Annotated in this window: 53 protein-coding genes (1 of these 53 cut by a window edge); 24 read left to right on the top strand and 29 right to left on the bottom strand. The window is 72.7% G+C overall.

Features of this window, described 5'->3' with window-relative positions:
- Positions 1-20 precede the first annotated feature (20 nt).
- The gene (locus AB0D04_RS03860; protein ID WP_362699049.1) at positions 21-860 is read right to left on the bottom strand and encodes a pentapeptide repeat-containing protein; all 840 of its coding nucleotides are present in this window, start codon (positions 858-860) and stop codon (positions 21-23) included.
- Between the two features lie 202 nt (positions 861-1,062).
- Here AB0D04_RS03860 and AB0D04_RS03855 point away from each other — a divergent pair, with 202 nt between their 5' ends.
- Complete coding sequence (locus AB0D04_RS03855; protein WP_362699047.1) at positions 1,063-1,566, top strand: YfbM family protein; 504 nt, start codon at positions 1,063-1,065, stop codon at positions 1,564-1,566.
- Here AB0D04_RS03855 and AB0D04_RS03850 read toward each other — a convergent pair.
- Positions 1,494-2,360 (bottom strand): rhomboid-like protein, encoded by an 867-nt coding sequence (locus AB0D04_RS03850; protein ID WP_362699045.1) that lies wholly within the window; start codon positions 2,358-2,360, stop codon positions 1,494-1,496. The two genes, AB0D04_RS03855 and AB0D04_RS03850, sit on opposite strands and share 73 nt — an antisense overlap.
- 193 nt (positions 2,361-2,553) lie before the next feature.
- On the opposite strand from AB0D04_RS03850, the gene AB0D04_RS03845 reads away from it, so the two are divergent.
- The 4 genes from AB0D04_RS03845 (at position 2,554) to AB0D04_RS03830 (ending at position 9,325) form a co-directional block, all read left to right on the top strand.
- On the top strand, positions 2,554-3,315 hold the full coding sequence (locus AB0D04_RS03845; protein ID WP_362699043.1) for a spermidine synthase: 762 nt from the start codon (positions 2,554-2,556) through the stop codon (positions 3,313-3,315).
- A 75-nt stretch (positions 3,316-3,390) separates the two neighbouring features.
- Entirely contained in the window at positions 3,391-4,131 is a 741-nt protein-coding gene (locus AB0D04_RS03840) for a response regulator transcription factor (protein ID WP_362699041.1), read from the top strand.
- Positions 4,128-5,258, top strand: coding sequence for an ATP-binding protein (locus AB0D04_RS03835; RefSeq protein WP_362699039.1), 1,131 nt, complete (start codon positions 4,128-4,130; stop codon positions 5,256-5,258). The genes AB0D04_RS03840 and AB0D04_RS03835 overlap by 4 nt, the downstream gene beginning before the upstream one ends.
- 272 nt (positions 5,259-5,530) lie before the next feature.
- A complete protein-coding gene (locus AB0D04_RS03830; protein ID WP_362699037.1) occupies positions 5,531-9,325 on the top strand; it encodes a multifunctional oxoglutarate decarboxylase/oxoglutarate dehydrogenase thiamine pyrophosphate-binding subunit/dihydrolipoyllysine-residue succinyltransferase subunit in 3,795 nt (1,264 codons plus the stop codon).
- Between the two features lie 108 nt (positions 9,326-9,433).
- Here the strand turns inward: AB0D04_RS03830 and fxsT are convergent, their stop codons facing one another.
- From fxsT to AB0D04_RS03795, 7 genes are all read right to left on the bottom strand, one after another.
- Positions 9,434-12,445 carry an FxSxx-COOH system tetratricopeptide repeat protein gene (fxsT, locus tag AB0D04_RS03825; RefSeq protein WP_362699035.1) on the bottom strand — a complete coding sequence of 1,004 codons (3,012 nt, stop codon included), beginning with the start codon at positions 12,443-12,445 and terminating at the stop codon, positions 9,434-9,436.
- Positions 12,446-12,576: 131 nt separating this feature from the next.
- The gene (locus AB0D04_RS03820) at positions 12,577-13,800 is read right to left on the bottom strand and encodes an FxsB family cyclophane-forming radical SAM/SPASM peptide maturase (RefSeq protein WP_362699033.1); all 1,224 of its coding nucleotides are present in this window, start codon (positions 13,798-13,800) and stop codon (positions 12,577-12,579) included.
- Positions 13,801-13,993: 193 nt separating this feature from the next.
- Positions 13,994-14,206 carry a YxD-tail cyclophane-containing RiPP peptide gene (locus tag AB0D04_RS03815; RefSeq protein WP_362699031.1) on the bottom strand — a complete coding sequence of 71 codons (213 nt, stop codon included), beginning with the start codon at positions 14,204-14,206 and terminating at the stop codon, positions 13,994-13,996.
- Positions 14,207-14,312: 106 nt separating this feature from the next.
- A complete protein-coding gene (locus AB0D04_RS03810) occupies positions 14,313-17,744 on the bottom strand; it encodes an SAV_2336 N-terminal domain-related protein (protein ID WP_362699029.1) in 3,432 nt (1,143 codons plus the stop codon).
- A gap of 5 nt (positions 17,745-17,749) precedes the next feature.
- The gene (locus tag AB0D04_RS03805; protein ID WP_362699027.1) at positions 17,750-18,802 is read right to left on the bottom strand and encodes a MoxR family ATPase; all 1,053 of its coding nucleotides are present in this window, start codon (positions 18,800-18,802) and stop codon (positions 17,750-17,752) included.
- A gap of 297 nt (positions 18,803-19,099) precedes the next feature.
- Positions 19,100-21,346 carry a trypsin-like peptidase domain-containing protein gene (locus tag AB0D04_RS03800; RefSeq protein ID WP_362699025.1) on the bottom strand — a complete coding sequence of 749 codons (2,247 nt, stop codon included), beginning with the start codon at positions 21,344-21,346 and terminating at the stop codon, positions 19,100-19,102.
- Entirely contained in the window at positions 21,346-21,768 is a 423-nt protein-coding gene (locus AB0D04_RS03795) for a CU044_2847 family protein (protein WP_362699023.1), read from the bottom strand. The genes AB0D04_RS03800 and AB0D04_RS03795 overlap by 1 nt, the downstream gene beginning before the upstream one ends.
- Positions 21,769-21,920: 152 nt before the next feature.
- Between AB0D04_RS03795 and AB0D04_RS03790 the strand changes: the two genes are divergently transcribed.
- The 5 genes from AB0D04_RS03790 to AB0D04_RS03770 all read left to right on the top strand — a co-directional run bounded on the left by AB0D04_RS03790 (position 21,921) and on the right by AB0D04_RS03770 (position 26,310).
- Positions 21,921-22,103 carry a DUF6104 family protein gene (locus AB0D04_RS03790; RefSeq protein WP_083107384.1) on the top strand — a complete coding sequence of 61 codons (183 nt, stop codon included), beginning with the start codon at positions 21,921-21,923 and terminating at the stop codon, positions 22,101-22,103.
- A 153-nt stretch (positions 22,104-22,256) separates the two neighbouring features.
- On the top strand, positions 22,257-23,153 hold the full coding sequence (locus tag AB0D04_RS03785) for a DUF4097 family beta strand repeat-containing protein (protein ID WP_362699021.1): 897 nt from the start codon (positions 22,257-22,259) through the stop codon (positions 23,151-23,153).
- Between the two features lie 2 nt (positions 23,154-23,155).
- Positions 23,156-24,298, top strand: coding sequence for a helix-turn-helix transcriptional regulator (locus tag AB0D04_RS03780; protein WP_362699019.1), 1,143 nt, complete (start codon positions 23,156-23,158; stop codon positions 24,296-24,298).
- Positions 24,299-24,607: 309 nt separating this feature from the next.
- Positions 24,608-25,489 carry a hypothetical protein gene (locus AB0D04_RS03775; protein ID WP_362699017.1) on the top strand — a complete coding sequence of 294 codons (882 nt, stop codon included), beginning with the start codon at positions 24,608-24,610 and terminating at the stop codon, positions 25,487-25,489.
- A gap of 68 nt (positions 25,490-25,557) precedes the next feature.
- A complete protein-coding gene (locus AB0D04_RS03770; protein ID WP_362699015.1) occupies positions 25,558-26,310 on the top strand; it encodes an antibiotic biosynthesis monooxygenase in 753 nt (250 codons plus the stop codon).
- 76 nt (positions 26,311-26,386) lie between these two features.
- Here AB0D04_RS03770 and AB0D04_RS03765 read toward each other — a convergent pair whose 3' ends face one another.
- Entirely contained in the window at positions 26,387-27,160 is a 774-nt protein-coding gene (locus AB0D04_RS03765; RefSeq protein WP_362699013.1) for a TetR/AcrR family transcriptional regulator, read from the bottom strand.
- 170 nt (positions 27,161-27,330) lie between these two features.
- On the opposite strand from AB0D04_RS03765, the gene AB0D04_RS03760 reads away from it, so the two are divergent.
- Positions 27,331-27,600 (top strand): hypothetical protein, encoded by a 270-nt coding sequence (locus AB0D04_RS03760; RefSeq protein WP_362699011.1) that lies wholly within the window; start codon positions 27,331-27,333, stop codon positions 27,598-27,600.
- Here the strand turns inward: AB0D04_RS03760 and AB0D04_RS03755 are convergent.
- The 4 genes from AB0D04_RS03755 to AB0D04_RS03740 form a co-directional block, all read right to left on the bottom strand.
- Positions 27,587-28,312: a hypothetical protein gene (locus AB0D04_RS03755; RefSeq protein ID WP_362699009.1), complete on the bottom strand. Its 726-nt coding sequence runs from the start codon at positions 28,310-28,312 to the stop codon at positions 27,587-27,589. The two genes, AB0D04_RS03760 and AB0D04_RS03755, sit on opposite strands and share 14 nt — an antisense overlap.
- Entirely contained in the window at positions 28,305-28,904 is a 600-nt protein-coding gene (locus tag AB0D04_RS03750) for a HutD family protein (RefSeq protein WP_362699007.1), read from the bottom strand. The genes AB0D04_RS03755 and AB0D04_RS03750 overlap by 8 nt, the downstream gene beginning before the upstream one ends.
- An 83-nt stretch (positions 28,905-28,987) precedes the next feature.
- Positions 28,988-29,950 (bottom strand): zinc-binding dehydrogenase, encoded by a 963-nt coding sequence (locus AB0D04_RS03745; protein ID WP_362699005.1) that lies wholly within the window; start codon positions 29,948-29,950, stop codon positions 28,988-28,990.
- A gap of 144 nt (positions 29,951-30,094) precedes the next feature.
- Positions 30,095-31,327, bottom strand: a complete 1,233-nt coding sequence (locus tag AB0D04_RS03740) for an NADP-dependent malic enzyme (RefSeq protein WP_362699106.1) — start codon at positions 31,325-31,327, stop codon at positions 30,095-30,097.
- A gap of 549 nt (positions 31,328-31,876) precedes the next feature.
- Here AB0D04_RS03740 and AB0D04_RS03735 point away from each other — a divergent pair.
- From AB0D04_RS03735 to AB0D04_RS03725, 3 genes are read left to right on the top strand one after another with little or no spacing between them, the layout of a single operon-like run.
- Complete coding sequence (locus AB0D04_RS03735) at positions 31,877-32,845, top strand: ABC transporter substrate-binding protein (protein ID WP_362699003.1); 969 nt, start codon at positions 31,877-31,879, stop codon at positions 32,843-32,845.
- 59 nt (positions 32,846-32,904) lie between these two features.
- On the top strand, positions 32,905-33,849 hold the full coding sequence (locus tag AB0D04_RS03730) for an amino acid ABC transporter permease (protein WP_362699001.1): 945 nt from the start codon (positions 32,905-32,907) through the stop codon (positions 33,847-33,849).
- A gap of 47 nt (positions 33,850-33,896) precedes the next feature.
- Positions 33,897-34,649 (top strand): amino acid ABC transporter ATP-binding protein, encoded by a 753-nt coding sequence (locus tag AB0D04_RS03725; protein ID WP_362699104.1) that lies wholly within the window; start codon positions 33,897-33,899, stop codon positions 34,647-34,649.
- A 123-nt stretch (positions 34,650-34,772) separates the two neighbouring features.
- Here the strand turns inward: AB0D04_RS03725 and AB0D04_RS03720 are convergent, their stop codons facing one another.
- Complete coding sequence (locus tag AB0D04_RS03720) at positions 34,773-35,582, bottom strand: class I SAM-dependent methyltransferase (RefSeq protein ID WP_362698999.1); 810 nt, start codon at positions 35,580-35,582, stop codon at positions 34,773-34,775.
- A 105-nt stretch (positions 35,583-35,687) separates the two neighbouring features.
- Between AB0D04_RS03720 and AB0D04_RS03715 the strand changes: the two genes are divergently transcribed.
- Positions 35,688-36,317, top strand: coding sequence for a CGNR zinc finger domain-containing protein (locus tag AB0D04_RS03715; RefSeq protein WP_362698997.1), 630 nt, complete (start codon positions 35,688-35,690; stop codon positions 36,315-36,317).
- Here AB0D04_RS03715 and sodX read toward each other — a convergent pair.
- A complete protein-coding gene (gene sodX / locus AB0D04_RS03710; RefSeq protein WP_362699103.1) occupies positions 36,221-36,679 on the bottom strand; it encodes a nickel-type superoxide dismutase maturation protease in 459 nt (152 codons plus the stop codon). The two genes, AB0D04_RS03715 and sodX, sit on opposite strands and share 97 nt — an antisense overlap.
- Positions 36,680-36,847: 168 nt before the next feature.
- On the opposite strand from sodX, the gene sodN reads away from it, so the two are divergent.
- A complete protein-coding gene (sodN, locus tag AB0D04_RS03705; protein WP_159470230.1) occupies positions 36,848-37,243 on the top strand; it encodes a superoxide dismutase, Ni in 396 nt (131 codons plus the stop codon).
- Between the two features lie 163 nt (positions 37,244-37,406).
- Complete coding sequence (locus AB0D04_RS03700) at positions 37,407-37,745, top strand: hypothetical protein (RefSeq protein WP_362698995.1); 339 nt, start codon at positions 37,407-37,409, stop codon at positions 37,743-37,745.
- On the opposite strand, the gene AB0D04_RS03695 is transcribed toward AB0D04_RS03700, so the two are convergent.
- Positions 37,742-39,253 (bottom strand): S1 RNA-binding domain-containing protein, encoded by a 1,512-nt coding sequence (locus AB0D04_RS03695; protein WP_362698993.1) that lies wholly within the window; start codon positions 39,251-39,253, stop codon positions 37,742-37,744. The genes AB0D04_RS03700 and AB0D04_RS03695 overlap by 4 nt on opposite strands.
- Before the next feature lie 115 nt (positions 39,254-39,368).
- Positions 39,369-40,343, bottom strand: coding sequence for a LysR family transcriptional regulator (locus AB0D04_RS03690; protein ID WP_362698991.1), 975 nt, complete (start codon positions 40,341-40,343; stop codon positions 39,369-39,371).
- 228 nt (positions 40,344-40,571) lie between these two features.
- Here AB0D04_RS03690 and snpA point away from each other — a divergent pair, with 228 nt between their 5' ends.
- Entirely contained in the window at positions 40,572-41,219 is a 648-nt protein-coding gene (gene snpA / locus AB0D04_RS03685) for a snapalysin (protein ID WP_362698989.1), read from the top strand.
- 290 nt (positions 41,220-41,509) lie between these two features.
- On the opposite strand, the gene AB0D04_RS03680 is transcribed toward snpA, so the two are convergent.
- The 8 genes from AB0D04_RS03680 to AB0D04_RS03645 all read right to left on the bottom strand — a co-directional run bounded on the left by AB0D04_RS03680 (position 41,510) and on the right by AB0D04_RS03645 (position 48,225).
- Positions 41,510-42,073 carry a GNAT family N-acetyltransferase gene (locus AB0D04_RS03680; RefSeq protein WP_362698987.1) on the bottom strand — a complete coding sequence of 188 codons (564 nt, stop codon included), beginning with the start codon at positions 42,071-42,073 and terminating at the stop codon, positions 41,510-41,512.
- Positions 42,074-42,153: 80 nt separating this feature from the next.
- The gene (gene crcB, locus AB0D04_RS03675) at positions 42,154-42,528 is read right to left on the bottom strand and encodes a fluoride efflux transporter CrcB (RefSeq protein WP_362698985.1); all 375 of its coding nucleotides are present in this window, start codon (positions 42,526-42,528) and stop codon (positions 42,154-42,156) included.
- A complete protein-coding gene (locus AB0D04_RS03670; protein ID WP_362698983.1) occupies positions 42,525-42,938 on the bottom strand; it encodes a DUF190 domain-containing protein in 414 nt (137 codons plus the stop codon). Before AB0D04_RS03670 ends, crcB begins: the two co-directional genes overlap by 4 nt.
- Entirely contained in the window at positions 42,935-43,399 is a 465-nt protein-coding gene (locus AB0D04_RS03665; RefSeq protein WP_362698981.1) for a CrcB family protein, read from the bottom strand. The genes AB0D04_RS03670 and AB0D04_RS03665 overlap by 4 nt, the downstream gene beginning before the upstream one ends.
- A 422-nt stretch (positions 43,400-43,821) precedes the next feature.
- A complete protein-coding gene (locus AB0D04_RS03660; protein WP_362698979.1) occupies positions 43,822-44,232 on the bottom strand; it encodes a hypothetical protein in 411 nt (136 codons plus the stop codon).
- A gap of 77 nt (positions 44,233-44,309) precedes the next feature.
- On the bottom strand, positions 44,310-45,395 hold the full coding sequence (locus tag AB0D04_RS03655; protein WP_362699101.1) for a magnesium and cobalt transport protein CorA: 1,086 nt from the start codon (positions 45,393-45,395) through the stop codon (positions 44,310-44,312).
- Between the two features lie 106 nt (positions 45,396-45,501).
- Positions 45,502-46,662 (bottom strand): winged helix DNA-binding domain-containing protein, encoded by a 1,161-nt coding sequence (locus tag AB0D04_RS03650; RefSeq protein WP_362698977.1) that lies wholly within the window; start codon positions 46,660-46,662, stop codon positions 45,502-45,504.
- A 42-nt stretch (positions 46,663-46,704) separates the two neighbouring features.
- Complete coding sequence (locus AB0D04_RS03645; RefSeq protein ID WP_362698975.1) at positions 46,705-48,225, bottom strand: MFS transporter; 1,521 nt, start codon at positions 48,223-48,225, stop codon at positions 46,705-46,707.
- 117 nt (positions 48,226-48,342) lie between these two features.
- Here AB0D04_RS03645 and AB0D04_RS03640 point away from each other — a divergent pair, with 117 nt between their 5' ends.
- The 4 genes from AB0D04_RS03640 (at position 48,343) to AB0D04_RS03625 (ending at position 53,436) form a co-directional block, all read left to right on the top strand.
- A complete protein-coding gene (locus tag AB0D04_RS03640) occupies positions 48,343-49,329 on the top strand; it encodes a YafY family protein (protein WP_362698973.1) in 987 nt (328 codons plus the stop codon).
- A 134-nt stretch (positions 49,330-49,463) separates the two neighbouring features.
- A complete protein-coding gene (locus tag AB0D04_RS03635; RefSeq protein WP_362698971.1) occupies positions 49,464-51,743 on the top strand; it encodes a heavy metal translocating P-type ATPase in 2,280 nt (759 codons plus the stop codon).
- A gap of 376 nt (positions 51,744-52,119) precedes the next feature.
- Positions 52,120-53,064 carry a beta-ketoacyl-ACP synthase III gene (locus tag AB0D04_RS03630; RefSeq protein ID WP_362698969.1) on the top strand — a complete coding sequence of 315 codons (945 nt, stop codon included), beginning with the start codon at positions 52,120-52,122 and terminating at the stop codon, positions 53,062-53,064.
- A 165-nt stretch (positions 53,065-53,229) separates the two neighbouring features.
- Positions 53,230-53,436 (top strand): hypothetical protein, encoded by a 207-nt coding sequence (locus AB0D04_RS03625; RefSeq protein WP_362698967.1) that lies wholly within the window; start codon positions 53,230-53,232, stop codon positions 53,434-53,436.
- 28 nt (positions 53,437-53,464) lie between these two features.
- Here AB0D04_RS03625 and AB0D04_RS03620 read toward each other — a convergent pair whose 3' ends face one another.
- From AB0D04_RS03620 to AB0D04_RS03610, 3 genes are all read right to left on the bottom strand, one after another.
- Positions 53,465-53,686: a hypothetical protein gene (locus AB0D04_RS03620; protein ID WP_362698965.1), complete on the bottom strand. Its 222-nt coding sequence runs from the start codon at positions 53,684-53,686 to the stop codon at positions 53,465-53,467.
- A 69-nt stretch (positions 53,687-53,755) separates the two neighbouring features.
- Positions 53,756-54,682, bottom strand: a complete 927-nt coding sequence (locus AB0D04_RS03615) for a glutaminase (RefSeq protein ID WP_362698963.1) — start codon at positions 54,680-54,682, stop codon at positions 53,756-53,758.
- A gap of 10 nt (positions 54,683-54,692) precedes the next feature.
- Positions 54,693-55,115, bottom strand: coding sequence for a helix-turn-helix domain-containing protein (locus AB0D04_RS03610; protein WP_362698961.1), 423 nt, complete (start codon positions 55,113-55,115; stop codon positions 54,693-54,695).
- Positions 55,116-55,543: 428 nt separating this feature from the next.
- On the opposite strand from AB0D04_RS03610, the gene AB0D04_RS03605 reads away from it, so the two are divergent.
- A complete protein-coding gene (locus tag AB0D04_RS03605) occupies positions 55,544-55,777 on the top strand; it encodes a hypothetical protein (protein ID WP_362698959.1) in 234 nt (77 codons plus the stop codon).
- Positions 55,778-55,931: 154 nt separating this feature from the next.
- Positions 55,932-56,440, top strand: the 5' portion of a protein-coding gene (locus tag AB0D04_RS03600) for an N-acetylmuramoyl-L-alanine amidase (protein ID WP_362698957.1). Its footprint extends 82 nt past the window's final position; 509 of the gene's 591 nt are visible here — the first part of the coding sequence; its start codon is at positions 55,932-55,934; its stop codon lies beyond the right edge, outside the window.

The following is a 56,440-nucleotide window of genomic DNA, read 5'->3' as shown; positions in this document are numbered from 1 at the left end:
CAGGTCATCAACCCGCCGGGCTACCAGTGTCCGGGCCGGCTCAGCCCGCCCGGCACCTTCGTGGCCGCGTCCCCCCTGGCCGCGTTGAGCTGGGACTGGGTCAGGAAGATGCTGTCGGTGAGGTCGGCGGCGGTGAGGTCGGCATCCCGGAGGTCGGCGCCGATCAGGTCGGCCGAGCGCAGGTCGGCGCCCTTGAGGTCGGCGGCGATCAGACAGGCCCCACGGAGGTTGGCACCCCGCAGATCGGCTCCCTTCAGCCGCGCCCCGATGAGGTCCGCGCCACGCCGGTCCTTCTTCTTGCCCGGCACCCTGGCCCGTACGAGTTCGCTCGTCCGCAGCAGCAGCGCATTGACCTCGCCCCGGTGCGCGGGCACATCGAGCGCGATCAGCTCCTGGGCGGTGCCCTCGGTGAGGCACTCGGTGGCGGCGAGGGCACGGCGCAGGCCGGCGTGGACGGGCCGGGCGCCGGGCAGGGTCAGCGCCTCGGCCAGGTACCACAGCAGCTCGTGCAGCTGCCTCATGACGGGGAACGCGTCGAACATCTCGCGCGCGGTGCCCGGCGCCTGCCGCCAGTCCTGGCCGCCGAAGGTGACCTGGGAGATCTTCTGGCCGGCCCCGAAACAGTCGAAGACGGTGCACCCGGAGAAGCCGCGCTGCCGCAGATCGGTGTGGATCCCGCAGCGGAAGTCCGTCTGCAGGTTGCGGCAGGGCCGCCCGGCCTCCTTGTCGACCGCGAAGTCCGCCGAGGCCGCGAACGGCAGCGCAACGCAGCACAGCCCGAAGCAACTGCCGCAGTCGGACCGCAGGGTGAGGGAGAGCGCGGCGGGGTCGGGAGTCGGGTGTTCCTGGGCGCGGGACAAGGCGGGCCGGCTCCTTGTATGGGTGACATGGGCAGTGGATGACATGGGCACCGGCGGGCCGGGGAGCGCGGTTCGCCGGGTGCGCGTGCGGCTCCATTGTCCCAGGCCCGGGAGGCTGTCCGGCCGGAATGGATTCCGTACGCACGGTCAGGGGCGCGCCACGCCCCCGGCGTTGTCAGTGGCCGGTCCTAGGCTCCGGAACATGAGCATGATCGGAGAGTACGCACGTGTCACGGCCGCCGAACTCGACCGGGCGACCGGTGATCCGGAGTGGGCCCTGAAGCTGGTCACCGGCCGGATGGAGGCGGAGGCCGACGCGGGGACCGAGCCCGGTCGGGCGCGGTGCCTGGACATCGACAAGGCCTGGGACGCCCTGGGCTTCCTGCTGCGCCGTACGGGCTTCCCGGTGGACGTCGTCCACGGCGAGGAGGCCATCGCGGACGCCGAGGACTGGGGCTACGGCCCGCCCCGCTACCTCACTCCCGAGCAGGTACGCACCGCCGCCGGGGCCATGGCCGGGACGTCCGGCGAGGGCCTGACGTCCGGCGTCGCCCCGGCCGAGCTCGCCGCGGCGGAGGTCTATCCGGTCATCGTCTGGGAGCGCGGCGAGCCCCTGGACTACGTGGCCGGGCACTACGAGCGGCTGCGCCTGTTCCTGCGGGCGGCGGCGGACGAGGGGGACGCGGTGCTGATCTGGCTCGGCTGAGCCGCGGACCCGGCGCGCGGACGGGCCACCGACGGGGCGGGGCCGCTCCTCCGCCACCGGCGCAGCAGGGGCCCGCTCGCCAGGCCGAGGGCGAGCGAGAGCAGATGGCCCCAGTCGGTCATCGGGTCGGTGTAGGCGATCAGGCTGGTGACGGTCACATAGCCGGCGCCGGCCAGCAGGGGCAGCCGGCACCAGGCCGGGAGCAGGCCGGCGAGGGCTCCGATGCAGGTCATCACGCCGAAGCTGATGCCGTAGTCGAGGCGCTGGAGGGAGCTGTCGGGCAGTCGGCCCACGGCGACCGAGAGGCCGACGGGGAGTTCGGTGGCGAGGGTGGCCAGCGCATGGCCGCCGAAGAAGACCGCGGCGGTGCGCAGTCCGCCGATGCGCCGCTCCAGGGCGGTGAGGGTGAAGAGGAAGGCGAGGGCGTAGCCGGAGGTCAGGCCCCCCGCGATCCACAGGGCGGAGGCGACGAGCACCAGGAGGGGGGCCTGCGCCAGGTGGACGATGTCGGTGCTGGAGCCGCGGAGCGCTTCGGAGACCAGGGCGGGGTCGGCGTGTGCGGCGAAGAGTGAGGTGGCGGTGAGGAGGGCGGCGTAGCCGAAGGTGAAGGGGGTGCCGGCGGGGGTGGGGAGCAGGCGCCAGGGCCGCGGGGGGATACGGGGACGGCGGGCGCAGGTTCCGGGCGCGGGGTCCCGGGGCGCCGCAGGGCCCCCGCGCTGCCGCGGAATCCCCGCGAGGGTGCCCGCCCGCGCGGCCTCGGCCGGCGTGCCGTCGGCGGTCTCCACCCAGCTCATGCCACGAGCCCCCTTCCGTCCTCCACCACGTTGGCGACCACCCTGCACGCTCAACCCATGAGTGAGCTGTGGACGTGAAATGCATCACGTCGAGCAACCTTTATGAGATATCCCACGTCGGGGAGGGGGCGCGGTGGATCCGGCTCCGAATCGGGATGGACCGCCGTCGGCGCCATCGCCCAGGATGGCCCGCATGGCTCCCGTTTCTCCGCTGCACCCGACGGCCGACGCCCCGTTCGATCAGCAGGCACCGCGCACCCTCGACCGCCGTGAGGGCCCGTACGGCGAGGTGGTGCTGCGGCAGCGGGGCGGGACCCCCGGAGCGGCTCCTGGAGCCCCTGGAGCCCCCGTGATCTACGAGATCATCGCCAACGGCTGCTTCCTGATGGACACCTCCGACGGCCGCTCCGAGCGGCTGCTGATGGACGCCGCACTGGACGCCCTGCCGGCCGGCCGCCCGCGGCCCGCCGTCCTGATCGGCGGCCTGGGCGTCGGCTTCTCGCTGGCGCGGGCGGCGGCCGAGCCGCGGTGGGGCCGGATCGCCGTCGCCGAGCGCGAGGAGGCGGTCATCGACTGGCACCGTACGGGCCCCCTGTCGGCCGTCTCGGCGCCCGCGCTGGCCGATCCCCGTACCGAGATCCTGCACACCGACCTCGTGGCCCACCTGCGCGACGGCGGGCACGGGACGGCGTTCGATGCCCTCTGCCTGGACATCGACAACGGCCCCGACTGGACCGTCACCGACGACAACACCGGCCTCTACTCCCCCGCCGGTCTCGCCGCCTGCCGGGACCGGCTGACGCCGGGCGGAGTGCTCGCCGTCTGGTCCGCGCAGCCGTCGTCCGCCTTCGAGCAGGCGCTACGGAATGCCGGTTTCCATGGGGTGCGTACGGAAGAAATCCCGGTTGTCCGAGGTGTCCCTGACGTGGTGCATCTTGCGCGCAAGGGCGCGTAGCCGACAGTCACGGCATGGCTTTACGCTGCTGCCCTAGCAAGACGCGACCACGCAGGGGCAATGCAGGGGCGGGCGATGGACCAGACTCAGACAAGCCAGGGCGGCACCGCCGCGGCCACGCCGGGCGCCCAGCGCCGGGTGCTGGTCGTGGAGGACGACCCGACGATCGTCGAGGCCATCGCGGCCCGGCTGCGCGCCGAGGGATTCCAGGTGCAGACGGCCACCGACGGCCCGGCCGCGGTGGAGACCGCCGAGGCCTGGCAGCCCGATCTGCTGGTCCTCGATGTGATGCTGCCGGGCTTCGACGGCCTGGAGGTGTGCCGCCGGGTCCAGGCCCAGCGGCCGGTGCCGGTGATGATGCTCACCGCGCGCGACGACGAGACCGACATGCTGGTCGGGCTCGGGGTCGGCGCCGACGACTACATGACCAAGCCGTTCTCGATGCGGGAGCTGGCGGCGCGGGTGCATGTCCTGCTGCGCCGGGTGGAGCGGGCCGCGCTGGCCGCCCATACGCCGCGCAGCGGGATCCTGCGCCTCGGCGAGCTGGAGGTCGACCACGCGCAGCGCCGGGTGCGGGTGCGCGGCGCGGACGTCCATCTGACGCCGACCGAGTTCGATCTGCTGGTCTGCCTGGCGAACACCCCGCGGGCGGTGCTCTCCCGTGAGCAGCTGCTCGCCGAGGTGTGGGACTGGGCGGACGCGTCGGGGACCCGTACGGTCGACAGCCACATCAAGGCCCTGCGCCGCAAGATCGGTGCCGAGCGCATCCGTACGGTCCACGGCGTCGGCTACGCCCTGGAGACCCCGGCCGCATGATGCGGCGCCGGCAGTGGCGGGTCCCCACGCTGGGCCTGTGGGAGCGGATCTGGGAGGGGCTGCGGCCGCTGGATCCCTACCGCTCCGTCAAGGCGGCGCTCGGTGCGCTGGTCATCGTCTCGGTGATCATCACGACGCTGCTGGTGTTCGTGGCGATCGCCTCGGCGACCGAGCTGCGGGTGATCACGGTCTTCTCGATCATCGCGTCGCTGCTGATCACCCAGTTCGTGGCGAACAGCCTGACGGCGCCGCTCGGCGAGATGACGGATGTCACCCGGTCGATGGCGCACGGTGACTACTCGCGGCGGGTGCGCTCCGGGCGCCGGGACGAGTTCGGGGACCTGGCGGAGGCCTTCAACCGCATGGCGGCCGACCTGGAGGCGGTGGACACCCACCGCAAGGAACTGGTCGCCAATGTCTCCCACGAGCTGCGCACGCCCATCGCGGCGCTGCGGGCGGTGCTGGAGAACGTCGTCGACGGGGTCTGCGAGCCGGATCCGGAGACGATGCGTACGGCGCTGAAGCAGACCGAGCGGCTGGGCCGGCTGGTCGAGCACCTGCTGGACCTGTCGCGGCTGGACAACGGTGTGGTGCCGCTGCACGCCCGGCGCTTCGAGGTGTGGCCGTATCTGTCCGGGGTGCTCAAGGAGGCCAATATGAGCCGGGGCGCCTCGACCCTGTCGGGGGTTGCCGGATCCGGCACCCACACCCGAACGGACGTCCATCTGCACCTCGATGTCTCGCCGCCGGAGCTGACCGCGCACGCGGATGCCGAGCGGCTCCACCAGGTCGTCGCCAATCTCATCGACAACGCGATCAAGCACAGCCCGCGGCACGGCCGGGTCACCGTGCACGCCCGGCGCGGCGAGGGGCCGGAGAGCCTGGAGCTGGACGTGCAGGACGAGGGCCCCGGAATCCCCGCGTCCGAGCGCTACCGGGTCTTCGAGCGGTTCAACCGGGGCGGCCCGGCGCCGTCCGGGCCGGGGACCGACGGCGGTACGGGGCTGGGCCTGGCCATCGCGCGCTGGGCGGTGGATCTGCACGGCGGGCGGATCGGGGTGGCCGAATCCCCACGGGGCTGCCGGATCCGGGTCACCCTTCCGGGGCTGGATTCGGCCCGCGGCTGACGTCCGGCGGCGGCCGCTGACGTAGGGTCGCTGGTGGACGCACACGTTCCGGGCTCATTTCCGGACACTTTCCAGGGGTGCGACGGCGGTGAGCCCTACCCGCACGCGGGCAAACTTCGTGTGTTTCCCGCCAAGTCATGCGCTGAAACCCGTCGGGGAATGTGACGTGCGCGACGAGTAGCCCTCCCGGACTGCACCAAAGGTCACAACAGGCGTAGCCTTTATTCCCGCTGTCCACCACCTTTAGGAAGCGGAAGAGGGCGGTTGCCGCCGTGTCGCTACAGTCCCCCAACAGTGCGAGCATCTCGAGTGACCAAGCGGGGCAGGGCAAGAACCCTGCTGCCGCTTTCGGTCCGAACGAGTGGCTCGTCGACGAGATCTACCAGCAGTACCTCCAGGACCCGAACTCGGTAGACCGAGCCTGGTGGGACTTCTTCGCCGACTACAAGCCCGGCGCGGCACCCGACGCCGGGCGGGCCGAGCCGGAGGCGTTGCCTTCCGCTGCGCCGGCGCAGCCGGCCGCCCGGGCCGCGGCCCCGTCGGCGCCCGCCGTGCCCGCGGCCCCCGCCGAGAAGCCGGTGACCCCGGCCGCTCCGGCCGCCGCCAAGGCACCAGCGGCACCCGCCGCCGCCCCGGCCAAGCCGGCGGTGAAGCCGGCCGCCAAGACCGCGGCCAAGAAGACGGAAGAGGCCCCCGAGGGCGGCCCCGAGTTCGTCACCCTGCGCGGCCCGGCCGCCGCCGTTGCGAAGAACATGAACGCCTCCCTGGAGCTGCCGACGGCCACGTCCGTCCGCGCCGTCCCGGTGAAGCTGCTCTTCGACAACCGCATCGTCATCAACAACCACCTCAAGCGCGCCCGTGGCGGGAAGGTCTCCTTCACGCACCTGATCGGGTACGCGATGGTGCAGGCCCTCAAGGCCATGCCGTCGATGAACTGCTCCTTCGCAGTGAAGGACGGCAAGCCGACGCTGGTGCGGCCCGAGCACGTCAACCTCGGTCTGGCCATCGACCTGGTGAAGCCGAACGGCGACCGCCAGCTGGTCGTCGCGGCCATCAAGAAGGCCGAGACGCTCACCTTCTTCGAGTTCTGGCAGGCCTACGAGGACATCGTCCGCCGGGCCCGCGACAACAAGCTGACGATGGACGACTTCACCGGGGTCACCGCGTCGCTGACGAACCCGGGCGGCATCGGCACCGTCCACTCCGTGCCCCGCCTGATGCCCGGTCAGTCCATGATCATGGGCGTCGGCGCGATGGATTACCCCGCCGAGTTCCAGGGCACCTCGCAGGATGCCCTGAACAAGATGGGCATCGCCAAGGTCATGACACTGACCAGCACGTATGACCACCGCGTGATCCAGGGCGCCGCCTCCGGCGAGTTCCTGCGCGTGATGAGCCAGCTGCTGCTCGGCGAGAACGACTTCTTCGACGACATCTTCAAGTCGCTGCGGATTCCCTACGAGCCGGTCCGCTGGCTGCGGGACATCGACGTCTCCCACGACGACGACGTCACCAAGGCCGCCCGGGTCTTCGACCTGATCCACTCCTACCGGGTCCGCGGCCACGTCATGGCCGACACCGACCCGCTGGAGTACCACCAGCGCAAGCACCCCGACCTCGACATCATCGAGCACGGCCTCACCCTGTGGGACCTGGAGCGCGAGTTCGCGGTCGGCGGCTTCTCCGGCAAGTCCATGATGAAGCTGCGCGACATCCTGGGCGTGCTGCGCGACTCGTACTGCCGCACCACCGGCATCGAGTTCATGCACATCCAGGACCCCAAGCAGCGCAAGTGGATCCAGGACCGCGTCGAGCGCACCCACAAGTCGCCCGAGCGCGACGAGCAGCTGCGCATCCTGCGCCGCCTGAACTCCGCCGAGGCGTTCGAGACGTTCCTGCAGACCAAGTACGTCGGCCAGAAGCGCTTCTCGCTGGAGGGCGGCGAGTCCGTCATCCCGCTGCTGGACGCGGTCATCGACTCCGCGGCCGAGTCGCGCCTGGACGAGGTCGTCATCGGCATGGCCCACCGCGGCCGCCTGAACGTCCTCGCCAACATCGTCGGCAAGTCCTACGCGCAGATCTTCCGCGAGTTCGAGGGCAACCTCGACCCGAAGTCGATGCACGGCTCCGGCGATGTGAAGTACCACCTGGGCGCCGAGGGCACCTTCACCGGTCTGGACGGCGAGCAGATCACCGTCTCGCTGGCCGCGAACCCCTCCCACCTGGAGGCCGTCGACCCGATCGTCGAGGGCATCGCGCGCGCCAAGCAGGACATCATCGGCAAGGGCGGCACGGACTTCACGGTCCTGCCGATCCAGCTGCACGGTGACGCGGCGTTCGCCGGCCAGGGTGTGGTCGCCGAGACGCTGAACATGTCGCAGCTGCGCGGCTACCGCACCGGCGGCACGGTGCACGTGGTCATCAACAACCAGGTCGGCTTCACCGCCGCCCCGGAGTCGTCGCGCTCGTCCATGTACGCCACCGACGTGGCCCGCATGATCGAGGCGCCGATCTTCCATGTGAACGGTGACGACCCCGAGGCCGTCGTCCGCGTTGCCCGTCTGGCCTTCGAGTTCCGCCAGGCGTTCAACAAGGACGTGGTCATCGACCTGATCTGCTACCGCCGCCGCGGCCACAACGAGTCGGACAACCCGGCCTTCACCCAGCCGCTGATGTACGACCTGATCGACAAGAAGCGCTCGGTGCGCAAGCTCTACACCGAGTCGCTGATCGGCCGGGGCGACATCACCCTCGAAGAGGCGGAGCAGGCGCTCCAGGACTTCCAGGGCCAGCTGGAGAAGGTCTTCACCGAGGTCCGCGACGCCACCACGGCGCCGACGGTCCCCGAGGTCCCGCAGCCCAAGGCCGAGTTCCCGGTCTTCGTGGACACCGCGATCTCCCAGGAGGTCGTCAAGCGGATCGCCGAGTCCCAGGTCAACATCCCCGAGCGGGTCACCGTCCACCCGCGTCTGCTGCCCCAGCTGCAGCGCCGCGCGGCCCAGGTGGAGGACGACACGGTCGACTGGGGCATGGGCGAGACCCTCGCCATCGGCTCGCTGCTGATGGAGGGCACCCCGGTCCGGCTCGCCGGCCAGGACTCCCGCCGCGGCACCTTCGGCCAGCGGCACGCGGTGCTCATCGACCGCGAGACCGGCGAGGACTACACGCCGCTGCTCTACCTCTCCGAGGACCAGGCCCGCTACAACATCTACGACTCGCTGCTGAGCGAGTACGCGGCCATGGGCTTCGAGTACGGCTACTCCCTGGCCCGCCCCGAGGCGCTGGTCATGTGGGAGGCGCAGTTCGGTGACTTCGTCAACGGCGCGCAGACCATCGTGGACGAGTTCATCTCCTCGGCGGAGCAGAAGTGGGGCCAGACCTCCGGCGTCACCCTGCTCCTGCCGCACGGCTACGAGGGCCAGGGCCCGGACCACTCCTCGGCCCGGATCGAGCGCTTCCTCCAGCTGTGCGCGCAGAACAATATGACGGTCGCCATGCCGACGCTCCCGTCGAACTACTTCCACCTGCTGCGCTGGCAGGTCCACAACCCGCACCACAAGCCGCTGGTCGTCTTCACCCCGAAGTCGATGCTGCGTCTGAAGGCGGCGGCGTCGAAGACGGAGGAGTTCACCACGGGCGGCTTCCGGCCCGTCATCGGCGACTCGACGGTCAGGCCCGAGGACGTCCGCAAGGTCGTCTTCTGCTCCGGCAAGGTCTACTACGACCTGGAGGCGGAGCGGGAGAAGCGCGGCGCGCACGACACCGCGATCGTGCGTCTCGAGCGGCTCTACCCGCTGCCCGGCAAGGAGCTCCAGGCGGAGATCGCCAAGTTCCCGAACGCCGAGAAGTACCTGTGGGCCCAGGAGGAGCCGGCGAACCAGGGTGCCTGGCCGTTCCTCGGTCTCAACCTGATCGACGCCCTGGACCTGGCCGTCGGTGCGGATGTCCCGCACGGCGAGCGCCTGCGCCGCATCTCGCGGCCGCACGGCTCGTCGCCGGCGGTCGGCTCCGCCAAGCGGCACCAGGCCGAGCAGGCACAGCTGGTGGCGGAGGTCTTCGACGCGTAGTCGTCGAGGTCGTCGAGACCGCCGGTAGCACGCACGAAGGGCCCGTTCCCACGGAGGTGGGGGCGGGCCCTTCGGGCTGTACGGGGACGGGACGCCTGGAGGGGACGGCTATACGGGCTGCGGCTCGAAGTCCCAGTAGGGGCGGCGGCGACGCCGGGCGGAGAGGGTGTGCGGGTGCTCGGCGCCCAGCGTCTCGCTGAGCTGCCCGATGGCCTCCTGCTCCAGTTTCGCCGCCTCCTGGACACGCCGTAGCGTGCGCAGGTCCTCGGCGAGCGCCGTCTTGGCGGAGAGGACCAGCGGGTGGGCGTCACCCAGCATCATCTTGGCCCGCTCCAGGATGTCGCGGCCCAGCTCCACCGCGCCCTCCTCGTCGTCGACCCGGCTGCGGGCGGCCGCGGCGTTGAGCGCACAGCCCAGCGTCCAGGGATGGTCGGCGCCCATCACCCCGGTCATCCCGCGCAGTGCCCGCTCCGCGATGTCCAGCGCCTCGGACAGCTCCCCGAACTCGCCGCGCACCAGACCGGTGTTGCCCGTGGTGCCGATGGTGTACGGGTGGCTGTCGCCGGCCAGCGCGCGGTACCGCTCGGCGACCTCCTGGGCCAGGTCGCGGGCGTGCCCGAGGTCGCCGTGCTCGCGCAGGAAGGTGGCGTAGTCGGCGCGCAGCATCAGCGTCTCGGGATGCCGGGGACCCTGCACCTGACGGGAGCGCTCGACGAGGTCGGCCATCAGCTCACCGGCTCGCGCGCTCTCGCCGGAGCGGCGCAGGCACAGCGCCAGATCGTGTTCGGCGCGCAGGGTCTGCGGAGTGTGCGGGCCCATCACCTGAAGGTGCAGCCGGGCGTTGAGCTCCTGACTAGAGGTGGCATCGCGGTAGCGGCCGAGCAGCCGGAGCAGCCGGGCGTAGGCGTTGCCGGCGTTGAGGGTGAGGTGGTGCCGGGCGCGCAGTTCGCGTTCCCGGATGGCCAGCACCTCGCGGTGGGTGACCAGGGCCTCCTCATAGCGGCCGAGCAGGGCGAAGGCTTCGCCGAGGTTGTGCCGGGAGGAGAGGGTGCGCGGGGCCTCCGGGCCGAGCAGGGTGGCGTAGGCCCGCCAGACGGCGTCGAAGAGGCGGTGGGCCTCGTCGTACGAGCCGAGCGCCATCAGCGTGCCGGCCAGCCCGTCCTGGGCGCGCAGCAGATCGGCGTCGGTGGCCTCGCGCTCGGCGGAGAGCTGGTCGACGACGGCGCCGCCGACCGCTTCGGCCTCGCGGTAACGGCCCAGCAACCGCAGCATGTTGGCGTGCTGGTGGGTGAGCACGAGCATGGTGCGGTGGGTGGGTTCCAGGCGGGTGCGCCAGCGGGAGACGAACAGTTCGCATAGCCGCAGACCCACCCGGGGCTCACCGCGGGTGCGCAGATATTCGACGCAGTTGAGCAGCAGGCCGTGGACGGCCGGGTCGGGGCTGTCGAGGACGCCGGCCGTCTCCAGATGCGGGATGAGTGCGGCGTAGCGCTCCCAGTAGCGGGTGTCGTGGGGGTTTTGCGGGTCGGCGGTGACCAGCACCCGGCACGCCGTCGCGGACATCGCATCGCGTTCGTCCTCGGTCATGTCGCCGCGCAGGAAGCGGTGGTAGAGCCGGTGCATCTGGGCGGTCTCGACGGCCGGGTCGGCGTCCCGGGAGACCTGGTAGTCCAGGCGTACGGCGGTGGACTCGGTCAGCCGGCGCAGGGCGGTGTTCCAGCTGATCGGCTCGGCGGCGAGGTCGGCGAGATGTTCGGGCAGGTCGCCGCGGCGGGCCTTGGCGAGCATCGGGACGGGGATGGCGTCCGGGGTGAAGAACGCGAACAGTTTGAGGAGTTCGACGGCGGCGGGGCTGCGTTCGCGCAGGGTGTTGAGAGTTATGGCCCAGCTGGTCTGGAAGGCCATCGGGTAGTCGGAGGAGATCCGGATGCCGACGAGGCTGGGCTCGCCGCGCCGGATCAGCTCGATGTACTCCTTGGGCGGCATCGGGTTGGCGTCGAGCCAGGCGGCGGTCTGGGCGAGCAGCAGCGGCAGGTCCTGGACGGCCTCGGCGAGCAGATTGCCCTCCACCGGGGTCAGCCGCGGTGCGCGCCGCCGGGCGTAGGCGACGGACTCGACGCGGTTGAAGGGCAGCACCTCGATCTCCTGGGCGCTGCCGGATCCCGACCAGTCGCGGGTCAGGGTGGTGATCAGGACATGGCCGCGGCCGTCGGGGACCAGGTCCTCGATCTGTTCCATGTCGTCGGCGCTGTCGAAGATCAGCAGCCAGCGGCGGTAGGGGCGGCCGATGCGCAGCGCTTCATGGACGGCGCGGATACGGTCGCCGAGCTCCTGGCCGACCGGCAGCCCGAGCCGGCCCGCCAGCTCGGCGAGCTGTTCGCGGGCGGCGCCGCGGTTGGTGGCGCTGACCCACCACACCACGTCGTAGTCGTTGCCGAAGCGGTGGGCGTACTCCTGGGCGATCTGGCTCTTGCCGACGCCGGAAGTGCCGTAGAGCGCGATACGGGTCTCCAGCGGCGGGGCCGAGCCCGCGCCGGTGCCCGCCAGCTTGTCGTGCAGCTCCTCGAGGACGTTGTCGCGGCCGGTGAAGCGGTTGTTGCGGCGTGGGATGTTCCACACCTCGGGCGGGTTGTTGGGGAAGCGGGGCGCGCCGGGGGCGCCACCGTCCGTGCCGCGCCCGGTGGACTTGATGCCGAGCCGTTGCAGCAGCCGGCGCTTGGCCTCGCGGGTGTCCAGGTCGCGCAGGTCGGCGGGGCGCAGCAGGGAGGCGGTGGCGGGCAGCCGCTGGGTGGCGACGCTGACCGCCGCGAAGCGGTCGGCGTGCGGCGGCACCACTTCCCGTAGCGCGGTCGTCCATTCCTCCTGGGTCTTGGGGCCGAGGCGGAAGTACCAGTCGTCGAGGACCATCAACAGCCGGCCCTCGGCCTCCAGCAGTCCCGTCAGCTCTTCGGCCAGGGCGGTGTCCGCCTGGGGGTCCCAGCGCAGCATGGTCGTGCCGTGGCCGAGCTCTTCCAGCTGGTGGGAGATCCACGCGGCCCAGGGCCGGGCGAAGCCCGCATAGCTGATGGTGATGTGCTCGTCGGAGCCGGCGGAACCAGAAGAAGCGGACTGATCGACCATGCGACCGTCTCCCTGAGATGCGAGGTGCGCGCGTGCAGAGGCTGATGCCGGGACTGTTGACGACCCGGTACACGTCTGGCTGATTTGCACGATAGCCCAAGTGTCCCCCCATTCTGCGACAGTGCGTCAGGTCATGTGGGGGGAACGTCAGTTGGGCGCGCCGCCGGCGATTTCGGCAAGGGCGGCGGCGGGCGGCGGGCGGGCGAAACGGCGGTGTCCAGACGGGCCGCGATGTGCCGGATGAGGCGTTCGAGGTCGGCGCAGTACACGGACGGGTTGGCGAATCCGCTGGGGCCCGCGCGGTAGCGGTGCGCGTAGTTCCCGCCGCCGCACACCGCCATCAGGGCGCAGCGGCGGCACTGGGCGCCGAGCCCGTCCCGGCCGCGCTGGCGGGCGGCGACGCCGGGGTGTGCCAGGGCCTCGTCGAAGGTGTTGCGGAAGACGTCGAGGCCGGTGGCGGTGGCGCCTTCGTAGGCGGATTTGAGGGAGTCGACCTGCTCGATGGCGCCGTCGGTGTCGATCACCAGGGCGACGAACGGTGAGAGGCCGACCGTTTCGCCGGCGCCGGGCCGGCCCAGGAGCAGTCCGAGGATCTCGGTGAACAGCCGCACCCGTGGGCCGGGGCCGCCGTCCCACCACAGGTCGAAGACGGTGCACAGCCAGTCGCCGTACGGGGTGGGGCCGGCCGGGAGAGGCGGGGCGGGCGGCGGGCTGGACCAGTTGGCGTGCGGGAGGAGGAAGTCGAGCATCGGGGGAGCCAGGGCGCGCAGCGAGCCGTGGACCTCGGCGGGGTCGGCGGTGATGTCGACGGTGCACAGGATGCCGGCGAACACCTCGGGGCGGGCCCGCAGGAGGCGTACCGCCCGGGAGACGGCGGGCCAGGAGGGGCGCCCGGCGTGGTCGAGGCGACGGCGGTTGAGGCCGGGGGTGCCGCCGTCGAGGCTGAGGCCGATGTGGAATCCGGCGGCGCCCAGGGTGTCGACCAGCTGCTCGGTGAGCAGGGTGCCGTTGGTCTGGACGCCGAAGGCGGCGGTGCAGTCGGCGGGCAGGGCGGCGCGGATGGCGGCGGCCTGGTCGAGGAGCGGGCCGGGGCCGGTCAGCAGCGGCTCCCCGCCGTGCAGCTCGATACGGATCTCGCGCAGCCGGTGGGTGCGGGCGTGTTCGGCGATGCGCAGCGCGGTCTGCCGCCGGGTGGCGGCCGCGACCTTGGACGGGCGGCGGCGCCAGGTGCGGTCCGGGCCGGTGTAGATGTAGCAGTAGGTGCAGGCGAGGTTGCAGCGGCTGTGCATCTTGAGGACGAACTGCCGGAAGGGTACGGCTGTGCTGTGACGGCTCTGGCCGCTCTGTCCGCCCACGCCGTCCCCGCCTTCGCCGACGTCCGGGATCCGGGACCGTCGGCTCCCGCCCGCTTGGTGAATGACTGCTGCGGGGTACTTGTGCTCCGTTATCGGTCCAAGAACCGAATTCCTTTCACAACTGGCCGGTTCCCGAACCCGATTGCCTAAAAATGAGCGCCTCCGACCGCCTCTCCCGTCCGTCAGGGAGTGCTCACCTGGGGTCGGGGCTGGCTTCGTAGTACGCCACCGCTTCGTCCTCGGCCGGCCAGTTGCGCAGCAGCAGCTCCGCGACCCGACCCAGCACCGGATGGCCCGCCTGTGCCGCCAGCGCGCTCACCTCCACCCCCGCGAAATCCGGCAGCGGCTCGGCCGACGGGGCCCATGGGGCGGCCGCAGCCGGTTCGGTGCGGTCAATCGTCGCCACACTGCTCTCCTCTGGGCCGGCTGGACGGGTGTGTTCCCGAACTCCCGTCCACGGAAACACGTTCACCGGCCGAGGGCCAGGCACTCGGCCGGGGCACACAGGGGCGTCAGCGGGGGGCTTCGAGGGCGCGCATCCGGGCGCGGGTGCGCTGGGCCTCGGGGCCGCTGTCCTCGGCCGCGCGCTGCCACTGCGCCCAGCTCTCGCGGTAGGCGTGCAGCGCGGACTGGGGTCCGGCGGCGGCTTCCAGGACCGTGCCCCGGCGGTGGTGGGCGCGCGCCGCCAGCAGGGCGCTGCCCGCCTCAAGGGCCGCGGTGGCGGCGCGGCGGTAGCAGGCGACGGCCCGGTCGAGGTGTTCCCGGGAGCCGAAGTGGGCGTCCAGCAACCGCTGGATATCGCCCACTTCCAGCCATGCCTCGGCCGATACGGACGCCACGTCCGTGCGGCGCGCGGCCAGTTCCAGGATCCAGTCGGCCTCGTGCAGATCGGCGAGCGAGGGCTGGCGGTGATAGCGCTGCATCAGGGCGCGGCCGAAGAGCAGACGGTGGGAGGCGAGCGCGGGATCCTGCGGCGCGACCCGGCCCAGTGCCTCGCGCAGCACATGCACGGCCTCATTGGCCAGGCGTTTTCCCGGTTCGGCGGCCGGCTCCAGGCGGGCGCGGGTCAGCAGCGCGGCGCCGCGTTCGGCGAGCAGGGCGCTGTGCTCGGGCGAGTCCGGGACGGTGAGACGGAGCGCGCCGGCCAGCGCGGCGACGGCCTCGTCGAGGGCGGCCAGGGATCCCGTACGGGTGTGGGCGGCGCTCTGCGCGGCGGCGATCCGCCGCAGACTGTCGGCCTCCAGGGCGGGGTCGCCGAGTTCATGGGCGATCGCGCGGGCGCGCTCCAGGGTGGGCAGTACGGACGGCAGGGCCGCGCCGCCGGTCAGCGAGCGGGCGGCCGCGAGATCCAGCAGCGTCTCGCACACCGGCCGGTCGGCGGCGCTGCCGCGGCGGCGCAGCAGGACGACGGCGGTCTCCAGGTCGTCGGCGGCGCGCACCGCGAGCGCACCGGCCGGCTGCGGCGCGGCGGTGCGGCGGGCCCGGTCGAGCAGGACGCCGCCGCGGGCGGCATGGACCTCGCCGGGGACCTGGCGGCCGCTGGGCCACTGGTCGAGGAGGGTGGTCAGGGAGCGTTCGGCCTCGTCGAGCGGATCGGTCTCCGCCGCCTGTCCGGCCGCCTCCGGCAGGGCGGCGAGGCGGCGCAGTGCCTCGGTGCGCAGCACCATGCTCTCCAGCACACGGGGGTCGAGCAGGCTCATCAGCCCGCAGGCGGTGTGCAGATGGCGGGCGGCGTCCTCCAGGGCGGCGCGCTCCTCGGCCGGGGTGCCCGCGGCGCGACGCTCCCCGGCGCGGGCGTGCCGCACCCGGCCGAGCACGATCAGCGCCCGGGTCCGCTCGGCCTCCGCACCGCCGTCCGCCGCCGCCTGCTCCGCGTCCCGCACGGCCCGTTCGGCCTCCTCCAGGGCGTCGGGCTGCCGCCAGGTCGCCCAGGCGTGCAGCAGCGCGCGGCCGAGGTCGGTGCCCGCCACCGGCAGCCGGACCGCCGCGGCCCGCAGCAGCCGGACGGCCTCGATCAGATCGCGTACGGCCCGGTCGTGCTCGTAGCGCTCCAGGAGGGCCGCGCCCTCGGCGGCCGGGCCGTCGGGCTCGTACGGCCGCCGGTCGGGCGTGCGCAGTGCGGGCTCGAAGCGGCGCAGGACACGCTCGGAGACCCGGGCGAACGGCTCGGGGACGGCCCGCTGCCCGGTCTCCGGCTCACGGCCGCTGCCGGAGAGCATGGCGACCGCGACGGCCGGGAAGTTACGGGCGCGGCGGCCGAAGGTGCGCTCGACGTAGAGCGAGCAGTGCTTGAGGACCAGCGCCGCCTCGCCCGCGCTCAGCCGGCCCAGCAGCTCGTCGCGCACGCCGGGCACGAAGTCGTACCAGGGGCCGCTCACCGCCGCTTCCGGCCCCGACGGCCTCCCCCAGGCCCTCAGGGAGGAGGGAGGTACCCCCCGGTCCGGCGGGAGTTGGGTGACCAGTCCGCTGAGCAGCACCTCGGCAAGTTCCGCCGGGCCGGTGTGCGGGAGCATCGCGCGCTGCACCAGCTGGATGACCGGGAGGGCGAGCGGTACGGCCGAGAGATGGACGGCGAGCAGCCGGGCGGCGGGGGACGCCTGCTGGTCGAACTCGCGGACCATCCGCGACGGTTCGGCGCGCGGGGGCGTCTGCTCGGGCGCGGGCTCGGCTCCGTGGTCGGCCCGTACGACGGTGGCCGCGCCGGGCAGCGAGAGACCGGCGTCGGCGGCGGCCAGGCGGGCCCAGGTGCCGAGGGCGGAGGGGGTCGGGGACAGGACCGGTACGGCGCGTTCGCGGGCCGGGGATTGGGGTCTCCCCTGCGCATGGGGGTCCCCCCGCTCGAGCGGAGCCGAGAGTGGGGGAGGAGTGGAGAGCTTGGGGAAGGACGCGCCCGGCGGTGCGGGGCGCCGGCGGCGCCGCCGGGCGGGCCGGAAGCCGAGGGCCTGGTAGGGGCCCTGGTGCCGGACGAGGGTGCCGGCGACGGCGGGCAGCAGAGTGCGCGCCCACATGCGCTGCGGCAGCGGCTGGACGACGGCGAGCGGGGCGTCGGCGGCCCAGCGGTAGAGCAGCCGCTGCATCCGGCCGTCCCGCCACAGGGGCCCGGCGCAGTCGCTGATGACGAGGGTGAGGTGATGGCCGGTGGGGTCGTGCAGCTGGTCGGCGGGGCGCAGCGGGTGGCCGGGGCCGGGGGTGGCGGCGACGCCGACGTCCGGGCCGTGCGGGTGGAGGTAGTGGACGGTGACATCGCGGAAGGCGCCGACGCGTTCACAGACCTGGCGCAGGTCGTGCAGCATCTGCTCCCAGACGGCCATCGAGGACGAGCCGTCCATCAGGAGCCGCAGCGCGGCGGAGCGGCGGTGCACCCCGCGCAGTACCGGGATGACCAGGCCGGCACGGGCGGAGAGTTCGGCGGTGGCGTCGTCGTCCAGCTCCTGGCGGAGCGGGGCGGCCGGCGGGCGGTAGCGCTGGACGGGCCGCAGGGCGCGCTGGAGGGGTAAGAGGCCGGGGAAGGCGGAGGCGATCGGGACGGCGACCTCGCCGAGGCGGTGGTGGTCGGGGTCGGCGATCCGGTCGTCGTGCGCGGGCAGCAGCTCGGCGTCCCGGCGGCGCGGGCCCGTGGCGGGCGCGTGGGACGGCTCCGGCTCGCCGGCGTCCGCCGTACCGGTCCGGCGCGCGCCCGGTGCCGTCGTTCCCGCCCCCACGGAGAAACTGGCCGGATCCTGGCGGTCCGGGCGGGACGGTGGCGGCGCGTCAGCCGTGCCGTCGGTGTCGTCCGGCGTGATCCACTGGGCGAGCCAGAGGGCATCGGCCATCCCCTGGGCGTCGGCCGGCACACCGGCAGCCGTCAGCCGCCCGACCAGTTCGTCGAGTCCGTCGGGTCCATCGGGTCCGCCGGGTCCGCCGCGTCCGTCGTGGGGACCCGGGCCAGGCTCCCCGAGAGGCACTGCGCTCACCTCGTCCGGTCAAGAGGCCGCATCAGCTCGGCCGTCAGCCGCCGTCGGGTCTCCTCCTCGTCCTCGTCCGTCCATCCGGCCCTCTGGGTGAGGTGGATGGCGTTGAACAGCTGGTCGACGGCGCGCACATCGCCGGGTTCGCGGTCCAGGAAGCGGTCGATCACCGCTTCGTGGCGCTCGGCCGCGCCCTCGCCGAAGTGGGCCCGCACCATGGACGCGAGCCGCTCCTTGTCCGGGAGCGGGATGTGGAGGTGGATGCAGCGGCGCAGCAGGGGCGCCGGGAAGTCCCGTTCGCCGTTGCTGGTGAGGACGATGAACGGGAAGGCCCGGCAGCGCACCCGGCCGTCGCGCACCGTCACGCGGGTGCCGTCGTCGCTGAGCACCGGCACCTCGGAGGCGGATCCGGCCAGCCGCTCCAGCTCCGGAATCCTGAACTCGCCTTCCTCCAGGACGTTCAGGAGGTCGTTGGGCAGGTCGATGTCGCTCTTGTCGAGCTCGTCGACGAGCAGCACCCGGGGCCGGGCGGCGGGCAGCAGGGCCGTACCGAGCGGGCCGAGGCGGATGTAACGGCCGATGCCGCCGCCGGGCTCGTCGCCGGTGTCCGGTGCCTCCTGGCCGGCTTCGGGCCGCTGCGGTGCGGCGCGGGCGATCTGGAGGTCCTGGAGGCGGCCGATCGCGTCATAGGCGTACAGGCCGTCGCGGAGCGTGCTGCGGCTGACGACCGGCCAGCTCAGCACCCGGCCCAGGCCCAGTTCGTAGGCGACGGCGTGGGCCAGGGTGCTCTTGCCGCTGCCCGGGGCGCCGGTCACCAGCAGCGGCCGGCGCAGGTAGAGGGCGGCGTTGACCAGCTCGCGCTCGGTCTCGCCGGGCCGGTGGTGGCGGGCCTCGGCGGGCCGTACGCCGAGCCGACGCTCGGAGGCGGGGTCGAGGGCGGCGGGCGGCGGCACCAGCGGCCCGCCGTCGAAATCACGCCAGGGCGGGGGCGGCGGAAGGTGATCGATTCCGTCGTGCGGTGCCCCCGCGCCACGGTAGATGAGCCAGTCGCTCACGTCGGAACTCCTCGTCGCCGGGCGGGCATCACCATCTCCCACTCATCTCCCACGACGCTATGACAGTACCCAGCCGTACGGAAGGTCACGGGGCGGTTTCCGGTCTCCGTTGTTTCTCACGGACGGGCGCCAAGTGCCGCCTGCGGGGCGCCACTTGCCTCGGCAGGGCGCCCGTCGACGGCACGGGCGCCGGGCGCGTGCGAGGGGACGCGGGCGGCTGCGGGAAGCGCGGCACGGCGTACGGAAACCGCCCGCGTGGGCGGCCCGCCGGGGGCTCATGGCGGCCCGCCGGGGGGCTCATTCGGGCGACACCTGCGGCCGGTCCGCGAACAGCTTGGGCAGCGGGTCGAGCGGGTCGTCGTAGAGGAGCACCAGGTCGCGCGCCCAGTGGGTGTCCCGCGCTGCGGCACCGGCGGCGTGCGCGCGCAGCTCCTGGACCAGTTCGGGCAGCCGCGCGACCCCGCCCGGTCCCTGGAGGAGGTTGCGTACTCCGCTGTGGAACTCCTCGCAGGCGGCGTCGCATTCCCGCGCGCCATGGCCGGACGACGCCCACAGTCCGGCCGGGAAGCCGCTGTCCAGGGCGATGCCGACCGCCTCCCGGCCGAAGCCGTCGGCCACGGAGTGGCAGAGCGCGGGCAGCGTGCCGTCGTCCGCGCCCTCCAGGAGCCGCAGCAGCGCCTCGGCGGAGCCCGGCCCCGTCCGCACGCACTCCGCTCCTCCCCCGGGCTCTCGGCTTCCCTGCCCGGGGGTCCCCCCTGCGCAGGGGGGACCCCCGTCGCCGCCGGAGGGACTCTGCGGCGGGAGGCGCAGCGCGCGCAGTTCACGGGCGGCGGTGATGCCCTGCCAGCGGCGCAGCCAGGCCGGATCGACCTCGTCGCGGCGCGCCTGGTCGCGCAGCACCACCGGGCGCCGGGGGCCCACCGGCCATCCCTTGGCGGTGCGCCGGGTGGAGACCGCGACCTCCCACTGATCGGCCGGGGTGTGCCAGCGGCCTTCGGGGACGGCGACCTCCAGACGGACCCGGGCGCCCGGCCCCGCTTCTCCGTCGGCACGCAGCAGACGCGCGCCGAGGCGCCGCAGCACCTCGTCCCGGGCCTGCTCGAAGGGCACGCCGCCGTCGGATTCCCGGACGTCGACGCGCAGCCACTGGCCGCGGCCGTAGCCCTCGCTGACCGACCAGTTGAACAGCTCGTGCCCGGCCTCGTCGTAGAAGAAGAGCGGCTCGAACTCGACGAGGACGGAGCGCGGCCGGGGCCGTACGGGCCCTATCCTGCGCCGGTCCTCCGGCCGCAGCACCACCGCCTTGGCCTGGACGAAATCCGCGAGCCGGGCGGCTGCCTCGCGTACCGCGGCGGCTTCCTCGCCGGGGACCTCGCGGACCTCGTCGGCGGTCAGCTTCGCCACGATGCGCAGGTAGTGCACGAAGGCGCGCAGTTCGGTGTACGGGTCGCTGCCCTGGTAGAGCGCGCCGTGGCCGTCCCGCCAGGTGCGCAGCATCCAGGCGCCGGGCCCGGCGGCGCGGTCGAGGGCATTGCCGACCGCCTCCTCCACATCCAGCGGGTCGCGGGGTGCGGGCAGGTGGGCGAGCAGGTCGAGCGCCTGGAGGCGTTCCTGTACGCCCCACAGGCGGCCGCGTCCGGCCATGATGGCGTGCTGGGCGTCGAACCAGGTGGGCCCGCCGCCGCGGCCGAGGTCCTGGCCGCTCCAGTGCCAGCGGTCGTGCAGGCCCAGCAGGGCGTGGTACGGGTCGGGTCCCAGGCCCGCGGCGCCCGCCGCCAGGTGTTCGGGGCCCAGCCCGCGCAGCGCGGTGACCGGCACCGCGAGCCCGAGGTGGTCCTGCCGGTGGCTGCCCTTGACGATGCCGACCACCTCGCCGCGGTCGCATTCGACCAGCGGCCCGCCGGAGGCACCGGGCGTGACCCGGACGTCGCTGCCGAACTGGAGGCCGCGGGCGTCGCGGGCGCCGAACCGGACGGCGATGAAGGGGTCGACGGGGCCGGTGGCCGCACCGTGGTCGCGACCGTCGCGACGTTCCTGGCCGTCCCGGCCACCGCAACCGGATTCACGTAGTACGCGTTCCGGCCCCGCCCCCGGGGCCGCCCCCGTCTCCTCGTGCCCCCGGAAGATGTACGCGTCCTCCAGGAGGGTCGCCGGCTGATCGCTGACCCAGGCGCAGGGGTGGCCGACGGCCGGGTCGAGCAGCCGGATCAGCGCGAGATCGGCGCGGGCGGCGGCGGGCCCGGCCGCCGGGGCGGGCCGGCTCAGGTCGTACTCCAGCCGCGCGGCGACCGCCCGGCCCTCGACGACGACACCGAGGACGCCGTCCGGGCCGATCTCGCGGTGCCGCCCGTCGTGTGGTGCGGGCACATGGGCGCAGGTCAGCACCCAGCCGGGGGCGATCAGCACCCCGCTCCCCCACAGCCCGGTCTCCTTGGTGCCGGGCGCGGCACACAGTCCGACGGTCGTGCGCCCGGCCTGTTCGAGCAGCTCCGTGTATCCCGCCCGGTCACCGTGGGCACGGGCCGGGCCGTCCCCGGTCGCCATCAGCGGCCCGATTCATCCGGCTCCCGGCGGCCGGCCGGCGGGCCGGGATGTGCGGGCCGCCCGGGGTCCGCCGCGCCGTCCTCGCGCCGCCAGGTCAGCGTGATGGCGAGGTTGGCCTTCGCCTCGCCGTCGGCGAGCAGGGCGACGGCCTTGCCGGGCTTGGCCGAGACCTCCACCCCGAAGGTCACGCTGGTCTCGTCCGGCGCGACCCGTGCGGTGGCCTCGCGGACGCTGGCGGCGACGCCGCCGACCACCTCGCGCAGGCCCTCGACCCGGGCGCCGAGCGCCTCCCAGGCGCCGACGTCCTCGAATTCGCCCTCCGCACCGTCCCAGCCGTCGAGGCCGGGCGCGTCCAGCCGGGAGACCCGGGCCCAGATCCCCGTACCGTCGGGCAGCTCGATGTACTGCGCGCGATCTTGCATCACGGCCTCCTGCTCCCCCTAGGCGGCAATTCCCCATTACCGCAGGACCGTTGACAGACGATCAGGCTAGCCCGCGGGCGACTGTGGCGCGAGAGGTCCGTGGGCCTGCCTATCCTGGCCGGGAATGTCCCATGACCCCTGGTGGAGAGCGCGTGTATTTCACTGACCGTGGCATCGAGGAGCTGGAGAACCGGCGCGGCGAGGAGGAGGTCACTCTCGGGTGGGTGGCCGATCAGCTGCGGACGTTCGTCGATCTGAACCCGGACTTCGAGGTCCCGGTGGAGCGGCTGGCCACCTGGCTGGCGCGGCTGGACGACGAGGACGACGACGAGTAGCGGCCAACGAGGAGCGGACGGCCGAGGGGGCGCACCGCACCGCGGCTCCACACTCTTGACTTCCCCCTACCGCGATATATCGTGTCTAGCGAAGACACGATATGTTGCGTTGCACGCCTGTCCGTGTGCACGCCCGGCCAGGGGAGGCGCGGAATGTCAGCACGGACCGAGTGGTCGGTCTCCGAGCCACGCAAGCTGGAGTTCACCGAGCCTGTCAGAGCCCTGAAGGTGCGCATGGCCGGCGGCACCGTCAATGTCGTCGGCACCTCGGACGGCGGCCCGCCCCGCGTCGAGGTCGGCGAGATCCACGGCGAGCCGCTGTCCGTCTCGTACGACAACGGCACCCTCTCCCTCGCGTACGAGGACCTCCCCTGGAAGGGCTTCTTGAAGTTCCTCGACCGCAAGGGCTGGAGCCGCCGGGCCGTGGTCTCGGTGACCGTCCCGGCCGCCACCCGCGTCGAGATCGGCGTGGTCGGGGCGAGCACGGTGGTCTCGGGGATCTCGGGGCGTACGGACATCCGCGGCGTCTCCGGTGACACCACCCTCGTCGGGCTGACCGGCCCGGTGCGGGCGGAGACCGTATCGGGCGGTGTCGAGGCCCAGGGCGTCACCGGTGACCTGCGGTTCCACTCCGTCTCGGGCGATCTGACGGTGATCGAGGGCGGCGGGGGCGGGGTGCGCGCCGATTCCGTCAGCGGGGACATGACCCTGGACCTGGAACCCCTGGCGAAGGGCGCCGGCATCCAGCTGACGACGGTCTCCGGCGAGGTCGCCATCCGTCTGCCCGACCCGGCCGACGCCAAGGTGGAGGCCAACACCACGACCGGCTCGGTCGCCAATGCCTTCGACGACCTGCGGGTCAGCGGCTGGGGCCCCCGGCAGATCACCGGCACCCTCGGCGCCGGCACCGGCCGGCTCAAGGCCACCACCGTCACCGGCGGACTGGCCCTGCTGCGCCGCCCCGCGTTCGAGGACCGCCAGGACGCCGCGGCCGCCCCCACCACCCCGCCCGCCGACCCGCCCGCCGACGCCGGGAAGAAGGTGCTCTGAGCATGCCCCCCGTCTTCGCCCATGGCCGCCTCCGCCTCTACCTCCTCAAGCTGCTGGACGAGGCCCCGCGGCACGGCTACGAGATCATCCGCCTACTGGAGGAACGCTTCCAGGGCCTGTACGCCCCCTCGGCCGGCACGGTCTACCCGCGGCTGGCCAAGCTGGAGGCCGAGGGCCTGGTCACCCATGCCACCGAGGGCGGCCGCAAGGTCTACTCCATCACCCGTGCCGGCCGCGCCGAACTGGCCGACCGCGGCGGCGAGCTGGCCGATCTGGAGCTGGAGATCCGGGAGTCGGTCGCGGCGCTGGCCTCGGACATCCGGGAGGACGTGAGCGGTTCGGCGCGGGATCTGCGCCGCGAGATGCGCGAGGCCGCGCAGCAGGCCCGCGCGGGCGGGTCCGGTACGAAGGGCGCCGCGGGCGACGGCGCCGGGCGGCCGTACCCCGACCCCGCGGAGTACTTCGACGGCACGTTCGGCGACAAGGAGTCCTGGCGGCAGGCCAGGGAGGAGTTCCGGCGCGCCAAGGAGGAGTGGAAGGAACAGGCCCGCCGCGCCAAGGAGGAGAGCCGCCGGGCCCGTCAGGACGCCCAGCGCGCCCGTAAGCAGGCCAGGGATGCGCAGGCGTTCGCGCGCGAGGAGATCCAGCGGGTCATCAGGCGCGTCCAGGACCAGACCCAGGAACACGTACGGACCGGGGACTGGTCGGGGGCGGTGCGCGAGGCGCTGTCCGAGGTCTCGCGCGAGATGGGCCGGTTCACGGGCGGCCAGCCGGGCGCCGGGCGCGGCGCCGCCGACGCCGGGCCCCGGGCGACGGCCGAGCGCGTGGACCTGGCCAAGGACGAATCCGCGGACAAGGACGACGCCGCGGCCGAGGCACCGCCGGCACCGGAGCGGGCGACCGAGCCGGAGTGGGCGGCCGAGCCGGAGTGGGCGGCCGAGCCGGCAACCGGTGACCCGGCCCGGGACTTCGAGCGCCTCCTGGACCGCTTCCGCGACGACCTCCGGGACACGGCCCGCGACCACGGCATCACGCCCGACCAGCTGACGGAGTCCCGTCGGCGGCTGTCGACCACGGCCGCCCGCATCGGTGCGCTGCTGCGCGATCCGGGACGGGATGCGGAGGCGGCGGATCCGGAGCAGTGACGGAGCGGGCCCCGGGGGCGTCCCCACGCGGGCGCCCCCGGAGGGGCCGGCCCACGGGGTCTCGCTCCACGGCCGAAACCCCTCGCCCACCCCACCGTCAGCCCACCGGCACCCAACGACCGCCCAACAGCCGCCCAATTACCCAGAGTTAATTATCTCAGCCTGGATTCACGGCGCGTAATCGGGGAATTCCTTTCATCGCATGGTTCACCGGATGGTTCACCGCACCTCCGTTGCGCTGGGGACCACGGCGGGCCCTGCGTCAACTCCCCCTGTCCGCACACATCGTGAAGGCCAAGAGGTACAGCGATGTCGGATTACCTTGCGGTCGCCCGCCGGATGTGGCAGCGGATCGAGCCGCTGCACGCCACGCTCTACTTCGCCCCCGAGGCCCGCCAGGTGGCCTCGGACCTCGGCTACGACGTCGCGACGCGCTGGCCCAGCTATTTCGCCTGGCGGACGGCCCCGCTGGGCGCGGCCGGCCCGGAGCTGGTGGCCGCGACGTACTACAGCTTCAGCCCGCGGCTGATTGCCCGTCATGTGCCGCAGATCTGGACCACCGCCGATCCGGCCAAGGTGCTGGATGCGCGGTTGCTCGCCATGGACCGTGCACTGACCACCCTGACGCGCGACCGGCTGACCAGCGGCCAGCTCACCGAGGCGGCCCGGCTGGCGCGCCAGGCCGCCGAGAACGCCGGGCCCGCGGCGCGTCCGCTGGCCGCCGCCAACCGCGATCTGCCCTGGCCCGACGCGCCGCACCTGGTGCTCTGGCAGGCCGCGACGGTCCTGCGCGAGCACCGCGGCGACGGCCATCTGGCGGCGCTGCTGACCTTCGGCCTCGACCCCTGCGAGGCGCTGGTGTCGTTCGCCGCGATCGGCGCCGCACCGGCCGCCGACTTCGCCGGGCGCGGCTGGACCGCCGAGGAGTGGCGCGAGGCCCGTCACCGCCTCGTCGCCCGCGGCTGCCTGGGCCCCGACGGCGGCGCAACCGAACGCGGCCGCAAGGAACGCGAAGCGATCGAACGCCTGACGGACCGCCTGGCCGCCGGCCCCTGGCGTTCCCTGGGCCACTCCCACGCCGAACGCCTCGCCCAGCTCCTCAAGCCCGTCCTCGCCGCCGCCTTCGAGGCGGGCTATCTGCCGCACCACAGCACGCTGGGCATCGGCACGGTGAAGGTCGGCTATCCGTAGCCGCGCCCCGGCGTGGGGGCAAGGACAGCCCTTGACCTCAAGTGCACTTGAGGGGAAACGCTGGCCCCATGAACGACACCACATCAGCACCCCGCCTCCCCCTCACCACCGACTTCCCCGACGTTGCGCGCGCCGACGCCGCCACGGCCCTGGTCAGCTCGTGGATCGTGCCGGACGCCGCGCTCCAGCGGCCGGCCGCGGACGCGATCCTCGATGAATGGGGGCACCAGTCACGTCCGGAAGCGATGCTCTCGCTCAGCATCTTTCTCAGCGCGGACGGCAGTCATCTCCTCAACTACGGGCAGTGGGCGAGCGATGACGCGCACCGGGCATGGGTGCGCACCCGGCGCGCCGCCGCCGTCAGCCGTATCGATGAGGCGCTGCCGGGCATCCGGCGGCCCGGCCTGGTGCGTTATCGGCGGTATCGCAGCTACGTACCGCAGGAGCCGGCTGTCGGCCGGCCCAACCTCCTGGTCACACCCGCCTTCGCCACCGCCGGGCCGGACGTCCAGCGCGCCCTCGCCGACACCGTCGTCGACGAGCTGACCCGCGCGCAGGTGCCGGGCCTGCTCGGCGCCCACTTCCATCTGAGCCAGGACGGCGGCCGGGTGCTCAACTACGCGGAATGGGAGGGCATTTCGGCCTGGCAGGAATTCGTGACACACGGGGCGTCGGCGCGGATACGGGCGACCATCGCGGCCATGGACGGGGTGACGCCCACCCCGGCGGTCCCCGATGCGCCGGACGTGGCGCCCTACCGGCTGTACAAGAGCCTGGTCAATGTTCCCGCCCCGGCGACCGCCGCACCCCAAGAAGCCTGAGACCTGTCCTCTCCAGATCCCCGCCGGCTGGGCGCCAACGGCGAGATCTCCGCGGTGCACGACCCGCGCCCGGCCGCTACACCGGGCCCAGGATCCGGTCGAGGTGGTAGTCGACCGTGCGCCGCACCTCGGCCAGGGTCCGGCGGCCGTGCAGGGCGTCCATGCCGAGCCCGGTGACGCCGGACACCAGCAGATCCGCCTCGCGCTCGGGGTCGAGGCCGGCGGCCGCCGGGGCCCCCGGCGGCGCACCCGCCTGCCGGATCAGGCCGGCGACCAGCGCCTCCAGCGGCTGATCGCCGTGCAGAAAGACCTCGGCGAGGGCGGCGTCGGTCAGGCTGCGCACGTAATACGCGAGGAACACCCGCAGCGCCGTGCGCCGTTGCCCGTCGAGCGGCAGGAACTCCCCCAGGACGGCCCGGAGCACCGCCCGCGGGTCGGTGGGGTCCGGCAGCCGCTCGATCCGGGCGCGGGCGCGCCGGTCGTTCTCCTCGTGGAGCAGTCGCAGCGCCTCGACGAGCAGCCGCTGCTTGCTGCCGAAGGTGTACTGCACCACCCGCAGCGACACCCCGGCCTCGGCCGCCACCTCGCGCATGCTGGCGGACTCCAGGCCGCGCCCGGCCGCGATCCGCCAGACCGCCTCGGCGATCTCGCGGCGCCGCCGGTCCGCCGCGGCCCCCGGCGGCGGGGGTTCCACGGCTGTCCCGGCCGTCCCCACCCGTTCCTTCCGCCGCTGCCGGTACGCCTTGGCCCGGCAGCTCCGTGAGCAGTAGGCGGGCGGCCGCCCCCGCTCGGCCGCCGGCAGCGGCACACCGCACACCCGACACCCGTGATCCTTCTTTTCGTCACGCACGCAGCCACCCTATCGCGCTACGAGAAGCGTGACGAATAGCAAGGATAGGCCGGTAAGTCAAGGCACGTGGTCGATTCGGCACGGGTTCATTGATACAGTCGTATCCATCGGAGGGCGGCGCCGCGAGGAAGCGCCCGGCACCTCCGCACGACCACGGGAGGAATGCGATCGTGAACGAGGGCTATTACCGGCTGCTGTCCGTCCTGACGCTGGCGCTGGGCTTCTGGCAGGGGCCGATGGCGATCTTCTATCGGCTGACCCGGGACGACACCGGCACCCCGATGCGGGCCGCCAACTACCTGGCCAGTCCCTGGTGTTACCTCGTCGCGGGGGCCGCCACCGCGGCCTGCTGCGCACTGCTGGCCGTACTCGACTCCGGACGCAAAAAGGCGCTGGCCCGCGCGGGCGCGTCCGAGGACCGGCCCGTCAGCGCCCGCTGAACCGGCCCGTCGCCCACCGCTCCAGCGCGGCCCGCAGCGCCGCCAACTCGCCTTCGTCACCGGTGAGTTCGAAAGCGTAGCGGCGACCGCGCAGCCCGCGCGCGGCCGGCCGGGCGGTGATCAGGCGGCTGCCGAGCGGACCGCAGGAGTCCGGCGCCCGCTCGACGGGATACAGATCGAGGAACGGCGCCCGTACGGCTCCGGCCGGATTCCCCGCGTCCCCCACAGCCCCCGCATCCCCCGGCAGGTCGTCCGCCGCCACCTCGACGGCCGCGATCCGGGCCCAGCGCAGCCCCTGTTGGACGTATCGGCCACGGGTGAGCCACACGCCCTCGCCGTCCACCGCCACGCAGGGGGGCGCCGACCGGCGCCGCAGTCCGGCCCACAGGCCCGCCGACACCACAGCCGCGGTGGCCGCGAACAGCAGGGCCGCCGCCACCCGGGCACCGGCCGGCGCCGGGCCCCTGGCCGGTCCGCGGGCATTGACGAGGAACGGCGCATCCGTCCCCACCAGCGCATACGTCAGCGTGGCGAGCAGAATCGCGGCCAGGACCGCCCCGCAGAACACCATCAGCGGCAGCCCGACGGCCCACTCCCGCCGGCTCATCCGGCGCCGCCGGCGGGGCGGCCCGATCCTGGCCCGTACGGCATCCGGTGCGACCACCGACGGCCGCCGGCCCCCGCGGCCCGTCGCACCGGACCGCTCAGTCATCGCCCTCGCCGCCGCCCCCCGCCAAGGTGATCACCGCGGCCACCCCCTCCGTGAGGATCTCCGTACAGGTCTGCGTACAGGCCCCCGCCCCGGCGGCCCCCGCGATCAGCGCCGCATCGCACCGCGCCAGCCGCACTCCGGGCTCCCCCGGCGCGCTCACATGCGTAGCGCCCTCGAGCGCCACCACCAGCACATCGCCCGGCGGCACCGCCCGCCTCCCCCGCACCATCTCCACCTCGGCCCGCGCCCACCCCTCCCGCACCATCACATTGAGGTTGACGACCGGGCCGTCCAGCAGCCGGGAGTCGGTCGCGGCGCCGCCGGGGAAGGCGAACGGGCGGAAACGGTCCGGGAGGAGACGGGGCGTGCCGTCCACGGTCAGTTCGAGGCCGCCGCCGTCGATGACGGTGAGGATGCGCCGGATGCCGGGCAGCGGCGAGTACGGGCCGTCGCGGGTGACATCGGCCAGGCTCACCCGCCAGGCGAAGGTGTCCCAGCCGGCGCCGGGCGGGTGGGCGGCGATCTCGCGGGTCACGCCGCCGCCGTTGCTCCAGGGCACGGCAACGCGCCCGTCGGCCCGCAGTATCCGCATGGTCCCGCTCCCGGATCCGTCCGCCATCGGGGCCCTGCCCCTCATGCCCTCGGCCGCCTCATACCCTCGGCCCGCCGGCCGCCTCAGACCGTCAGTACGACCTTGCCGAAGAGATCGCCCTGCGCCATCTTCTCGAAGCCCTCGCGTGCCCGGTCCAACGGCAGCGTGGAGTCGATGACGGGGCGGATGCCCTTGGCCGCGCAGAAGCTGAGGAGCGAGGCGAGCTCGTCCTTGGTGCCCATCGTGGAGCCGACGATCTTGAGTTCCAGGAAGAAGATCCGGTTCAGCTCCCCACGCTCCGGGGTGAAACCGCTGGTGGCGCCGGAGATGACGAGAGAGCCTCCGGGGCGCAGCGACTTGATGGAGTGGGACCAGGTGGCGGCGCCGACCGTCTCGATGACCGCGTCCACCCGCTGCGGCAGCCGCTCGCCGGTGGCGAACGCCGCCTCGGCGCCCAGTTCTTCGGCACGCTTGCGCTTGGCCTCGTCGCGGCTGGTGGCGAAGACCCGCAGCCCGGCGGCGGCGCCCAGGACGATGGCGGCGGTCGCCACGCCGCCGCCCGCGCCCTGGACCAGCACGCTGTCACCGGGCCGTACGCCGGCGTTGGTGAAGAGCATCCGGTACGCGGTCAGCCAGGCGGTGGGCAGACAGGCGGCGTCCTCGAAGGAGAGCTCCTTGGGCTTGGGCAGGACGTTCCAGGTGGGGACGGTGACCTGTTCGGCGAAGGTGCCCTGGTAGCGCTCGGTGAGGATGGAACGGGGCTCGTCGGGTCCGACGCCGTGGCCGCTCTGGCCGATGACGGAGTGCAGGACCACCTCGTTGCCGTCCGCGTCGATGCCGGCGGCGTCGCAGCCGAGGATCATCGGCAGGGACGCCTCGGTGATGCCGACCCCGCGCAGCGACCACAGGTCGTGGTGGTTGAGGGAGGCGGCCCTGACGTTGACGGTGGTCCAGCCGGGGCGGGCCTCGGGGGCGGGACGCTCCCCCAGTTCGAGGCCGTTGAGGGGCTGGTCGCGGTCGATGCGGGCGGCGTAGGCAGCAAACATGATCCCAACGTAGGCCGCCGATGCGCGCCGCAACAGCGCGTACGGGTGTGACACGCACCGCGCCCGCACCGTCACACACAACGGGCCGGGCCCGCACCGGTGAAGGTGCGGGCCCGGCCCGTTGGCGTACGAACGGCCGCCGGGTCAGCGGCGGGCGACGCCCTCCGCGCGGGCGGCGGCGGCGACGGCGGCGGTGACGGCCGGCGCGACGCGCTCGTCGAACGGCGAGGGGATGACGCAGTCGGCGCTGAGTTCATCGGCGACGACGGCGGCCAGCGCCTCGGCTGCGGCGAGCTTCATGCCCTCGGTGATCTGCGAGGCGCGCACCTGCATGGCGCCCGCGAAGATGCCGGGGAAGGCCAGCACATTGTTGATCTGGTTCGGGAAGTCGCTGCGCCCGGTGGCGACCACGGCCGCGTACTTGTGCGCGACGTCCGGGTGGATCTCCGGGTTGGGGTTGGCCATCGCGAAGATGAACGAGTTCTTCGCCATCTTCGCCACCGCCTCCTCGGGCACCGTGCCGCCGGAGACGCCGATGAAGACGTCCGCACCGTCCAGGGCGTCCTGAAGCGAACCGGTCAGCTGCCCCTTGTTGGTGTAGCCGGCCACCTCGCGCTTGACCTCGGTGAGGTCACCGCGGTCGGTGGACACGATGCCCTTGCGGTCGCACACCGCGACATCGCCGATGCCCGCCTCGATGAGGATCTTGGCGATGGCCACACCGGCCGCACCGGCGCCCGAGATGACCGCGCGCAGCTGGCCGAGCGAGCGGTCGGTGAGCTTGGCGGCATTACGCAGCGCCGCCAGCGTGACGACGGCGGTGCCGTGCTGGTCGTCGTGGAAGACCGGGATGTCGAGGCGTTCCTTGAGCTTTGCCTCGATCTCGAAGCACCGGGGCGCCGAGATGTCCTCCAGGTTCACGCCGCCGAAGGACGGGGCGAGCCGGACGACGGTCTCCACGATCTCGTCGGCGTCGGTGGTGGCGAGCGCGATCGGAACCGCGTCCACACCGCCGAACTGCTTGAAAAGGATGGCCTTGCCCTCCATCACGGGGAGCGAGGCCTCCGGGCCGATGTCGCCCAGGCCCAGCACCGCGGTGCCGTCCGTGACGACGGCCACGACCTGGGACTTCCAGGTGTAGTCGTGCACCAGCTCGGGATGCTCTGCGATGGCGCTGCACACCTTGGCGACGCCCGGCGTGTACGCGAGGGACAGGTCGTCCTTGTCGCGGACCGGCACCGTTGCCTGGACGGCCATCTTGCCGCCACGGTGCAACGCGAAGGCCGGGTCGAAGAAGGCTCCGTCCGTATCTCCGGCCGAGCCCGCGTCCGCGCCCGTGTTGCTGTCGCTGCGAGGATTGACGATCTCCGCTGCCACTTGTTCCAACCCCTTTATTTCTTCGTACATCAGTTGAGGGTGTCCACTCCCTGGTCGAGGGGTGGGCGGGCACCGCGTCCGGTCCCTGCGAGGCGGATGGCCGCCGCGCGGGGGGAGGTACGGACGCCGGGCGCGCCGCACACGCGCCCTGAGCCCCGGATGAGGGGTGTAACGAACCTTTTTACCGGACGGGCGCCGGAGCCGACGAGTCAGATTCATTACCCTCCGGTACAGGGATCCGACATTAGCGGCGAAATATACAAAGACACCGAAGTGGCGCCCGTATGTGTCCGAAATTCGAGACGGCCCAGGTCGGGCGGGGTCCACCGTGCGGACCCGCCCGTACCGGTTCACCCTTGGGCCATCTGGGCCACACGCCCGGCCCACTCGTCCGTTATCCGATTTTGACCTGCGCGGCAGTCCGAATACCGGAGTCCGGGTGGCAGGATTCCGACGCAACCCGAGGTCGCGACGCTCGAAGGTGTGTGCCCGACCCCTGCCACCCGGCCCCTGCTCACGTCGGACACTTACATCCGCAGGAGGATCAGCATGACCGCAAGTACCACCCGCCGCCCGGCCGCCGGCAGGTCGCGTACAGCCGTGGCCTCGGTGGCCGCGGTCGTCGCCTCGATGCTGGTGCTCAGCGCCTGCGGCGACCAGACGAACGAGGCCATCGCCCGGCGCGAGGCACAGAAGAACCGCAATGTGCACGCGCCGCTGTTCAAGATGCTGCCCAAGGCGGTGCAGGACAAGGGCTTCCTCCAGGTCGGCTCGGACATGACGTACAAGCCGGTGGAGTTCCGTACGAACGGCAAGATCGCGGGCATCGACCCGGATCTGGCGGCGGCGATGAGCAAGGAGCTGGGCATCAAGCTCAACTTCAACAACGCCACGTTCGACACCCTCATGGGCGGTCTGAAGTCCGAGCGCTACGACATCGCGATGTCGGCGATGACGGACACCAAGGACCGCCAGGAGGGCATCTCCGACGGCAACAAGATCGGTACGGGTGTCGACTTCATCGACTACCTCAATGTCGGCGTCTCGCTCTATACGCAAAAGGGCAAGAGCAACGGCATCGACGGCTGGGAGACGATGTGCGGCAAGAAGCTCGCCGTACAGCGCGGGACGGTCTCGCACGACCTGGCCGACGAGAAGTCCAAGGAGTGCAAGAAGAACGGCTCCGAGGCCATCGCCATCGAGGCGTTCGACAACGACTCCGAGGCCCAGACCCGGCTGCGCACCGGTGGTGCGGACGCCGTCTCCAGCGACTACCCGGTCGCCGCGTACGCGGTGAATGTCTCCGGTGGCGGCAAGGACTTCGAGATGGTCGGCGGCGCCCCGCTCAAGGCCGCCCCGTACGGCATCGCGGTCCCCAAGGGCCAGGCCAAGCTGCGTGATGCGCTGAAGGCCGCGGTGGCACGCACGATCAAGAACGGCTCGTACGCCAAGGTCCTCAAGAAGTGGGACGTCAAGGACGCCGCGGTCAAGGAAGTGCAGCTCAATGGCGGCACCTGAGCCGCACGCCGCACTGCCTCCGGTCCGCACCTCCCGCCACACGCTGAAAGGCAACACCCGTGCCAGTTGACGTCGACAAGTCGGCCCAGCCGCCGGCGGACGCCCCGCCGCCCCAGCCCGAGCCCATCAAGGCCATTCCGGTCCGCCATTACGGGCGCTGGATCGCGGCCATCGTCGTCCTCGGGCTGCTCGCCCTGCTCGTCCGCGCCTTCGCCTCCGGGAACGTCAACTGGGACGCCATTCCCCAGTACATGTTCAACGGGGACATCCTCAAGGGCCTGCGCAACACCCTGCTGATCACCGTGCTCTCGATGATCATCGGCATCGTGGGCGGCGTGGTCCTGGCCGTGATGCGCCAGTCCAAGAACCCGGTGACCTCGACCGTCGCATGGTTCTACGTCTGGTTCTTCCGCGGTACGCCGGTCTATGTCCAGCTGTTCCTGTGGTTCAACCTCGGCCTCGTCTTCCGGTACATCGACATCATGCCGATCTACAAGGACGAGTGGTCGGACTTCATGACCCCGTTCCTGTGCGCGCTGCTGGGCCTCGGGCTCAACGAGGCCGCGTACATGGCGGAGATCTGCCGGGCCGGTCTGAACGCGGTCGACGAGGGCCAGACCGAGGCGGCGCACGCGCTGGGCATGAGCCACGGCAGGACGCTGCGCCGGATCGTCGTGCCGCAGGCGATGCGGGTGATCGTGCCGCCGACCGGCAACGAGGTCATCAATATGCTGAAGACGTCGTCCCTGGTCATCGCCGTCCAGTACTACGATTTGCTGCAGGCCGCGCAGAACGTCGGACGGGACTCCGGTGTCGTCGTCGAGATGCTGATCCTCGCCGCCGCCTGGTACCTGATCGCCACGACCGTCCTGAGCATCGGCCAGTACTACCTGGAGCGCTACTACTCCCGCGGCTCCAGCCGCCAGCTCCCGCTCACCCCGCTCCAGCGCGCCAAGGCGCAGCTGGCCGGCGGCTTCAACCGCTCCGCCGGAGGTGCCGGATGACCAGCAAGATCACCACGAGCAAGGACACGGGCACCAGCGGCGGCCCCATGGTCAAGGCCGAGAACGTCCACAAGTCCTTCGGCGCGGCGCACATCCTCAAGGGCATCGACCTGGAGGTGCAGCCCCGGGAGGTCTTCTGCCTGATCGGCCCGTCCGGTTCCGGCAAGTCGACGTTCCTGCGGTGCATCAACCACCTGGAGAAGGTCAACGCCGGCCGGCTCTCGGTCGACGGCGAACTGGTCGGCTACCGCGAGCACAACGGCAAGCTCTTCGAGCTGCGCGACCGCGAGGTGGCCGCCCGGCGCCGCGACATCGGCATGGTCTTCCAGCGCTTCAACCTCTTCCCGCACATGACGGCGATCCAGAACGTCATGGAGGCGCCGGTCCAGGTCAAGGGCGAGTCCAAGGCCAACGCCGCGGTGCGCGCGGCCAAGTTGCTGGACCGCGTCGGCCTGGCCGACAAGGCCGGCAGCTACCCCTCGCAGCTCTCCGGCGGCCAGCAGCAGCGGGTGGCGATCGCCCGCGCCCTGGCCATGGAGCCGAAGCTGATGCTCTTCGACGAGCCGACCTCGGCCCTCGACCCGGAGCTGGTCGGCGACGTCCTGGACGTCATGAAGGACCTGGCCGCCGACGGGATGACGATGATCGTCGTCACTCATGAGATGGGCTTCGCCCGCGAGGTCGGCGACTCGCTGGTCTTCATGGACGACGGCGTGGTGGTCGAATCCGGCCACCCGCGCGAGGTCCTGGGCAACCCCCAGCACGAGCGGACGAAGTCGTTCCTGTCCAAGGTGCTTTAACCCGGCGGGGCGAGACCCCACGCGGTGGCTGCGGCGGCGCGCTCTCCTGCGGGAGGGGGCGCCGCCGCGGGTCGTGGTGCTGCCGCGGCGGCGCGCTCCCCTTCCGGCCGCGCCGAGCGGGCCCTACTTCAGCGCCAGCACCAGCGCATCCGACGGCGAGGCCCACACCGGCCGCGCCTCCGCGAAACCCGCGGCGCGCAGGGACTCGGTGTGCCACTGGGCCGGCGGCGTGTCCCCGTCCGCGTGCTCGCCGTAGATCGCAAAGCGCTCGGCGGTCGGGCCGGCCAGCCGCGGGTCGGCGGCGGCGAGCTGCCACCACTCGGCCCAGTCGACGGCACCGGCCGCCTTCGCCGCGTCCATCCGCGCATGCCGGAACGCCCGCTCGGCGGCGTTGATCCGCGGGGTGGTCGCGTCCGGCATGTGGTCGGCGTTCATGAAGACCCCGCCGTCCCGCACCAGCCCGCCCAGCTGTCCGTACAGCCCGTGCAGGTCGTCGGTGTGCAGCCAGTGCAGCGCGGTGGCCGTGAGCACCGCGTCGTACGAGGCGTACGGCAGCTTCGCCGTCCACTGCGGGTCCTTGAGATCGGCCCGTACGAACCGGACCCGGCGCTCGCCTTCGAAGTACCCTTCCGCGATGGCCAGCAGCGCGGGATCCAGATCCACCCCCACACTCTCGGCCTCCGGGAACCGCTTCAGCAGCCGGTCGGAGATACTGCCCGTACCGCAGGCGAGGTCCAGGACCCGCGGGGCCGGGCCCACCAGCGCCTCGACCATGTCGAGCATCACCCCAAACCGCTCCTCGCGGTCGGGCAGGTACCACTCCTGCTGCCGGTCCCAGCTGGTCTGCCAGGCGTGCCAGTCGGCCCCGGCCGTGCTTCCGGCCGTCTTTTCGGCCAGGCTCCCGGTCGTGGACGCGGTCATGGACTCGGTCATCGCAACTCCTCCGGCCCGTACTACCCTAGTAATACCCACATACCAGCAACGCCTATTACGAACAGCGCACAACCGCACCCTATTCCCACCCCGTAAGGACTACAAGTGGAACTGGCCTATTACTCGGACTTCGCCGTGCGACTGGTCAACACCGAGCAGCCCGAGCGTGGTGGCGACACCCTGACCACGGTCGAGGCGGTGCGCGAACTCTTCGGCCCGTCCCAGCAGGCCGCCCGGCGCGCGACCGACAGCGACGTCACGCGGCTGCGTACGGTCCGCGCCCGGCTGCGCGCCGTCTTCGAGGCCGCCGACACCGGCGACGAGGTCCTGGCCGTGGACCTCCTCAACGCCCTGATGATGGAATTCCCCGTCAGCCCGCAGATTTCCGGCCATGAATTCCGCGACGACAACGGCCGCCCCAACTGGCACATGCACATCGCCGACCATGCCGCCAACGCCACCGCGAGCTACACCGCGACCGCCTGCATGGGCCTGGCCTTCCACCTGACCGAGCTCGGCGTCGACCGGCTGGGCATCTGCGAGGCCCGGCCGTGCCGCAACGCCTACCTCGACACCTCGACCAACCGCTCCCGCCGCTACTGCTCCGACCGCTGCGCCACCCGCGCCAACGTCGCCGCCTACCGCGCCCGCAAGCGCCTGGAGAGCGAACGGTCCGCCCGTACCGGCCGCACCGCCGAGAGCACCCAGGAGAGCGCCGCCCGCGGCGACCGCTGAATCCCGCGCGGCGGCCGCACCCTCAGCCGGGCGCGGGCGATGACCAGTTCATCCGGAACCACCCCGAATTCCCGGCTGTCGTTGGTGACGTAGGGATTGTCCCCCTGCACCCACCACCCGCCGTCGCGCCGCTCCACCGCCCGCTTGACGATCAGCAGGTCCTGCCGGAACGGATGCCGCAGCACCACCACGTCACCGGGCCGCACCGACGCGCCGTAGTGCACCACCAGCTGGTCACCCGGCCGGAGCGTCGGCACCATCGACGGGTTGTAGACCTCGGCAAGCCCGAACGCCCGCAGCGGCCCGCCGCCCGCAGGCTCCTGCTCCCGCTCCGGCCCGCGCTCCTGCACCCGCTCCGGCATCCCGTACCTCCCGGCCTTGCCCCGGTCCGACCCGCTCACCGGTCCATCCTCCATCAGTCCCAGCCTGGCACTGGACTTTTGCCCTAAGACCCCCGGGGCGCCCGAGAAAAGCCTTCCCGCACCGAGTAATCTCGCACCTGAGAAGACGATCACGAGGAAGGACTGAACATGCTTTCCCGCCTGTTCGCCCCCAAGGTCAAGGTCAGCGCCCACTGCGACCTGCCCTGCGGCGTCTACGACCCCGCCCAGGCCCGTATCGAGGCCGAGTCGGTCAAGGCCGTCCAGGAGAAGTACCAGGCCAACGAGGATGCGGACTTCCGCACCCGCGCCGTCCTGATCAAGGAGCAGCGCGCCGAGCTGGCCAAGCACCACGTCTCGGTGCTGTGGAGCGACTACTTCAAGCCCCCGCACTTCGAGAAGTACCCGGAGCTGCACCAGCTGGTCAACGACACCCTCAAGGCCCTCAGCGCCGCCAAGGGTTCCAACGACCCGAAGACCGGCGAGAAGGCCCTCGAGCTCATCGCCGAGATCGACCGGATCTTCTGGGAGACCAAGAAGGCCTGAGCTCACCCTCAGCCCTGCCTGTCCGCACCCGGCCCGGCACCGGCCGTCCTCTGTGACGGTGGTGACGGGCGGGTGCGGTCTTCGTTTTGCGGGCATTTCGAGGGTGCACGGGTACTTCAAGGGCGCTTTGAGCATGCATGACGCGCTTTGAGAGCATGGGCCGGTGAACGATGCATATCCCTTTACCGATGGCCGCAATCTCGCCTGGGAGCTGGAGGGGTTCGACACGGTTGATGAGTGGCTCCGGGTGTGCGTTTCGCTGACACAGGAGCAGCTTCTGAGCGTCCGGGACCTTTTCGCCCTGGGTGAGGACATCTGGATGATGCGCGGCGTATATCCCGTCCCTCCCGGTATATGGCAGTCGATGGAGGAGCGCCTGGGAGGCTTCCGCTTCGAGGAGGGCATCGACTACTTCCTGGGGGCTCATCAGAATCTGCCCGACGGACGGCTGTGGCGTCCGGCGCCCGGTACGCAGGCACCCGGGCCGATACCTCCGCCCTAGCCGCCGAAGAGGCCGGAGAGGCCGGAGACGGCGCGTCGGATCCCGGTCAGGAATTCTTCAAGGGTGTCGCAGAGGGGCTCGAATTCGCCGTCCCGGGAGGCCGTACGGGAGCGGTGGAGGCGGCCGCGGCGGTCGATGGCGAAGAGGAGGCCGCCGCCGTCGCTGCCGAAGACCACCGCGGTGTGTGCGGGGTCCGGGCCGATGCGGACCGGGCCTTCGGCGGTCAGTTCCGCGCGTACGTGCTCGGGCGGGTGGAGGAAATAGCCGTTGCCGATGTCCGGCAGGGAGACCTCGTGGACGGTGGCGTAGAACGTGGTCAGGTGGGACGACGCGTCCGGGTGGGCGAGGCGCAGCAGGGCGGCGGCCAGGCACTGGTCGTCGGACGCCGGGCGCACCTCGTTCACGGAGGGCGGATAGCCGTAGGTCGCCTCGAAGGCCGCCATGCGGTCCGCCAGTTCCGCCGTCATGGTGCGCGACCAGGACGTGAGCCACTCGCTGCCCGGGTCCGGCGCTTCCTCGGCCTCGATCTGCTTCAGTGACAGGGAGACCAGTTCCCGTCCGGGGTCGACGTCGGTCACCTTGACCGTGACCTCCTGGCCCACCTCGAGGACGTCGCCGGGGTGGCTGATGTGCTGCCAGGAGATCTCGGGGATGCGTATCAGGCCTTCCAGGCCGCCGAGGTCCACGAATGCGCCGAAGGGGGCGATCCGGGTCACCGTGCCCGTACGGATCTCGCCGCGGTGGATGGTGATGAGGACGGCCCAGCGGGCGTCATCCGGGGCCGGTTCGGGGCGCCAGCGGGCGCGGAGGACGCCGTCGGGGTCGGGGAGGACCGCGGTCAGGAGGGGCCGGCCGTCGTCCAGGACGGTGAGTTGGGCGCGGGGGGTGAGGGCGGCGCGGACCTGGTCGAGGGTGGCGCGGGTGAGCCGGTGCCGGCGGGCGGCGTTCGCTACGGGGTTCTCCTCCAGGGTGAGGGCGGCGCCGGAGATGAGGCGCCAGGCCAGGAGGCGCCAGAAGGTGTCGTCGGCGGGGCGTTGCGGGCCGGGCGCATGGGCGGCGGGATCGAAGGCGTACGGGGAGGCGGGGAGCGGCTCGGGGAAGAGGCCGAGGGCGCGGGTGCGGGTGACGGCCTCGGGGCAGGGGGCGTGGCTGCCGACGTAGACGTACTGGTCCCAGCCGACGTGGACGAAGAAGGTTCCCTCGGCCTCCAGGCGGCACCAGCCCCCGGACTCGCGGAGCATGCCGCGGACCAGTTCCAGGGCGGCGGGGAGCGGGACCTTTGCCCCGTCGTGGAATCCGGCCGGGACGGGGTGACCGGCGTGCTCGGGTTCGCGTACGGACAGGTGGTGGACGCCGGACTCGGCGGCGAAGGCGGCGACGGCGGTCAGATACGCCGCCTCCACGGGGCCGTGGTCGCTGTCGGTGTCCTCGGGGCCGGTGTAGCGGCCGTGCGCGTCACGGTCGCGGGGGTCGTACTTGGTGATGCGGTGGATGTGGGGCAGCTGCACGGAGCGGTTCCTCCTCGGGGTTCGGGAAACGGGGTGCAGAAAGTTTCCCCCGGGAGTGGCGGATCCGGCGCGGCCCCGGAGCCGGCTGCCGCCCGCGTCGTGCCGGGCCGGGCGCCTATCCGGCGGCCGCGGGCATGGGCAGGGGCAGCGGGCCGTCGTGCCGTACGAGCCAGTCGCGGTAGGCGTCGCTGGCCCAGGCGATCTCCATATAGGACGAGGTCAGGTCGGTGAAGAGGGCGTCGGCGGGGGCCGCCGGGGTGCCGTCGGGGCGGCAGGCCATGAAGAGGCGTACGGCGAGGGGGTCGCCGTGCAGGGGGCGGACGGCCATGCCGGGACGGGAGCGGGCGGTCGGCTGGCAGGGGGTGACCACCTCGCCGGCCGTGACCAGGTCGACGGCGGTGAGGTAATCGCCGTGCACCACCCGGGGGTTGATCCCGGCGGCCGTCCAGATGCGGCGCAGGCCCGCCCATTCGCCGTCGACGGTCGGGTCGACCATCCACTGGTCGTCGGCGAGGTCCTGCACGTGGATGACGGCGCGGGCGGCCGCGGGGTGGGTGTCGGACAGGGCGATGAACTGCGGTTCCCTGGCGATGAGTTCGTGCTCGACCAGGCCTTCGGGGACCCGTAGCGGCGCGCCCTCGACCTCGTGCACGAACGCGACGTCGAGCTGGCCCATCGCGACCATTTGCAGCAGCGCATTGGCCGAGACATCGGTCCGTATGGTCGTGTCCGTCTCCGGGAGGCGGACCCGCAGGCGGCGCAGCCAGCCGGCGACGGCGCGGCTGTTGGTGCTGCCGATGTGCAGTCGCGCACCCCGTTCGCGTACGGAGGCATGGGCGATCTCGTCGACCAGTGCGCGCATTTCGGCCACTATCGGGCGGGCCCGGCACAGTACGGAATGCCCCAGGGGCGTGGGGCGGCTGCCGGTCGGTTCACGGAAGAACAGCTGGCCGCCCAGGGCTTTTTCGATGCGCCGTAGCTGAGTCGTCAAGGAAGGCTGGGTCATCCCCAACTGCCGGGCCGCCTTGCGTACGCTGCCGGAGTCGGCGATGGCGCATATTGCGCGAAGATGCCTTACCTCGAGCTCCACGTCCGGAGCATAAAACGTCGGGAACGGTCACACCAGCCTCTCAAACCTGCTCGAACTTGGTCTTTTTCCGAGGCTATTGGCAGGGGTATTGCCTGGTGCTATCGCCACTTAACATCTCCGCCCCACGGGTGAACTCCGTCCAGACTCAACGGCACCAAGAAATCCGCAGGGCCCCGGTCGCCGCCCCACACGGCGACCGCGGCCCTCGGAAATTAAGGAGCCCCCCACATGAGATCTCCCAAGACGGCGCTGTCGGCAGCGCTCGGCCTGGGCCTCGCCGCCGCGCTCGCAGCCGCGGCGCCGGTCTCGGCAGCTTCCCCCTCCTCGCACCCCTCCTCCCATCAGAGCACGCGGGCCTCCGTCGCCGCGTACACCGGCTCGGCCGCCGAGAAGGCCGACACCAAGGCGTTCTACCAGGCCGTCATGAAGTCGGCCCTGGCCAAGATGAAGGCGCACCCGGGCCTGAAGTCGGTCACCGTGACCTACGACGCCAGCGCGGCGCCGACGTTCAAGGGCCAGATAGCCGAGAGCGCGTCCATCTGGAACGGCGCCGTGCAGAACGTGAAGCTGCAGGAAGGCAGCGGCGGCGACTTCCAGTACCGCGAGGGCGACGACCCGCGCGGCTCGTACGCCAGCACGGACGGCCACGGCAAGGGGTTCGTCTTCCTGGACTACAAGCAGAACCAGGAGTACAACTCCACCCGCGTCACGGCGCACGAGACCGGCCATGTGCTGGGACTGCCGGACCACTACGAGGGCCCGTGCAGCGAGCTGATGTCCGGCGGCGGGCCCGGCACGTCCTGCCAGAACACCCAGCCGGACGAGAACGAGCGCGCCCAGGTGGACCAGCTCTGGGCCAACGGCCTCAAGCGCTGATCCACCCCCTGACCAGCTGCGACAGCGGCTGAGGCCACGGACTGCGGCCGTGGCTGCCGAGGGCCGGTACCTGGCGGCCGGCCCTCGGGCGCCTGGCGGCGCCAGGAACGCGGGCGGCGCCGGCGGCAATGGCGGCGCCGGCGGCGACCGCGTTCCTCCCACGCGTTCGCGACGACAGCGGTGGGGCCCGGTGAGGTTCTTCTCCCGGGCCCCAGCGCTTTTTTGTGTGCCGATGTGCGTGCCGATTTCTTGTTTGCGTGCCGGTTTCTTGTGGGCCCGGGACCCTCCCGTTACGGCAACGGGCGGATCCACGCCTGCCGTTGGGGCCCGGCGCCGCCGGACGGTGGCGGCCCGCCGTCGAGCGGCCGCCAGCCCCAGGAGCGGAATGCGGCCCTGGCCGGGGCGTTGTCCGCGGCGAGCACGGCGAGGGCCAGTGTGGCGTTGCTCCGGATCAGCAGCGTCTCCTGGAGGCGGGTGGCGACTCCCGTGCGCCGGTGCGCGGCCAGCACCATCAGCCCGGCGATCAGGAACAGCCGCCCCGTCGCGGCCGGTTCGCGCAGCTCCTCCGAGAGCCCGCCCGGCAGCCCGAGGAGATACTCCCCGCGCTCCTCGCCCTCCCGGTCGGCCGGATAGCCGTAGCAGCAGCCGACCAGCGCCGGATCGCTGCCGATGACCATCTCGAAGCCGGGGCGCTGGACGTCGTGCCCGGCGAACCGCCGCAGGAATGCCTCCCGGTCCGGGGCACCGTCGGCGGCCAACGGACCGCGGTGCACCGCGGCATACAGAGCGGCGACCGACTCCCGCTGGGTCTCCGCCTGCCACCTGGTCAGACGCCGCAGGAACACCTCTGCCACGGTCCCTCCCCGTTCCGCCGGGCACGCCGGATACGCGGAGGCTACCCGCGAGGCCCCGGGAATCACCGGAACGCGGCGGGTCAGCCCCACAGCGCCCGTGCGCAGGCCACCCCCGCGAACGCCGCGCCCAGGCCGCACACCACGCTCGCCACGACATTGGCCGCGGCGTAGCGGCGGGCGCCGTCCCTCGCCAGCCGCAGCGTCTCGTAGGAGAAGGTCGAGTACGTCGTCAGGGCGCCGCACAGTCCGGTGCCGAGGAGAAGCTGGAGGTGCGAGGAGGCGGCGCCGGCCGTGGCCGCGCCGGTCAGCAGGCCCAGGATCAGCGAGCCGACGGCATTGACGGCGAACGTCCCCCAGGGGAAGACGCTGTCGTGCCGGGACTGCACCAGGCGGTCGGTGAGAAACCGCAGCGGCGCCCCGACCACGGCACCGGCCACCACCAGCAGCCAGTTCACCCGCGGCCGCCCGCCACCGGGCCGCCGTCGGGGTCGGCGTCGGCGTCGTCCGTAGCGGCCTCGCGGGTGCCGGCCAGGCCGCCGGGCGAGATCACCTCGCACCGGTCGACGGTCACCAGGCCCCGCTCCCCCACGAGTTCCGCCAGCTGCGGCAGAAAGCCCCGTACCCGCTCCTCCGTGTCCACGACGAGGACCGCGACCGGCAGGTCCTCGCTCAGGGACAGCAGCCGCTGGGTGTGGATGAGGGACGAGGCGCCGAAGCCCTCGATGCCGCGGAAGACGCTGGCGCCGGTCAGCCCGGCGGTATGCGCGCGGTGCACGATCTCCGCGTAGAGGGGCTTGTGGTGCCACACGTCGTGTTCACCGACGAGCACCGTGAGCCGCAGCGCCGGACCGCCGATCCCTGTCATGCCGACCGCCTCCTCTGTCCGGGAAGTTCGAGGAGTCCAAGGAGTCCGAGGAGGGTGCGGGTCAGGACCGCCGCGCCCCAGACGGCCGCCATCGCGGCGAGCAGGGTGGCCGCCAGATAGACCAGGCCCGGCGCGGCCCGCCGGGCGTCCACCAGGCGCTCGATGTCCACCGCGTACGTCGAGAAGGTGGTGTAGCCGCCGAGGATGCCGGTGCCGAGGAACGGGCGCACCAGCCGGTGCGGCGACCCCAGCTCGGTGATCAGCACCATCAGGACGCCCATCAGCGCGCAGCCGGAGGCATTGACGGCCAGGGTCGTCCAGGGGAAGGCGCCGGCGGCCGTCGGCCAGAGCAGCGTGGCGCCGTAGCGCGCCGAGGCGCCGATGCCGCCGCCCGCTGCCACCGCACCGATCACCGGCCACTGGCCCCGCCAGGGCGCGGGCCGCCGAGCTCGCATGTCCATGGGTCGTTCGGCTCTCTCCGGCAACGTCTCCCGGGGGTTTCCCGAGATCATCGGCGCCCTCAGGCTAGCCCGCGCCGTTTGATCCCGCGAAACATGGGATGTTCGCGTCACCGGTGGAATACGTCAGGGCATGACCCTGGTACGGCGCACTGTGCCGCTGCGCAGTGCCGCCCGCACCGGCCTGGCGGACCTGGTCATCGAGCAGAGGGTACGGCTGATCGCCGAGGGCGAGGGGCCGGTCGGGACGAAGATCCCGGCCGAGCCCGTGCCGGTGTGTGCTTCGGCTCCGTCCCGGCCGCCACCGGCCCGGCCGTCCTGCCGGCCCTGCCGCTCCCGCAGATCGCGAGGGGGCGGGAGCGGCGCGGCCCCGGCATGTTTCCGGCCGTTGGCCGGGAGCCGGGCGGGCGGACCGGCCGGGGCGGTCAGCGTGCCCGCTTGGGGCGCCGCGGCCGGGGACGGCCGGGCCAGTGCGCCCACCGCAGCGCCTCGGCCTCCTCCGGCGGCAGCAGGCCCGCGCCGATCAGCGCGGCCCGGCCGGCCTGTTCCCCGCCGAGCCGGTAGGCGCTGTGCCAGGAGTCCGTCGCGTGGAAGGAGCCGTCCGTGAGCAGCACCGCGGCCGACACCCCGCCGAGCCCCGCCAGCAGGCCTTCCCGGATCGTCGGGAGAAACTCCGCGGGCAGCCGCTTCTCGGACACGGCGTTGAGCAGCTCCAGTCCGCCCTCCGGGCCAGGGGGTTCGAAGTCCGCGACAAAACGCGCAAAAGGCCCGCAGCCGCCGAGATTCAGCAGCACACTGACGGTCACCTCGGGCACGGGAACAGGAAGGCCGGTCATGGGGCCACCGTAGGTACGCCGCCACCGCAGAGCCGGCGCTTTACGCCGGGGCGCGGCCCGGTGCGCGACGACAGGGCCTACAGCCACCCGTTCCGCTTGAACCCCCGGTGAATGACCCAGCAGACCGCCACGATCACCGCCATCACCACCGGATACCCGAACACCCAGTCCTTCCCCGGCAGGTACTCGAAGTTCATGCCGTAGACACCGCACACCATGGTCGGTACGGCCAGGATCGCGACCCAGGCGCTGATCCGGCGCATGTCCTCGTTCTGGGCGACGGTGACCTGGGCGAGATGGGCCTGGAGTATGGAGTTGAGCAGTTCGTCGAAGGAGGTGATCTGCTCGGTGACCCGGTCGAGGTGGTCGGCGACGTCGCGGAAGTACGTTTTGATGCGGGGCTCGACCTGCGCCATGGGCTGGGTCGCCAGTTCCTGCATCGGGCGGTCCAACGGGGCCACCGCGCGCCGCAGTTCCAGCAGCTCGCGCTTGAGCTGGTAGATGCGGCCGGCCCCGCCGCCGCCCCGTACGGAGAAGACCTCGCTCTCGACGTCGTCGATGTCCACCTGGACGGCGGCCGTGACGTCGAGGTAGTCGTCGACGACGAGGTCGGCGACGGCGTGCAGGACGGCGGACGGGCCGAGCGCCAACTGCTCGGGGACGGACTCGAGTTGCTCGCGGAGCGGGCCGAGGGAGCCATGGCCGCCGTGCCGTACGGTGATCACGAAGTCGGCGCCGGTGAAGACCATGATCTCGCCGGTTTCCACCACTTCACTGGTGTCGGTGAGCCGGTCGTGCTCGACATAGCGGACCGTCTTGAAGACGGTGAAGAGCGAGTCGTCGTAGCGCTCGAGCTTGGGGCGCTGGTGGGCCTGGACGGCGTCCTCGACGGCGAGCGGATGCAGCCCGAACAGCTCGACAATTCCGGCGAATTCCTTCTCGGACGGCTCATGCAGCCCGATCCAGACAAATCCACTGCCGGATTCGCGGACCCGGCGTATCGCCGCATCGGCCGGGTGGTTGCCGTCCTGCCGCACCCCGTCCACGTACACCGCGCAGTTCACCACGGCGGTGCCGAGGGGCGAGCGCGCCGGGTGGCTGAGGTCGACACCCCGGGTGCGCGGCTGCGGCAGCCGGACGGCCTTGCGGAGGTTGCTGATCATCGACACCCCGCCAGTATGGCGGGCGGCAGGGCGGGAACGGTACGGCCGCGGCCCGGTTTTTACGGCCGGGCGGGGCGCTCCGCGGCGGCCCCGGCGGCCGCCCGCGTCAGGCGTGCGGGCCCACCGTGACCGTGCCGGTCGTCAACTCCGCCGCCCCCTCCAGGATTTCACCGACCCGCTGCACCTGGGCCTCCAGGGCGCGCCGCCGCCCGGCGGTCAGCGGCGCCAGCGGCTCGACCGTGACATGGACGCGGCGGCCTGCGCGGCGCTGGTGCCAGACGCCGCCGACGACCCCGTCGATCAGCACCACCGGATAGTTCCCGGCCTGCCGCCCGGCCAGCGCGCGCTCCGCCGCCCGGCCGGGAAAGAGCAGGTCACGGGGGCGGGAGGCGATGCCGTAGGCGTCGAAGTAGGGGAGGAGGCGGACCGGGGCAGGGTCCGCGGTGGGGCCCGATGTGTCGCCGGCCATGATCCAGGCGGGTGCGCCGGCGAAGTCGACCTGCTGAAGGCCGTCGGCCAGGGAGGCGAAGAGATCCGCCGCCCAGCGGGGCGGGGCGCCGAGCCAGGTGGCGAAGTCGGCGGAGGTGGCCGGGCCGTAGGCGTACAGATAGCGCCGTACCAGGGCGGCGAGGGCGGTCGGGCCGTCCATCGGGCAGAAGCCGGGCAGGGCGCGCCGGGGGCTGGTGTAGGTGACCTTGCGGCCCCGGCCGGGGCCGAAGCAGAGGGCGCCGCGCTGACCGGCCCGGTGCATGACCTGGCGCCAGCGGGGCCACATGCCCTGGAAGGCGGGCATCACCAAGTCGCCCGCCCAGGGCCCGGTGGCGGCGACCACCGCCTCGCCCAGCTCGTCGATGGTCGGCTCGGCCTCCTCCAGGGCGTCCTCGATGGCGGCGAGGACCTGGTCGGTCTGGTCCGGGGTGAGCCGTACGCCCTGGGGGGACGGGCTGCTGCCGGCCGGTACGGCGGACAGCGCGCCGGTCCACATCGCCAGGTCGGCGGCGGGCAGCAGATGCACCGTGCCGCGCGGGCCGTACGTCTTGACCAGGGTCCGGTCGGTCCAGAGGGCATCCCGTACGGCCACGCGGGTCCCGTGGTCGGTGCGCAGCATGAGCGAGAGCTCGGCGGCGGACAGGACCTGGGCGTGCGCCCCGCACATCGCGGCGGCGATCCCCGCGGGGTCCGGCGGCAGCGGCGCCCCCGCGAGCCCGGCGCGCTCCAGGCGGCGGGCACTGACATCGGACCAGGTGAGGGTCGGGCGGGTCGACACGCTGAGGGCTCCTTCGGTTCGGGAGGGGCGGCGGCTGCTGCGTCAGGAGGCCGGGGCGTCCTGCGTACGTACCCGGCGCGGCAGCAGGAACAGCAGGCCGAAGACGATGACCAGGCCGCCCGAGACCCACCACAGGGCGTTCGTGGTGGCCGAGACGAAGGCGGCGCCCGGTGCGGTCCCGCCGCCCGTGCCGTCCGTGATCCCGAAGAACGCCACCGAGGACAGGCCCAGGCCCAGCGCCATCCCCAGCTGGCCGGTGGTGTTGAAGATGCCGGAGGCCGATCCGGAGTGCGCGGTGGGGACCTCGGAGAGCACCGAGTCGGTGATCGGGGCGACGATCAGGCCCATGCCCGCGCCCATCAGCAGCATCGCGGGAGCCATCTGCCAGGACTCCATCGCGGTGCCGTATCGCCCGGCCTCCCAGATGTAGAGCAGCGCCCCGGACAGCATGATCAGCGCGCCCGCCTGGAGGACCTTGCGGCCGAAGCGCGGCACCAGCTTCTGCACGGACATCCCGGCCGCGGTCGAGCAGGCCAGCGAGAACGGCACCCCGGTCAGCCCGGCGTGCAGCGGTCCCCAGCCCAGACCGAGCTGCATATGGAGCGTCCAGATCAGGAAGAACAGGCCGCTGACCGCGCCGAAGGTGAGCTGGACGCCGGCGCCGGCCGCGAAGGTCCGGATCCTGAAGAGGGAGAGTTCGACCAGCGGCGAGCCGTCCTTGCGGGCCTTCGCGCGCTCGTAACGGACGAACAGCGCGAGGACGAGCGGGCTCGCGGCCATCGAGACAAAGCCCCACAGCGGCCAGCCGGACTCGCGGCCCTGGGTGAGCGGGTAGAGGACCATCAGCAGGCCGAGGGTGGCCAGCGCGGTGCCGATGAGGTCGAGACGGAGTGCGCGCGGGGCCCTGGACTCGGTGACGAAGCGGGCGCCGAGCGCGATGCCGGCGAGGCCGACGGGCAGATTGATCAGGAAGATCGGGCGCCATTCCAGGCCGAAGAGATTGCCCTCGGTGAGCAGCGCGCCGATCAGCGGCCCGCAGACCGCGCCGAGCCCGATCACCGCGCCGAACATCCCGAAGACCTTGCCGCGCTCGTTCGCCGGGAAGCTGACATGGATGATCGCCAGCACCTGCGGCACCATCAGCGCGGCCATCGCGCCCTGCAGCACCCGCGCGCCGACCAGCATTCCGGGGCCCGTGGCGAGCCCGCAGAGCGCGGAGGCGAGGGTGAAGCCGGCCATACCGGCCAGGAAGAGCTTCTTGCGGCCGTAGATGTCGCCGAGGCGGCCGCCGGTGATCAGGCCGATGGCGAAGGCGAGGGCGTATCCCGCGGTGATCCACTGCAGGGCGCTGAAGGAGGCGCCGGTGTCCCGCTGGATGTCCGGGAGGGCGATGTTGACGATGGTCGCGTCGACCAGGTCCATGAAGCTGGCGGTCAGGACGACGGCCAGGGCTGTCCAGCGCCTGCGGCCGGTGGGGGCCGGTCCGGTGTGCGGGGGTGCCGCTTCGGGGTGCGGGGGTGCCGCTTCGGCCGCCTCGGCGGGCGCGGGGACGGTCGTGGCCATGGTGTTCTCCTGGGCTCCTGGGACGGGCGACGTGTCCGGAGAGGTCACCGGACGTCCTCGACACTAGGAGGCGTATAGGACGGTTCCGGTCCTACTTCGTGCCGCATCATCAAGGACATGAGTGAGACATCCGCACGCATCCTGAATCTCCTGTCCCTGCTCCAGACCCCGCGCGAGTGGCCGGGCAGCGAGCTGGCCGAGCGGCTGGGGGTGACCCCCCGGACGATCCGCCGCGACATCGGGCGGCTGCGCGAGCTGGGCTATCCGGTGCACGCGACGATGGGCGCGGAGGGCGGCTACCGGCTGGCCGCGGGCACGGCCATGCCGCCCCTGCTGCTGGACGACGAGGAGGCGGTGGCCATCGCGGTGGGCCTGCGCTCGGCAGCCGGGCACACCATCGCGGGCATCGAGGAGGCGTCCGTACGGGCGCTCGCCAAGCTGGAACAGGTGCTGCCGGCCCGGCTGCGGCGGCGGGTGGGCGCGCTCGGCAGCGCCACCGTCCCGATGCCGGCCGGCGACGGCCCGACCGTCGACCCGGAGCAGCTGACCGTGCTCGCCGCGGCGATCACCAACCACGAGCGGGTGCGGTTCCGGTATCAGGCGGGCGCGGGCGAGCGCACCAAGCGCCTGGTGGAGCCGCACCGGCTGGTGGCGGCGGGGCGGCGCTGGTATCTCGTCGCGTACGACAACGGCCGCGAGGACTGGCGGATCTTCCGGGTGGACCGGCTGACCGAGGCGTTCCCGACGGGCGTACGGACCCCGCCGCGCGAGCTGCCCGCCGCCGATGCCGCGGCCTTCTTCCGGGGGCGGATGCAGGAGAGGGGTCCGGCGGCGCGGCGGGCGGTGGCGACGGTGTACGGGCCGGCCGCGGAGGTGGCGGCGCGGCTGGGCGGCCGGGCGGGGGAGGTCGAGGCGATCGACGCGGAGTCGTGCCGGTGGCACAGCGCACCGGATTCGCTGGAGTGGCTGGCGATGCGGCTGACCATGCTGGGGCGCGAGTTCACGGTGCACGAGCCGCCGGAGCTGGTCGCCTATCTGCGGGCGATGGGCGGCCGGGCACTGCGGGCGGCGGGGGCCGAGGAGGCGGACCAGGGGACGGGGTGACGGGGCGGGGTGACATGAACGCTCCGGGGACGGGGTGACGGAATACCCTAGGGGGGTATATGATTCTGTCTACTGGACGCCGGCCGCCCGCCGCCGTCCCCCGCACCGTACGTGCAGCACACGAAGGAGCACTCATGACGACCGTGATCGGTGAGCGCCGCGTCGAGCTGGAGATCGGCGGGATGACCTGCGCCTCGTGCGCCGCCCGTATCGAGAAGAAGCTCAACCGCATGGAGGGGGTGACCGCCACCGTCAACTACGCCACCGAGAAGGCGAAGGTGGCGGTCGCGGACGGCAGCGGCATCGAGGCCGCGGACCTGATCGCCACCGTCGTGAAGACCGGCTACACCGCCGCGCTCCCCGAGCCGCCGGCCCCGGCGCCCACCGAGGACGACGGCGACCGGCCCGACGACCGGGACGACGCCCTCGCCTCCCTCCGCCACCGGCTCGTCATCTCCCTCGCCCTCTCCGTCCCCGTCGTCCTGATGGCGATGGTCCCGGCCCTGCAGTTCACCAACTGGCAGTGGCTGTCGCTGACCCTGGCCGCCCCGGTGGTGGCCTACGGAGCCTGGCCGTTCCACCGGGCCGCCTGGACGAATCTGCGGCACGGCGCCACCACCATGGACACGCTCATCTCGATGGGCACGCTCGCCGCGCTCGGCTGGTCGCTGTGGGCGCTGTTCTTCGGGACCGCGGGCATGCCCGGCATGACGCACCCCTTCGCGCTGACGCTCGCCCGTACGGACGGCAGCGGCAGCATCTATCTGGAGGCGGCGGCCGGCGTCACCGCCTTCGTCCTGGCGGGCCGCTACTTCGAGGCCCGGTCGAAGCGGAAGGCGGGCGCGGCGCTGCGGGCGCTGCTGGAACTGGGCGCCAAGGACGTCGCCGTGCTGCGGGAGGGCCGCGAAGTGCGCATCCCCACGGACGGGTTGAGCGTCGGGGACCGGTTCGTCGTACGGCCCGGGGAGAAGATCGCCACCGACGGCCGGGTGGTGGAGGGCGCCTCCGCCGTGGATGCGTCGATGCTCACCGGCGAGTCCGTCCCGGTGGAGGTCTCGCCCGGCGACACCGTCACCGGGGCGACCGTCAACGCGGGCGGCCGGCTCGTCGTCGAGGCCACCAGGGTCGGCGCGGACACCCAGCTCGCCCGGATGGCGCGCCTGGTGGAGGACGCACAGAACGGCAAGGCCGCGGCCCAGCGGCTCGCCGACCGGATCTCCGCGGTGTTCGTGCCCGTCGTGATCGCGCTCGCCGTCGGCACCCTGGGGTACTGGCTGGGCACCGGCGCGGGCGCGGTGGCCGCGTTCACCGCCGCCGTCGCCGTACTGATCATCGCCTGCCCGTGCGCCCTGGGCCTGGCCACTCCGACCGCGCTGATGGTCGGCACCGGACGGGGCGCCCAGCTGGGCATCCTGCTCAAGGGGCCCGAGGTCCTGGAGTCCACCCGCACGGTCGACACCATCGTGCTGGACAAGACCGGCACGGTCACCACCGGCGTGATGACGCTGACCGGCATCCACCTGGCCGAGGGCGTCTCCCGTGAGCAGGCGCTGCGGCTGGCCGGCGCCCTGGAGCACTCCTCCGAGCACCCCATCGCCCGCGCCGTCGCCACCGCCGCCCAGGAGGCGGCCGGCCCCCTGCCCGTCCCCGAGGACTTCGCCAACGTCCCCGGCCTCGGCGTCCAGGGCATCGTCGACGGGCACGCCGTCCTCGTCGGCCGCGAGCGGCTGCTGCGGGACTGGAGCCAGCAGCTGCCGCCCGAGCTGGTGACCGCCAGGAACGAGGCGGAGGCGGCGGGCCGCACCGCGGTCGCCGTCGGCTGGGACGGCGCGGCCCGCGCGGTGCTGGTGGTCTCGGACGCGGTCAAGCCCACCAGCGCCGAGGCGGTCCGCCGGCTGCGCGCCCTGGGCCTGACCCCGGTCCTGCTCACCGGCGACAACAAGGCGGTGGCCGAGGCGGTCGCCCGGGAGGTCGGCATCGACGAGGTGATCGCCGAGGTGCTGCCCGAGGACAAGGTGGCCGTCGTCGAGCGCCTCCAGGGCGAGGGCCGATCGGTCGCCATGGTCGGCGACGGCGTCAACGACGCGGCCGCCCTGGCCCGCGCCGACCTGGGGCTGGCGATGGGCACCGGCACCGACGCCGCCATCGAGGCCGGTGACCTGACCCTCGTACGGGGCGATCTGCGCGCCGCGGCGGACGCCATCCGCCTCGCCCGCACCACCCTGGGCACCATCCGCACCAACCTGTTCTGGGCCTTCGGCTACAACGTCGCGGCGCTGCCGCTGGCCGCCGCCGGCCTGCTCAACCCGATGATCGCGGGCGCCGCGATGGCTTTCTCGTCGGTCTTCGTGGTCGGCAACAGCCTGCGGCTGCGGCGCTTCCGGGCACTGACGGCGGAGCCGGCCCGCGGCTGACGCGGCCCTCCTCGCCGCGGCCCCGGCAGCACCCGCTGCCGGGGCCGCGGCATGCCCGGCGCCGCGCCCGCAGACGGCGCAATCCCCGGCCACGCCCCGCCGCTGCCGTTGGATCGGGCGGACGGGACCGCTGTCCCCCTGTCCGTACGCGCCTCTGTCCGTACGCGCCCCTGTGCGTACGCACCCCCGTCCGTACGCGCCCGCCCGGCACCGTGCACGTCCCCGGCACGGTGCGGGGCGCCCCGTGGAGACGGCCGAGCGGTCGGATCTCTCCAGTTCTGACAGCGGAAGATTGGCGGATCGCGCAACCGCCGGCCGGCACCCAAGGGTGAGACTGGTCGCGTACCCGCCCGCCCACGTACCTACAGGGGAACTCATGACGGGGTCACGCGTCCTGGCGCTCGGCCATTACCAGCCCTCCCGGGTGCTCACCAACGATGACCTCGCCCAGCTCGTCGAGACCGACGACGCCTGGATCCGCAGCCGCGTCGGCATCCGTACCCGGCACATCGCGGCGGCGGACGAGACGGTCGACTCGATGGCGGCCGAGGCCGCCGCCAAGGCGCTCGCCACGAGCGGAGTGGCCCCGCACGACATCGACCTCGTCCTGGTCGCCACCTGCACGGCCGCCGACCGCAGCCCGAACGCCGCGGCCCGGGTCGCCGCCCGCCTCGGTCTGGCCGCGCCGGCCACGATGGACATCAACGTCGTCTGCTCCGGCTTCACCCATGCGCTGGCCACCGCCGACCACGCCATCCGGGCCGGTTCGGCGAGAAACGCGCTGGTCATCGGGGCGGAGAAGTTCACCGACGTGGTCGACTGGAGCGACCGGACGACCTGCGTCCTGGTGGGCGACGGGGCCGGCGCCGCGGTGGTCACCGCCTCCGAGGAGCCGGAGCCGGGGATCGGCCCGGTGCTGTGGGGCTCGGTCCCCCAGATGGGCAATGCGGTACGGATCGAGGGCGAGCCGGCCCGGTTCGCCCAGGAGGGCCAGACGGTCTACCGCTGGGCAACCACCCAGCTCCCCGCCATCGCCCGCCAGGTCTGCGAGCGCTCCGGCATCCGCCCCGAGGACCTCGCCGGTGTGGTGCTCCACCAGGCCAACCTGCGGATCATCGAGCCGGTCGCGGAGCGGATCGGCGCCGTCAACGCAGTGGTCGCCAAGGACGTCGTCGACTCCGGCAACACCTCCGCCGCCTCGGTGCCGCTGGCCCTGTCCAAGCTGGTCGAACGCCGCGAGATCCCCTCCGGCGCACCTGTCCTCCTCTTCGCCTTCGGCGGCAATCTCTCGTACGCGGGGCAGGTCATCCGCTGCCCGTGAGGCGGGGTGTCCGGTTCCGTCCCGTGTCCGGTTCCGTCCCGTGTCCGATCCGTTCCGTGTCCGATTCGTTCAAGACCACGGCGCGGCGGGCTCCTGCGCTCGCCGCATGACCACCGCTCCTCCCCCTCCCCCGGTTCTCCCGCGCCCCGTTTCGCGGCCCTCGGCATGGTCGTCACCGATATGGCCGCCTCGCCCGCCTTCTACCGCCGCCCGGGCCTCGACGTCCCCGCCGGGGCGGACACCGCCCCGCACGCCGAGGCGCAGCTCCCCGGAGGGCTGCGCCTGAGGTGGGACGCGTTCTGTGGCCGGCGCTACGCGGTCGTACGGGATCCGGACGGCCGTGGGGTGGACCTCTTCGCACCGCCGGCGTAGCGGGCGCCGCCGCGGTACCTGCGCCTGCTCACGGCTGTTCGCGCAGGTACTGCGCGCCGCAGAGGAAGCAGAAGGGCTCGGCCTTGGGCGTGCCCCAGAGGTCGTGGGCCAGGACGGCGGCGGCCGGGGCCAGGTCCCGTCCGCACATCGCCGTGGTGCTGCCCACCCGGCACATGTGCCAGAGCTTGACCGGCGTGTCCTTGTGCGGCAGGACGCCTTCCTCGTATTCGGCGCGGATCTCGTGGTCCATGGCGGTGCACCTCCTAGCCCAACGATGCGCCGAGCGGGGGCGGGCCACAACGGCAGGCAGGCGGCCGGGTCAGAACACCGACCACCCGGTCAACGTCGTGAACTGGTCGAGCGCCGCCGCTCCCGCGACCGAGTTGCCGCGGGCGTCCAGCCCCGGACTCCACACGCACAGCGTGCAGCGGCCCGGCACCACGGCGACGATCCCGCCGCCGACGCCGCTCTTGGCGGGCAGCCCCACCCGGTAGGCGAACTCTCCCGCCGCGTCGTACGTCCCGCAGGTCAGCATCACCGCATTGATCCGCTTGGCCTCGCGCGCCTGAAGCAGCCGGCTGCCGTCGGCGCGCAGGCCGTGGCGGGCCAGGAAGCCGCCGGCGACGGCCAGGTCGCGGCAGCTCATCTCTATCGAGCACTGCCAGAAGTAGTGCTCGATGACGCTGGGGACGGGGTTCTCCAGGTTGCCGAAGGACGCCATGAAGTGCGCCAGCGCGGCGTTGCGGTCGCCGTGCTCGGCCTCGGAGCCGGCCACCGCCTGGTCGAAGGCCAGCTCCGGATTGCCGCTCTCCTCACGCAGGAAGTCCAGCAGCGAGGTGCTGGCGTCCCCGGTGAGGGTCTGGAGCCGGTCGGTGACCACCAGGGCGCCCGCGTTGATGAACGGGTTGCGCGGAATGCCGTTCTCCGCCTCCAGCTGGACCAGCGAGTTGAACGGCGTACCGGACGGCTCGCGGCCCACCCGCCGCCAGATGTCGCCGTCGCCGCCGCTGCTGTGGCTCTGGGCCATCACCAGCGCCAGCGAGAAGGTCTTCGAGATGGACTGGACGGAGAACGGGATCTCCCAGTCGCCGACCCCGTACACCTTGCCGTCGATGTCGGCGACCGCGATCCCGAAGCGGTCCGGGGCCACCCTTTCCAGCGCCGGTATGTAGTCGGCGACCTGTCCCTGCCCCACGTAGGGCCGGGCGTGGGCCGCTACCTCTTCGATCACGGCCTGGTAGTCCATGGGGCACACGCTAACCCGACGCGAGGACCACCCCCATCGGAGCCCCCGCCGGCGCCTTCACCTCGCGTGCGAGATGCGCCTGGTCCGCGCATCCGGCGCGGGCCGCGACCTCGGCGTACGGCGTCCCGGGGCGCGCGAGGGCGAGGGCCCGCACCAGCCGCAGCACCCGGGTGAGGGTCTTGGGGCCGTAGCCGAACGCGTCCAGGCTGAAGCGGTGCAGCCGGCGCTCGCCGATCCCGGCGGTGCGGGCGACCTCGGCGACGGGACGGCCGCGGGCCAGGGCCCCGGCGATGGCGGCGGTCCGGGCGTCCGGCGCCGGCGCCGGGGCCTCCCGCAAACGGGCCGCGGCGGCCTCCTCCAGTGCGCCCGCCCCTTCGTCGGCCACCCGCCCGGCCGGCTCACGCACCCGCCCCGCGGGCCACAGGTCCTCCAACGGGACCCGCGGATTTCGCAGTTCATGGGCCGGTACGCCGAAGACGGCGGGCCCCTGCCCGGGCGAGAACCGCAGCCCTGCGTAGCTCGTGCCGGGCGCCGCGCCACCCGCTCCGGCTGATACGGCCCGGTGTCTGGCCCCGCCACCAGGAGCCGCCCCTGCGTCCAGATCAGATCCGCAGAGCCGTCGGGCAGCACCGGCCGCGCCGAGGGCAGGAGGGTGTTGGTCCACAGCACCGCACCGGCAAGCCAGGACCTCCGCTCGCGGTATCCGCTTGCGCCGTGCGGCCCACCCGTGTCGCGCCCTTCGCCCCTGTACTCCAGCCTGGCACGGGAACCCCACGGCCGTCCGCGCCGTTGATTCCATTGATCGCTTTCATCCCTTACCTGACCTACGACAGCTACCGCAGCGACGTCACGGAGGCAGCAATGACAGGGTTTCTCGACCGGGCCAAGGAGCAGGCGCAGCGCGGCCTGGCGCAGGGCAAACAGAAGGTCGACGAGGTGCAGGCGCATCGCGCGGGCTCCGAGCTGGTGAGGAAACTGGGCGCCGCGTACTACGCCGAGCGCAGCGGCAGCGGCACACCCGAGGCGACCCGGGACGCGCTCGGCGCGCTCGAGGCCCACATCAACGCCCACGGGGACGCGTTCCTGCACAGCTGACGGCGGGGCCTCCCCGGCCGGAATCGCTCGCACACCCACCGAACAGCCGGTCCGTTTTATGCCGTTCCACTCCATCGGTCCCGACCCATCCCGTAGAAGCGAGGCATGAGGCGGTGCGCGGTCGGCGGCCGCCGCGTACGGATCGGAGCCGGTCATGGCCGTACCGCTGTCCGCTGCCCGTTTTCTCGATGCGCTCCAGGCCGAGGGGCTGCGGGTCGTCGAGGTGGGCGACTGGACGACGCACAACCGCGAGCACATGGGCCCGTGGGGTCCGGTGCACGGCGTCATGGTGCACCACACCGCGACGTCCGGCACCGAGAACACCGTGCGGCTCTGCTACAACGGCCACACGGACCTGCCGGGCCCGCTCTGCCACGGCGTGATCGCCAAGGACGGCACGGTGCACCTGGTCGGCTGCGGCCGCGCCAACCACGCCGGGCTCGGTGACGGCGACGTCCTGCGGGCGGTGACCGCCGAGAAGCGGCTGCCGCCGGCGAACGACACCGACACCGACGGCAATCAGGTCTTCTACGGCTTCGAGTGCGAGAACCTCGGCGACGGCTCGGATCCGTGGCCGTCGGCCCAGAAGGCGGCACTGGAGAAGGCCGCGGCCGCACTGTGCCGGGCTCACGGGTGGAGCGAGCGCTCGGTGATCGGTCATCG

It is taken from the genome of Streptomyces sp. NPDC048483 (assembly GCF_040651455.1).
In the GTDB taxonomy this organism is placed as follows: Bacteria; Actinomycetota; Actinomycetes; order Streptomycetales; family Streptomycetaceae; genus Streptomyces.
This window is presented reverse-complemented; position numbering and strand designations above follow the sequence as displayed.

Coding starts and splice junctions, on each gene's coding strand:
- AB0D04_RS03855 (WP_362699047.1), top strand. CDS start 1,063: ATGAGCATGATCGGAGAGTACGCACGTGTCACGGCCGCCGAACTCGAC.
- AB0D04_RS03850 (WP_362699045.1), bottom strand. CDS start 2,360: ATGAGCTGGGTGGAGACCGCCGACGGCACGCCGGCCGAGGCCGCGCGG.
- AB0D04_RS03845 (WP_362699043.1), top strand. CDS start 2,554: ATGGCTCCCGTTTCTCCGCTGCACCCGACGGCCGACGCCCCGTTCGAT.
- AB0D04_RS03840 (WP_362699041.1), top strand. CDS start 3,391: ATGGACCAGACTCAGACAAGCCAGGGCGGCACCGCCGCGGCCACGCCG.
- AB0D04_RS03835 (WP_362699039.1), top strand. CDS start 4,128: ATGATGCGGCGCCGGCAGTGGCGGGTCCCCACGCTGGGCCTGTGGGAG.
- fxsT (WP_362699035.1), bottom strand. CDS start 12,445: ATGGTCGATCAGTCCGCTTCTTCTGGTTCCGCCGGCTCCGACGAGCAC.
- AB0D04_RS03800 (WP_362699025.1), bottom strand. CDS start 21,346: ATGGCGACCGGGGACGGCCCGGCCCGTGCCCACGGTGACCGGGCGGGA.
- AB0D04_RS03795 (WP_362699023.1), bottom strand. CDS start 21,768: ATGCAAGATCGCGCGCAGTACATCGAGCTGCCCGACGGTACGGGGATC.
- AB0D04_RS03785 (WP_362699021.1), top strand. CDS start 22,257: ATGTCAGCACGGACCGAGTGGTCGGTCTCCGAGCCACGCAAGCTGGAG.
- AB0D04_RS03780 (WP_362699019.1), top strand. CDS start 23,156: ATGCCCCCCGTCTTCGCCCATGGCCGCCTCCGCCTCTACCTCCTCAAG.
- AB0D04_RS03775 (WP_362699017.1), top strand. CDS start 24,608: ATGTCGGATTACCTTGCGGTCGCCCGCCGGATGTGGCAGCGGATCGAG.
- AB0D04_RS03770 (WP_362699015.1), top strand. CDS start 25,558: ATGAACGACACCACATCAGCACCCCGCCTCCCCCTCACCACCGACTTC.
- AB0D04_RS03755 (WP_362699009.1), bottom strand. CDS start 28,312: ATGACTGAGCGGTCCGGTGCGACGGGCCGCGGGGGCCGGCGGCCGTCG.
- AB0D04_RS03750 (WP_362699007.1), bottom strand. CDS start 28,904: ATGCGGATACTGCGGGCCGACGGGCGCGTTGCCGTGCCCTGGAGCAAC.
- AB0D04_RS03745 (WP_362699005.1), bottom strand. CDS start 29,950: ATGTTTGCTGCCTACGCCGCCCGCATCGACCGCGACCAGCCCCTCAAC.
- AB0D04_RS03735 (WP_362699003.1), top strand. CDS start 31,877: ATGACCGCAAGTACCACCCGCCGCCCGGCCGCCGGCAGGTCGCGTACA.
- AB0D04_RS03725 (WP_362699104.1), top strand. CDS start 33,897: ATGGTCAAGGCCGAGAACGTCCACAAGTCCTTCGGCGCGGCGCACATC.
- AB0D04_RS03720 (WP_362698999.1), bottom strand. CDS start 35,582: ATGACCGAGTCCATGACCGCGTCCACGACCGGGAGCCTGGCCGAAAAG.
- sodX (WP_362699103.1), bottom strand. CDS start 36,679: ATGCCGGAGCGGGTGCAGGAGCGCGGGCCGGAGCGGGAGCAGGAGCCT.
- sodN (WP_159470230.1), top strand. CDS start 36,848: ATGCTTTCCCGCCTGTTCGCCCCCAAGGTCAAGGTCAGCGCCCACTGC.
- snpA (WP_362698989.1), top strand. CDS start 40,572: ATGAGATCTCCCAAGACGGCGCTGTCGGCAGCGCTCGGCCTGGGCCTC.
- AB0D04_RS03670 (WP_362698983.1), bottom strand. CDS start 42,938: ATGACAGGGATCGGCGGTCCGGCGCTGCGGCTCACGGTGCTCGTCGGT.
- AB0D04_RS03665 (WP_362698981.1), bottom strand. CDS start 43,399: ATGGACATGCGAGCTCGGCGGCCCGCGCCCTGGCGGGGCCAGTGGCCG.
- AB0D04_RS03660 (WP_362698979.1), bottom strand. CDS start 44,232: ATGACCGGCCTTCCTGTTCCCGTGCCCGAGGTGACCGTCAGTGTGCTG.
- AB0D04_RS03655 (WP_362699101.1), bottom strand. CDS start 45,395: ATGATCAGCAACCTCCGCAAGGCCGTCCGGCTGCCGCAGCCGCGCACC.
- AB0D04_RS03645 (WP_362698975.1), bottom strand. CDS start 48,225: ATGGCCACGACCGTCCCCGCGCCCGCCGAGGCGGCCGAAGCGGCACCC.
- AB0D04_RS03640 (WP_362698973.1), top strand. CDS start 48,343: ATGAGTGAGACATCCGCACGCATCCTGAATCTCCTGTCCCTGCTCCAG.
- AB0D04_RS03635 (WP_362698971.1), top strand. CDS start 49,464: ATGACGACCGTGATCGGTGAGCGCCGCGTCGAGCTGGAGATCGGCGGG.
- AB0D04_RS03630 (WP_362698969.1), top strand. CDS start 52,120: ATGACGGGGTCACGCGTCCTGGCGCTCGGCCATTACCAGCCCTCCCGG.
- AB0D04_RS03625 (WP_362698967.1), top strand. CDS start 53,230: ATGGTCGTCACCGATATGGCCGCCTCGCCCGCCTTCTACCGCCGCCCG.
- AB0D04_RS03620 (WP_362698965.1), bottom strand. CDS start 53,686: ATGGACCACGAGATCCGCGCCGAATACGAGGAAGGCGTCCTGCCGCAC.
- AB0D04_RS03615 (WP_362698963.1), bottom strand. CDS start 54,682: ATGGACTACCAGGCCGTGATCGAAGAGGTAGCGGCCCACGCCCGGCCC.
- AB0D04_RS03605 (WP_362698959.1), top strand. CDS start 55,544: ATGACAGGGTTTCTCGACCGGGCCAAGGAGCAGGCGCAGCGCGGCCTG.